Raw genomic sequence first — 57671 nt, 5'->3', positions numbered from 1 at the left:
ACTTCGGCATCTTCCCGCTGCCCGTCCCCAAGAACGCCGCCGGCGACCCCGCGGTGCTGGAGGGCTCGCCCGAGGGCTACCTGATCAACGCCAAGTCGCCACGGGTCGCGCTCGCCGTGGACTTCATGAAGTTCGCCACGGGCCTGGAGAACGCCAAGGTCCTGTCCGCGCCGCCGTACGGGCAGCCGAGCACGGTCATCGGCGCGGTCACGCCCGAGACCTCCAGCAAGGCCGTGTACGAAGGCGTGCAACTGGTCAACAAGGCACCGAAGCTGGCAATCTGGCTCGACACCGTCACCGTGCCCGAGGTGGCCGACGCCTGGCTGGCCGGCGGCGAGGCGCTCATCAGCGGCGGCACGACCGCCGAGAAGGTGCTCGACAGCGTGCGCCAGGCCTCGGACGCGGCCAAGTAGCCGTGCGCGCCACCCTGCGAAGGACGCTCGGGCTCGCGTGGGTCGTTCCCGCCCTCGTGCTGGTCGGAGTGTTCGTCTACCTGCCGCTCGTGCAGAACCTCCAGTTCAGCACGCTCAAGTGGGACATCTACAGCGGAAGCCAGGAGTACGTCGGGCTGGACAACTACGCCAGGCTCGTCGACGACCCGGTCTTCTGGTCCGCGCTCGGCAACAACGTCCTGTACGCGGTGGTCTCCGTCGGGTTCCAGGTGCTCGGCGCGCTCCTGCTGGCCGCGCTCCTCGACAGCGTGCGCTCCGAGCGGTGGCAACGGGTGCTGCGGGCGGTCTACTTCATCCCGTCGGCGATCTCGCTGACCGTGGCGGGCCTGCTGTTCTACTTCATCTACGAGCCGAACCTCGGCCCGCTCAACCACGCGTTGCGGGCGGCCGGGCTCGACGGCCTCGCCCAGGCCTGGCTGGGCCAGGAGAGCACGGCCATGCCGGCGATCATCGCGATGAGCCAATGGCAGGGTTTCGGGTACTCCACCCTGCTGTTCGCCGTCGCCATCCAGCGCATCCCGAGGGAGATCTACGGTGCCGCGGCCATCGACGGCGTCGGCCCCGTCGGGCGTTTCTTCCACGTGACGGTCCCCCTGGTGCGGGAGATGACCGGGCTCATGGCGATCGTCACGATCTCGGGCGCGTTCCAGGTGTTCAACGAGGTCATGGTGATGACGGCGGGCGGTCCCAACAACTCGACGCAGGTGCTGGGCACGTGGCTCTACCGCAGCGGCTTCGTCCGCAACAACTTCGGGTACGCCGCCGCGATCGCGACCGTCCTGTTCGTGATCACGCTCGGCATCGCGGTGGCGCAGCTGTGGGCGGCCCGCCGGAGAAGGGTGGAATGGTGACGCGCCTGAGCTTCCTCGGGGTGATCGCCCGCGTCTTCATGTGGGCGTTCCTGCTGGCCCTGGCCGTGGTCGTGCTCTATCCGCTGCTGTGGATGACGCTCAACGGGTTCAAGACGAACGCCGAGTTGTTCGGCGACCCGTTCGCGCTCCCTCTGGACTGGAGCTTCGGCAACTACGCCAAGGCGTGGAACCGCGGCGTGAGCGACTACCTCACCACCAGCGTGCTGGTCACGCTGACCTCGACGGTCGCCACCGTGTTCGTCAGCGCGTGGGCCGCGTACGGGCTGACCCGGGTGGACGTGCCCTTCGGCAAGACGCTCACGGCGGCCGTCCTGGGCGGGCTCATGCTGGCCCCGACCGTGGCGCTGGTGCCGCTGGTGAAGATGTTCCAGGCGATGGGGCTGTACAACACGTTCTGGGCGCTGCTGATCCTGTACACCGCCTTCCGCATCCCGTTCACGACGTTCCTCATCCGGGCGTACATGATCGACCTGCCGCGCGAGGTGGACGAGGCCGCGGCGATGGACGGCGCGGGCCGCTGGACCTGTTTCTGGCGGGTCATCCTGCCGATGTGCAAGCCGATCATCACCTCGACGGTGCTGCTGCACATCCTCTTCACCTGGAACGAGTACCTGTTCGCGATGGTCTTCACCAGCGGCGCCGGCGTGCAGACCCTGCCGGTCGGGCTGACGAGCCTGATGAGCAAGCACGGCACCGACTACCCCGTCGTCTTCGCCGGGATGGTGATCGCGGCGCTCCCGGTGGTGCTGCTGTTCTTCCTCGGCCAGCGCTACATCGTCAAGGGCCTCGCCGACGGGGTCGGCAAGTAAGGAGCCTTCCATGGAACTCGAGCAGATCACCGGCTCGAACTTCGCCTACCAGCACCTGCCGTTCCACCGTTTCCTCGACGACGCCGCCGACCTCGGCCGCGAGCAGCTGGAGCTGTGGGGCGTCGCGCCGCAGCTGCACGTCCCGCGGCTGAGCGGCGCCGAGGCGCGCGAGATCCGCCGCGCCGCCGCCTCACGAGGGCTCGTCGTGCGCTGCTTGACGCCCGAGCAGGTGATGTACCCGGTCAACGTGGCCTCCCCGGTCTCCTGGCTGCGCGAGGGGAGCATCGCCATGTTCCGCCGTGCCGCCGAGCTGTGCGCGGAGCTCGGCGCGGAGCTGCTGCTGCTCACGCCGGGGCGGGGCTTCGAGGACGAGCCGGTGGCGGCCGCGTGGCGGCGCTCCGCCGACGCGATCGGCGAGATCGCCGCGTACGCGCGGACGCTCGGCATCACCTGCGTGCTGGAAGCCCTCCAGCGCGTGGAGTCCAACCTCGTCAACGACTCCCGCGCGCTCGCCAGGATGATCGACGAGATCGGCGCGCCGAACCTGGGGGCCGTGCTGGACACGGTGGCCATGGCGGCGGCCGGGGAGACGGTGGACGACTACTTCGACGCGCTCGGCGACCGCGTCCGCCACGTGCACCTGATCGACGGCCGGCCCACCGGGCATCTGGCCTGGGGCGACGGGGAGCTGCCGCTGCGGGAGTACCTGGGCGCGCTGGAGCGGCGCCGTTATCGCGGACACATGACCTTCGAGCTGTTCGGCGACGGCGGCTACGCGTTCGCGCCGCGCGCGGCCGTGGAGCGCTGTCTGGCCGCTGTGCGGGCCGCGCTCTGACCCCGGGTCTCAGCGGCATGTCAGCCGCGGACAGCTCCAACCCTGCTCCGAACCATCGGCCCGCCACCCGCGTCCAACCGTCATGAGGAAGAACGTGGTGGCGGCCGCGCTGCTGGGGCTCGCGCCGGCGTACGGCGCCGCGCTCGCCGGGACCAACCTCGCCACCCTGGCGGTGGACGAGTCGAACGACACGTGGCCGCTGGAGCTCACCATCGCGTTCTACGTCATCACGTCGCCGTTGATCGGCGTGGCCGCGCTGCTGGTGCGGCGGGGCAGGCCGCTGGGGTCGTTGGCAGCGGGCCTGGTCGGCTCGCTCTACCTGCTCGGCCTCTGGTCACTGGCTCTCGCGCAGACCTCGGTGGTGCCGTCCTGGCCTCGGATCGCCGGTCTGGCGGTGCTCGGGCTCGCCGGGCTGACCTACGTGCTGGGACTGGTGGCGATCCCCGGGCACGGCACCGCCGCGAGCCGGCTGACCGTATGGCCCATGCTGGTGGCCACCCTCGCGGTCGCCGCGGCGCTGCGCCTGGCCTCGGCGGACCGCTCCGCCGTGGTGTTCCTGGCCGCGGTCGCCGCGTACCTGCTCGTGCTGGCGCTGGCGGCCAGGAGGGGCAGCCGGGCAAAGCCGGTGCTGATCGCGGGAGCGGCCGTCGTGGTGCCGTACGCGCTTGTCATGCTCGGCGCCGCGCTCGCGTACGGGGCGCCGGCCTGGCTCTCGGTCGTGATCGCGGCGGTGGCCGTGTGTGCTGCGGCCCCGCTGATCGCGGGTCTGGTCCGCCTGGCTGCCGCACCGACCGCGGCGCCCGCCGACGACAGGCCCGCCGCACCCGCCACAGCACTTGCCGGCGGCGGGGCTCCTGCCGCGCTGATCGCCGCGTCAATGGCGGCCGGTCCGATCATCACTTTGCTCGCGCCGCCGGCCATCGCCGAGGCCCGCCACGTCGCCTACGAGCAGGCCCGGATCAAGGGCCCGGACCTGGCGGGGTATCCGGACATCGGCGACATGTTCCTGGAGGCGGCCGCGGCCGCCGTGCGCGGCTACGGCCTGCTGTTCGCCCTCGTCACGGTCGCCCTGGCGGTGCTCGCGTGGCAGGTCAGGAAGATCGGCGCCACCACCGGCACGCAGGCCGCCGCAATGCTGCTGTCCCTGCTCTACCTCCCGCTCCTCATGGCCGCCTCCACCCTGACGCCGTTCTTCCTGGGCGACACCGACGAAAACGTCAACCAGGCGATCACCGAGGGCCCCGTCTGGTACGTCCCGGCCATCCGCACGATCTGCGCCTGCTCGGCCGCCACCCTCATGGCCGGAATCGTGCTCCTGATCCGAAAGGCCCCGGCACCTCACTGAGGCTCGGTCAGGAGCGATCATGGAGTGGGGAGGGCCCGAGAGGGGCCCTCCCCGCGCGTCGCTACACCTCCTTCAACCGGGCGATCAGCGCCTGGGCGTCCCGGACGAGGGCGGCGCGTACGGTCGCGTCCCGCACGTTGTCATGCTTCTCGGCGACCTTGATGAACTGCCGCAGCGCGTCGATCGCCGGTGCCGGCCTGCCCCGCTTCTCGTGCCACTCGGCCAGGTCGAGCTGCTTCAGCAGCTCGGCGGCGGCCTTGTGCGTCACGGAGCCGCTCTTGGCGAAGCGGGCCACGAGCGTCCTCAGGTCGGCGTACGACGTCGTGGTGGAGAACGTCACCGTCTGCGTCGTGCTCCGCCCCGCCTTGTCCGTGGCGGTCCCGGTGAGCTGGTGCTCGCCGAGCGGCAGCGTCCACAGCTCGATCGCCGTGCCGGACGGGACCTGAGTGCCGTCGATCTTGGCCGTGACGCCGTCCACGCCCGAGACCGCGTCCGTGGCCGTGAGGACCGGGGTGATCGAGGACGAGTCGCCGTACGGCTTGGCCTCCACCCCGCTCGTCGTCAGCGCCGGATTCGACTTGTCGATCTTGACGGTGACGCTGCCGACCTGGGACACGTTGCCGCCGTTGTCGGTGGCCCGGTAGCGGACCTCCTTCGCGCCCTCGGCGCTGAGCGTCACGGGGTTGTTGGCGTTGGCCCAGGTGGTGCCGCCGTCGAGGGAGTACTGCCGGCTCGCGACGGTGCCGTCGTCGGTGGCGGTGACGGTGAGCGTGACGTTGCCGGTGTACCAGCCGTTCTGGCCGTTCGGCTGGGCCGGGTTGAGCGCGGCCGTGACTGTGGGCGGGCTGGTGTCGGCGACACCGTCGCCGAGGAACGTGAAGACGTCCACGACCACGCCCCCGGTCGAGGTGACGTACAGCCGCCCGCTTCCGGTCGGGGCCGCACCGAACGAGGTCGTCACCGTCTGCCAGCCGTCACCGGCCGGCACCTCGACGGTGGCGAACGGCTCGGCGGTGGCCGAGCCCCAGCGGAGCGAGAGCGTCCCGGCGCCGGTGGCCCTGGTCCGCACCCCGCTGATGCCGGTGAAGTTGACCGGGTCGTAGGCGATCCAGTCGCCGGCGTCGAACGAGGTGACCTTTGCCCGGCCGGACGCGCCGTCGTCGGGCGTGGTCGTCACGCCGCTGCTCTCGTCGGCGTGCTCGGCCTGCACCTGCTTCGGGTTGAGCACGAGGGCGGCCTCGCCGAGCGCGCCGGGGATGCCGCCGTTGCCGTTGTCCCGATAGGTGACGACCACGACGCCGTAGATGTTCTCCGTCTCGCCGTGTTCCGGCGCGTTCGCCGGGGTGGGCCAGGCGCCGGCGCAGCCCGTGCCGGTGGTCTCCGGGTGCGCGTGCGTGTCGTGGCCGAGCCCGAACGTCCACTGCACCCGGCCGCACACGGGCGTGTTCCCGTCCTCGGCGTCCGTCACCCCGATCTTGTACGGCACCACGTCGCCCCAGTCGAAGAACGCCCCGTCCGGCGGCGTCTGAATGGTCACCTCGGGTGCGGTGTTGCCCACGGTGATCTCGGTCGAGGCGAGCCCCGCCCGGCCGCCGGCGTCGGTGACCCGCAGCCGCGCCACGTACTGTCCCAGCTCGGTGTAGGTGTGCGTGGCCGTGGCCCCGGTGCCGTCGAACGTGCCGTCACCGTCGAAGTCCCACTCGTACGTCAACGTCCCCGGCTCGGTGTCGGTCGAGCCGCGCGCGTCGAACGTGACCGTGAGCGGTGCCCGGCTGCTCGACGTCGGCTCGGCGGCGATCCGTGCCTGGGGCGTCTTGTTGTCGGGTGTGTAGTCGATGCGGTAGAGCCCGGCGTCCGGGTTGGCGCGGAAGAAGCCGTCGCCGTAGTCCAGCACGTACAGGGAGCCGTCGGGGCCGAACTCGATGTCCATCGGGCTGTCGGTGATCGGCTGCGCGGCCGTCCGCAGCGCGCTGTTGGGCAGGAAGTGCTCCAGCGCCGTGACCGGGCCGTCGGGGTACGTGACGGTGAAGGCCGCGAGGTAGTCCTGCGAGAACTCGGCGAAGAACGCCTTGCCGTCCCAGTACTGCGGGAACTTGCCGGGCGCGGGGTTCGCCGCGTCGTAGTGGTAGATCGGGCCGCCCATCGGCCCCTGCCCGCCCTGCGGCTCGAAGTCGGTCAGCCCGGCCCATGCGGCGGGCTGGTGGGTGTTGTTGTCGCCGTAGTAGAGGTCGGCCGGCACGGCGGCCGGGATCTGGGTGAGGCCGGTGTTCCAGCGCGAGGTGTTCTGCGGCCCGGCCGCGCAGTCGAACCACGGCCCCGGCTGCACGGTCGCGAAGTCCCAGTCGTTGTAGTTGAAGTGGTTGCCCGTGCAGTACGGCCAGCCGCTGTTCATGGGCTTGGTGAGCGGTGTGACGTTCCACTCGACGTAGCCCAGGGGTCCCCGGTTGGGGTCGCCGGCGCCGGCGTCGGGCCCGTAGTCGGCCCACGACAGGGTGCCGGTCGCCGGGTCGACGTCGATGCGGAACGGGTTCCGGACCCCCATGACGAAGATCTCCGGCCGGGTCTTGTCCGTCCCCGGCGGGAACAGGTTGCCTTCGGGGATCGTGTACGTGCCGTCGTCGGCCACCTTGAACCGCAGGATCTTGCCACGCAGGTCGTTGGTGTTGCCCGCGCCGCGCCGCGCGTCGAAGCCGGGGTTCATGCCGGGCGCGTCGTTGTTGGGCGCGTACCCGTTGGCGCCGGGCGTGCCGGCCGGCGTGTTGTCGCCGGTGGCGAGGTAGAGGTTGCCGTCGGCGTCCCAGTCGAGGTCGCCGGCGACGTGGCAGCACTGCCCGCGCTGCGTCTCGACCTTGATGATGACCTGCTCGGTGGACAGGTCCAGCGCGTTGCCCGTCCACTTGAAGCGGGACAGCTGGTTGTAGCCCTTCCACTGGTTCCAGTACGTGTCGTCGGCGCCGGCGGGCAGCGAGTTGGGGGCCGAGCCGGTCGGGGTCGTCTCCGGGTACGGCGCGGTCATGGTCTTGGGCGCGTAGTAGACGTACACCCACTTGTTGGCGGCGAAGTCCGGGTCGATCGCGATCGTCTGGAGCCCGTCCTCGGAGTTGCCGTAGACCGGGATGGTATTGATGATCTTCGTAACGCCCGTGGCGGGGTCGGTCAGGCGGATGTCGCCGTTGCGGGCGGTGTGCAGGACCCGCCGGTCCGGCAGGACCGCGAGGTCGATGGGCTCGCCCACGTTCTTGGTCAGGGTGATCTTCTCGTAGCTCGACCACACGGTGGCCGGGTCCTGCGCCCGCGCGGGCGCGGCGGGTAACGCGAGGGTCGCGGCGGCCACCAGGACGGCCGCCATCGCTCGGGTAGGGTGCATGACGATGCTGCTCCTTGGAGGGAGGGGTGTCGAGACCCGGGCCGCTATGGTGATCGGCGTTCAGCGGAACACCGCAGGCAGCGGTGTGTGCGCCTACACCCGCCGGGGCAACGGCGGAGGATCCCGCAGCGGTCCGGCTGTGTTCAGGCGCGCAGTTCGGCCATGTTGGCGTAGCTCAGCTCCGCGTACCGCAGGGACTGGGCCGGGTCGGCCCCGGGTGCGTTGTCCTGCTCGTACATCGGGTTGTGGAAGCCCATGTGCCGCAGTCGGGCGAAGAAGCGGCGGTAGTCGATGTCGCCGGTGCCGAACGGCACCATGTCGTACCCGTTGGGCACGGCCGGGTTGGACGTGCCGTCCTTGGCGTGGAACAGCGGAAACCGCAGCTCCCGTGCGCGCACGGTGGCGAGCGGGTCGAAGATGTTCGTCTGCGTCGATCCGTCGGGCGCGGTGAAGGTGCGGTGTTTGTACTGGGCGACGTGCGCCCAGAAGATGTCCATCTCGAAGTGCACGAACCTGGGGTCACTGATCCCGAAGAAGTACTCCAGTTTGCGCACGCCGGAGGACCGGGTGGGCCGCCCCTGCGCGTCGAGCGGGCCGCTGTCCAGCAAGAACGCGTACGCCGCGTCGTGGTTGTGGGTGTAGAGCTTGACTCCGGCCTCGCCCGCGATCCGGCCGAGCTCGTTCCACTTCTCCGCCGCGACGTCCCAGTCGCTCTTGTACGGGCTGTTGGTGGGGTCGGCCCCGGTGCCCACGTGCCCCAGACCGAGGATGTTGGCGATCTCCAGGACCTGCTTGAACCGGTCGAGGTCGGCGGTGCTCAGCGGCCACGAACCGGGGATGAACCCGTGGTTGCCCTCGGCCTCGAGCCCGTTGTCGTCGAGCCAGGTGCGCAGCAGCCTGGCGCCCGCGACGCTCTCCAGGTTCGCACCGCCTTCGGAGCCTGCGTGCTGGCGGTAGCCGGCGAACTCGACCCGCTTGTAGCCGATGTCGGCGAGCGTCTCCAGCACCCGGCGGAAGCCGGACGGCAGGGTCGTGGACGCGGGGTCGCGGGAGATCGCGTCGCGGACGGTGTAGAGGATGATGCCGCGTCTGCCCGGCGGGATCAGCGGCTGCCGGGTGGCGGCCCGCGCCGGCTGGGCCAGCGATACGGCGGCCGCGGCGGCGACGCCGGTGGTGGCCGCGAACAACTGGCGGCGGTTGAGTCCCAAGCGGCGGCCGAGCGCCTCTTCGTGCTCACGGAGGTGGCTCACGCGGGGTTTCCCTTCCTTGAGGGACGCGTGCGCCGAACACGTCACGGTGGATCCGTGCCCGGCCCTCGCCGGCATGCCACCGCCGCGTGAGCCAGGAACGATCTCATTGGTACTACGCCCGCGTGACGCGGTCAATGGTGGTCATTTAGTGACGATCCGGTCGATCGTCTCGGGCGAGAGCACATGCTCGACCACCATGACCGCGGCGCCGATCACGCCCGCGCGGTCGCCCAGCTCGCTCACCCTGATGCTGAGATGCTGCGTGGCCAGGGGCAGCGACCGGCTGTAGATCGTCTCCCGCACGCCCGCGAGCACCTGCTCCCCGGCCTCGGCGAGGTCGCCGCCGATCACGATGACCGACGGGTTGAAGAAGTTCACGATCGCCGCCATGACGGCGCCGACCTCCCGGCCCGCCTGCCTGACCAGCCGGGTGGCCCTGAGGTCGCCGGCCCGCATGAGCGCCACCACGTCCCTGCCGCCCCGAGCCTCGACCCCGGCGGCGCGCAGCGCCGCCGCCATGGACGCGCCGCCGGCCACCGCCTCCAGGCAGCCGGTGTTGCCGCACCGGCACGGCGCGTCCGAGGCCGGCACCCGTACGTGGCCGACGTCTCCCGCCGCACCCTGCGCGCCCCGGTGCAGCCGGCGGCCGGTGATGATGCCGCAGCCGATGCCGGTGCCCATCTTGATGAAGATCAAGTGATCGACTTCCGGTCGCGCGGCCCAGTGCTCGCCGAGAGCCATGATGTTCACGTCGTTGTCGACGAGGACAGGGGCGCCCAGCCGCGCGCCCAGCCACTCCGGCACGGCGAAGCCGTCCCAGCCTGGCATGATCGGCGGGTTCGCCGGCCGTCCCGAGGCGTGCTCGACCGGCCCCGGCAGGCCGACGCCCACCCCGCACACCTGCACCGGGTCGCGGCCCGTCGCGGCGAGCAGCTCGTGGAAGGTGTCCACGACGCAGCCGAGCGTGCGCTCGGGACCCTGGTCGACGGGCATTTCCACAGCCCGCTCCGCGAGCACGGTCAGGCCGAGGTCGAGCACGGCCAGGCGGGCATGCGTGGCGCCGAGGTCGGCCGACAGCACGACCCGCGCTCCCCCGTTGAAGGCGAACACCGTGGCGGGCCGGCCCCCTGAGGAGATCGCGCCCTCGCCGGCCACGACCCAGCGGTGGTCCATCAGCCCGTCCAGCCGCTGCGACACCGTGGACCTGGACAGTCCCGTGAGCTCGGCGAGCTCCCCGCGGGTACGGGCCTGCCCGTCCCTGAGGATGGCCAGCAGCGCGCCCGCCCCCGGAACCTGACCATGTGCTCCAGTTGGCATGCGCTCTACCTTACTTCGGATATCGGCAGAACTTCCGTTGACAAGAATTAAAAGTCGGATCTATCGTCGCGAAACATGCGGGACATATGCGGTCCTCGCCCATAAAGCTCAGCGATCGGTCAACGATTGCGGAGCTGCATGTGCCGTACGGCGCGAAACCGGAGGTGGTGCCCTTCCCGCAGGTGAACCCTGAGCCCTCTGGAGGATTCGGGCCCGGTCCCCGCCCGCCGTCGCGCCGAGACGCGGGAGCCCGGGAATGCCACCCGGCCTGAGCCCTCCAGCGGCCTCACGGTGTCAGCCGGTGCTGCTGCTCGGCGCGCCACTCCACCAGGAGCACGGTCGCGTCGTCCTGGAGCCAGCCGTGCTGGTGGTCGAGGATGGTGTTGATCAACCGGCGCAGCGTCTCGGGGGCCGGCACGCCATCGGTTTCGCGCCTGATGACGAAGTCGATGAAACGTTCCAGGCCGAACAGCTGCCCTTGGGGGTCCTGAGCCTCGATCACGCCGTCGGTGTAGAGCAGCAGCCGGTCCCCCGGCTCCAGCTGGTAACGGCCGAGCTCGGTGGGCAGCCCGAGGCTGAGTCCCATCGGCGTGCCGAACACGCCGTCCAGCGTGGCGACCGGCTGGCCGCGGCGCAGCACCACCGGCGGAGGATGGCCTCGGTTGGCCCAGATCAACCGCCCGGTGCGGGTGTCCAGGTCGGCCAGGATGCCGGTGGCGAACCGGGTGGCGATGAAGTGGTCCGCGATCGCCTCGTCGATGGCCTCGCCGGCGGCCAGGACGTCGGCGCCCTCGCGGCGGTGTTTGCGGAAGCAGCCCATGGCGATGGTGGCGGTAAGGCCGGCCGAGGTGTCGTGTCCCATCGCGTCGAAGATCGCCAGCCGCAGCACGTCGCCGTTGAGCGCGAAGTCGTAGGCGTCCCCGCCCACCTCGTAGGCCGGCTCCAGCGCGGCGCTGACCACGACCCGGTCGTTGGCGAACGTCGCGCCGGGCATCAGGTTCCACAACACCTCGGCGGACAGGGCCATCGGCCGGGTCCGCAGGAGCTGGGCGTACACGTCGCTGAAGGGGCGCTTGCTCTCGATCAGCAGGGCGACGAGGGCGGCCAGCCGGCTCACCCGAGCCAGGACGGCCTGGTCGGCGACGGGGACGATCACGCCTAGTACGCCGATCCGGTCCGTGCCGTCCAGCAGCGGCACCCACAACCGCCGGGGCCCGTCCCCGCTGAAGGGCTCGCTGGTCTCGGCCGCGGCGGTGGCGGTGCGGGCCTGGACCGGCTCCACGCCGCGGAAGGCCTTGCCTGCGACGGTGGTGTCGATGGGGATGCGCTCCAGCGGCTTGCCTACCTCGTCGCACTGGCCCGGCAGCGGCACGAGGAACTGCTGCTGCAGGTCCGCGACGTACAGCATGGCGTGCGCGAGCCCGGCGCGGCCGGCGTACTCGGCGACCAGGCCGGGCAGGTCTTCCAGCGAGGCCAGGTGGTTGGCGCGTAGCAGCCCGCCGAGCATCTCGTCGACCACGCCCGGCGTGCAGCCGTCCGCCGACCCCCCGGCACGGTCTTCTGGCGGACCGCCCGGCGGTCCCGCGTCCCGGTCTCGCAGCGGGCCGGCCTGCGGCTCCCCGTCCTCGCCCCGCATGACGTCCCACCCCCGATCAAGGACGTCTTACCCGGCCGGAGGCCTCTCAGGCATGCTCCGAGCAGGTCACGTCCGCCGTGGAGCCGCGGACGACGAGCTCGGTGGCCAGCTCGACGTGATGGGAGTCGACCTTCTCGCCGGCCGCCAGCCGCAGCGCGGTGCGCAGGGCGACGCCGCCCATCTCCCGCAGCGGCTGGCGTACGGTGGTCAGCGGCGGCGAGGCCATCCGGGCGATCTGGGTGTCGTCGAAGCCCACGATGCTGAGGTCCTCGGGGATGCGCAGGCCCCGCGCCCTGGCGGCCTCCATGACGCCGAGCGCCATCTCGTCGCAGCCGGCGAAGATCGCCGTCGGCGGCTCAGGCAGGCCGAGCACGGCCGCGCCGTGCTCCAGGCCGACCTGGTAGCGGAACTGCCCGAACCGCGTGTAGCCGGGCAGCACGGGCGCCCCTTCGGCCTCCATGGCGGCGCGATAGCCGTGCAGCCGCGCCTGGTTGCAGGCGGCGGTGGTGGGCCCGCCGATATAGGCGATGCGCCGGTGACCGAGGGAGAGCAGGTGCTGAGTCGCGGCCAGCCCGCCGGCGAAGTTGGTCGAGCCGACGCTGGTCGCGCTGGCATCCGGCAGGTTGAGCGGGTCGATCATGACCAGCGGCAGCTGAACGCGCGACAAAGCGGTCAGCTGCCGCGTGGTGAGCTCGTGGCACGTGACGGAGATCAGCGCCCGGCGCCCGGCGGCGGCCAGATGGCGGGCCCACACGGCCGGTTGGTCGATCTTCTTCCTGACGCTGACGACGACCCCGACGCCGAGCTCGGCCCCGGCCGTGACCACGCCCTGGATGATCTCCGTGGAGTAGGCGTTGAAGTCGTCGTCGAACTGCACCTCGACGGTGTCCGTCACGGCGGACTCGCCCCGGCGCGGCGACAGCCCGACATAGTCGTGCTCCCGCAGCAGCGACTCCACCAGGGTCCGGGTCGCCGGCGCCACGTCGCTGCGGCCGTTGAGCACCTTGGACACGGTCGCCACCGAGACGCCGGCCGAGGCCGCGACGGTGGCCAGCGTGGCGCGTCTGGGACTGGCCGGCATCAATGCCCTCCTACTCCTCGACCGATACGGGGGTGAAGAGGCGCCGTTCGTGGCCGACGACCCGCGTCGTCCCCGTCAGGCGCACGGCCCCCTGGCACGGCAGGTCGGCGGCCGACCTGCCGACGAGCACCTCGACGTCCCCCGGCTCCACGATGCGCCTCAGGTCGCGTCCGGTGAAGGCCGTCCGGTCGGCGTGTACGCGGAAGCTCACGCGGGCATCGGCCCCCGGCTCCAGCGGGACCCGCGCGAACCCCGTCAGCTGCCGGACCGGCCGGGTCACCTGGGCGACGACGTCGTGCAGGTAGAGCTGGACGACTTCCTCCCCTGCCCGCCCGCCGGTGTTGCGCACCCGCACGCTCACCGTGAACTCACCGTCCGTCGGCACCTCGGTGTCGCTGATGCGCAGGTCGTCGACCTCGAACGTGGTGTAGGAGGCGCCGTACCCGAACGGGAACAGCGGCGTCGGGTCGAGGTTGCTGATGCCCTGGCTGTTGGCGCCCAGCGGCGGCTGCAGATAGGTGCCCGGCTGGCCGCCGTGCCCGCGCGGGATCTGCACGGGCAGCTTGCCGGAGGGCTGGATCCGGCCGGACAACACGCCGGCGACGGCGGCGCCGCCCTCTTCGCCCGGCATGAACGCCTGCACCAGCCCGGCGGCGAGGTCGTGCGCCACGCCCAGCGCGTACGGGCGGCCGGACACGACGACCACGACGACCGGCGTGCCGGTGGCGGCCAGCTCGGTGAGCAGGTCCTCCTGCACCCCGGGCAGCCGCAGGTCGTCGGCGTCGCAGCCCTCGCCCGAGGTCCCGTGCCCGAACAACCCGGCGAGGTCGCCGACGGCCACCACGCACAGGTCCGCCTCGCGGGCCGCGGCGGCCGCGGCGGCGAAGCCGGAGCGGTCGCCGCCCTGCACGTCGCAGCCCCGCTCGTGGACGATCTCGGCGTCCGGCAGCTCGGCGCGCAGCGCGTCGAGCAGGCTGGGGGCCTCGATGCCGAGCCCGAGCCCGGGGTAGCGGGGCAACACGTGGTTGGGGAAGGCGTAGCAGCCCATGAAGGTACGGGGGTCGTCGGCGCACGGGCCGACAAGCGCGATCTTCCGGAGCCCCGGACGGAGCGGCAGCACGTCACCGGCGTCGAGCAGCACGATCGACCGCTCGGCCAGCTCGCGCGCCAGCTCCCTGTTGCCCGGCGAGTCGAGGTCCACGGCGGCGGCCCCGGCCACGGACTTCTCCGGCGTCCAGCCGGGGTCGAGCAGGCCGAGCTGGACCTTCTGGGTGAGCAGGCGGCGTGCCGCCCGGTCGATCAGCGACTCGGGGATCTCACCCTTGCGTACCCGCTCGACCAGGTGCTGCCCGAAGCCGAGCGTGTCGGGCAGCTCGACGTCGATGCCCGCGTTCAGCGCCTGCACGCCGGCTTCTTCAGGGTCAGCGGCGATCTTGTGCATGGTCGCCAGGAACGGGACCGCCCAGTAGTCCGACACGACGGTCCCGGTGAAGCCCCACTGCTCGCGCAGCACCTCCGTCAGCAGCCAGGGGTCCGCCCCGGCCGGCACGCCGTCCACGTCGGAGTAGGAGTTCATCACCGACCGCGCCCCGCCGAGCGCGATGGCCGTCTCGAAGGGCGGCAGGATCATGTCCATCAGCTCGCGCCGCCCCATGGGGACGGGGCCGTGGTTGCGTGCAGCCCGTGAGGCCGAGTATCCGGCGAAGTGCTTCAGCGTGGCGATGACCCCGGCGCTCTCCAGCCCGCGCACGTAGGCGGCGGCGAGCATCGAGACGAGGTACGGGTCCTCGCCCATCGTCTCCTCGACCCGCCCCCACCGGTAGTCGCGCACCACGTCCAGGACCGGCGACAGTCCCTGGTGCACGCCCACGGCCGCCATGTCCCGCCCGATCGCGGCGGCCATCCGCTCCACCAGGCCGGGGTCGAACGTCGCCGCCCACGCGATGGCCGCGGGATAGACCGTGGCCCCGTACGTCGTGAACCCGGTCAGGCACTCCTCGTGCACGATGGCCGGGATGCCGAACCTGGACCGCTCGATGACCTCATGCTGCAGCCTGACCACCTCGGCCGCGCCCTCCTGGGCCGTCACCGGAGCGCTGCCGTGCACCCGGGTGATGTGACCGAGCCCGTGGCGGATCGCCTCGTGGAAGGGAACCGTCCCCGAGGCCGCGAACACGTCCTGCATCGGCGCGACGTTCATCGTCTCGGCGTCATCCACCGGCGCGTGCTGCATGTCGTTGCCGATCCACCGGCTGCCGAGCTGGCCGACCTTCTCCTCCAGGGTCATCTCCTGAAGGAGGGCGTCGACCCGCTCCGGGACGGCGAGTGCCGGGTCCTGCCACGGGCGAAGCACACCGTCCACCGCGGGCGTCCGATCTACAGCCGTCATCTGCTGGTCTCCTTCAAGGCGCTGTCCACCGTGAGATTTTCGAAATGTTTCGACGTCGTGAGGGACTTGTGAGCGAGACCTCCCCGGTGCCAGATGACCAGTTGAACGCCGCGCCAGAGTACTTTACACAGGGCCTTTGTGGATAGGGAGAGTCCCAGCTCCAAGGGGTCTTGACAGGCACATAGTCGAAACTTAGATTGGCGGACCACGCGGCATGTCGCAAATGTTTCGACAAGCTAACTCTGAAGGAGAAGCGCAGGCGACGGCTCCCCCGGCCGGCCCGCCCACCCCCATCCGATCCATGAGCCGCGCGGCCACCCCCCCGGCGTTCAGTTACGGAGATCAGCGTGGAGCCCAGGACAACCTCTCGCCGTACCTTCCTCAGCCTCTCCATGGGCCTTCCCCTTGGGGCCGCCCTGGCGGCCTGCGGCAGCTCTGGACCCACCCAAACGGGCGCCGGTGGCGGAACCGGCACCACCGGCACGGGTGGCGGCGCCGGCAAGGCGACCTACTGGTATCTCACCGGGCAGCCCAATGAAGGCGTGCGTACCCGCGCGGTCGAGCGTTTCAACAAGGCCAACCCGAACGCCGGGCTCGCGACGACGACGTTCCAGAACGACGCCTTCAAGACGAAGATCAAGACCGCGATCGGCGCGGGCGAGGCTCCCACCATCATCTGGGGCTGGGGCGGCGGCGGCCTGCGCAGCTACGTGCAGGCCGGCCAGGTCGACGACCTCACCTCGTGGTTCGACCAGAACGCGGCCTACAAGGACCGGCTGTTCCCGTCCTCCTTCGGCGCGGCCACGGTCGACAGCAAGATCTACGCGGTGCCGGTCGAGGCGGTGACGCCGATCGTTCTGTACTACGACAAGAGGGCCTTCGAGAAGGTCGGCGCGCAGCCCCCGCAGGAGTGGGGCGACATCATGGACCTCGTCAAGAAGTTCAACGCGGCCGGCATCGCGCCGTTCTCGCTCGGCGGGCAGTCGCGCTGGACGAACATGATGTGGCTGGAGTTCCTCTTCGACCGCATCGGCGGTCCCGAGATCTTCCAGGCGGTGTACGACGGCGAGAAGGACGCCTGGAACAACCCGGCCGCCATCGACGCCCTGACCAAGATGCAGGACCTCATCAAGACCAACGGCTTCGTCAAGGGCTTCTCCTCGATCACCGCCGACTCCAACGCCGACCAGGCGCTGCTCTACACCGGCAAGGCCGCGATGATGCTGCACGGCGGCTGGACGTACGGGTCGATGAAGGAGGAGGGCGGCGACTTCGTCACCGGCGGCAACCTCGGCTACATGAACTTCCCGCCGGTGTCGGGCGGCAAGGGCGACCCCAGCAACACCGTGGGCAACCCGGCCCAGTACATGTCGATCTCCTCCAAGGCGACGGCCGAGCAGAAGGAGATCGCCAAGAAGTTCTTCCTCACCGAGATGAACTCCGACGCGCAGTCCAAGGACTGGGTCGGCATCACCCAGGTGCCGATCGTCAAGGGCGTCGACGCGCAGTTCGGCTCCGGCGCGGACGCGCCGTGGCAGAAGTTCGTCTACGACACCGCCAGCAACGCCAAGTCCTTCCAGCAGTCCTGGGATCAGGCGCTCAGCCCGACCGCGGCCGAGGTCCTCCTGGACAACATCGCCAAGCTGTTCCAGATGTCGATCTCGCCGCAACAGTTCGCCACGAACCTCAACGAGGTCATCGGCAAGTGACTGTTCCCCCGATCCCCGCCAGGGGGAAAGCGTCCCTGACCGCCGTGCCGGGCGGTCAGGGACGCGGCCTGGCCTGGCTGGCCCTGCCAGCGCTGCTGATCTTCGTCGCCTTCGGCGTGATCCCGCTCTTCGGGGTCTTCGCGCTCAGCTTCACCACCTGGGACGGGCTCGGCGAGATCCGCCCGTCCGGCTTCGACAGCTGGCGCGCCGTGCTCACCGATCCCGGGCTGCCGCACGCGCTGTGGGTGACGTTCCTGGTCATCGCCCTGTCGTGGGCGGTGCAGACGCCGGCGAGCATCCTGCTCGGCACGTTCCTGGCCGGCTTCCAGCGCTATCGCGCGGTGCTCTCGGTGGTGTACTTCATCCCGCTGCTGCTCAGCTCCGCCGCCATCGCGATCACGTACAAGGCGCTGCTCGACCCGAACTTCGGGCTCGGCGCCGGGCTGGGGATCCCGATCCTCGTGCAGGACTGGCTCGGCGAGCCCGTCCTCGCCTTCAGCGTCGTGATCTTCGTGGTGTCGTGGCAGTTCATCCCGTTCCACTCGCTGATCTACCAGGGCGGCGTGCGCCAGATCCCGCGCTCGATGTACGAGGCCGCCGAGATCGACGGCGCCGGCCGGGTCCGCATGTTCTTCAGCATCACCCTGCCCCAGCTCAAGTACACGATCATCACGTCCTCGACCCTCATGGTCGTGGGCTCGCTGGTCTTCTTCGACCTGATCTTCGTGCTCACCGCGGGCGGTCCCGGGGACGCCACCCGGGTGCTCGCGCTGGAGATGTACAAGAGGGGGTTCCAGGCCAACCTGATGGGCCCGGCGAGCGCGATCGCCGTGATCCTCGTCCTGGTGGGCCTGGCGCTGGCGCTGCTGCTGCGCCGGCTCGGCGGCCGGGACGCGACCCACAGCCAGCTGGAAGGGGCCTGACATGACGACGACCCTCGCGAAGGACCCCGCCCAGGCCGCGGCGAGGCACGCCGCTCCCGGCCAGAAACGCGTGACCCGCCGCCCCAACTGGGTGGCCGGCACGGCGTCCTGGATCTGGCTGGCGATCGTGATCGTGCCGATCTACTGGATCGTCATCACCAGCTTCAAGGCCCAGAGCGACTACTACGCCGAGAACCCGCTCGCACCGCCGTCCAACCCCACGCTGGCCAACTACCAGCTGGTCATCGAGTCGGACTTCGTCCGCTATTTCATGAACAGCGTCATCGTCACGGTCGGCGCGGTCGTGCCTGCCGTCGCGGTGTCGTTCATGGCGGCGTACGCGATCGTCCGCAGCGGCAGAGGGCGGTTCCTGCGCTACACGAACTCGATGTTCCTCATGGGACTGGCCATCCCGCACCAGGCCACGATCATCCCGATCTACCTGATCATCATCAAGCTCGGCCTCTACGACACGCCCATGGCGCTGATCCTGCCGTCGATCGCGTTCTCGATCCCGCTGTCGGTGCTGGTGTTGTCGAACTTCATCAGGGACGTACCCAAGGAGCTGTTCGAGTCGATGCGACTGGACGGCGCCAGCGAGCTCGGCACGCTCTGGAACCTGGCCCTGCCCCTGACCAGACCGGCCGTGGTGACGGTGACCATCTACAACGCGCTGACGATCTGGAACGGCTTCCTGCTGCCGCTGATCCTCACGCAGAGCCCCGAGCAGCGCACGCTGCCGCTGGCACTGTGGACCTTCCAGGGCCAGTACAGCGTCAACGTGCCGGCCGTGCTCGCCTCCGTCGTGCTCACCACGCTCCCCATCCTGGTCATCTACGTGGTGGGCCGCCGCCAGCTCCTGGCCGGCCTGACCGCGGGGTTCGGCAAGTGACGGCTACTCGGGAGGTTCCGGACGCGGCCAGGTGACCGCCGCGAACACCATTGAGCACACCAGGAATCCGGCGCACACCGACGCGAAGCCCGTCCAGAACGAGCCGAGCGACGAGCCGATGTCGATGCCCAGCAGCAGAGAGGTGACCAGGCCCGCCGCCGGCCCCCAGGCAAGCCCCGCGACATAGCGGGGCGGCTGGTGCGCCACGGCGCCGGTCAGCGGCAACAGCAGCGGGAACAGCGCGATGGCCCATCCCACCGTGGGCTCGCCGAACAGGGCCACCCTGACCGCGGAGACGACGGCCGACACGGCGATCGCCACGAGCGTCCAGACGACGAGCTTGACGGGGTGATAGCGGTGGAAGTGCTCGGAACCGTGAGCGTCCGGGCCGAACGCCCAGAAAGAGAGAAGCTCGCCGATCATGCCGCCGACATCCGGCTTGTCATCATCGGGACTCTTCTCTGGCTGCATACGGCTTCCTCCCCTTCCTGGCCGGGCTCGACCGTAGCAGCAAACCGTAGCTGGGCTTCACCGCGCGACCGACAAAGGACTACAGAGCCGATACTTTCCTCCAATGGGCCGCGAACTCGCCGAGCGCCCGGACGTACTGGGCGGGCTTGAAGAAGTGGATCACGTGGTTGGGGTGGACGCGCTGGTAGCGGGCGTGCGGGACCAGCTCCATGATCCGGGCGGCGGCCTGGTCGTCCACCAGCCCGCGCCGGGGATAGAGGGCATGTAAGTTTCACGGATGGTTGACTGGCCGATTTGAACGTTGCAATACTCCGAGTCGAATTGGCCAGGCATGCCCGTCTCCGGCACCCCATATGACCTCATTTCCGCACGTCATAGACGATGCGGGCGAATGAATCGATTCATCGACATGGCCGTCTCCCGGCCGGATGCGGGCCCCCATCACAGGAGCGATGTATGGGAACCAGCAAGGCAAGGCCCATCGCCAGGCTCGGCACCGGCCTCGCGGCGTTAGCGCTCACGGCCACCGCGCTGTCCGCCCCGGCCGAGGCACGATCCGCCTCCACCGGTGAGCTGTCCGCCTCCGCCGCACGGCATTCCGCGCTCGCCTGCGGAGACGGTGCGTACAACGCGGAGGCCGTGCTGAGCGGCAGCACGTGGACCGCCCGCAACGGCAGCAGGACCGTCTACACCGGCACCAGCATGTTGTCGGCCATGCAGGCCGCGGTGAGCAGCCTCACGGCCGGACGCACCTCGAAACAGCGCGTCGTCGTCCGGGGCTCGGGCACGATGAGCGCCGGCTCGCGGCTGTCCCTGCCGAGCTACACGGTGCTGGACGTCTGCGGCACCGTCAACGTGACCGGTTCCGGCTCGGGCGACCAGGCGGTCGTGTACGCCCGAGGGGTGCGGGACGTCGAGGTCCAGCACCTGACGGTCACCGGTGGCCCGCTGTACGGCATCTTCGTGCGCAACGGCGTCAACATCACACTCGGCCAGATCGACATGCGGCTGTCCAGCGGCCTGGGCATCCGCATCGACAACCACGGCGACCGCACCGTACGGACGAGGAACGTCAGGATCGACAACGTCTACGTCTCCGGCACCAGCACCCACGGAGTGGAGACCTACGGCGTGGACGGCCTCACGGTCGGCACCGTCGTGGCCCGCAACACCGGCCACTCCGGGCTGCTGCTGAACGACACCATCAACGCGACCGTGAACACGGTGGACGCGCAGGGCGCGGGCACCGGCACCGGCTACGCGGCCTTCCGCATGGCCAACAGGAACGGCCGGATCGGCAGCAGCTACCCCACCAACATCCGGGTCGGCCAGGTGATCGCGCGGGGCGGCGGGCGCGGCGTCTTCTGCGTGTCGGAGAGCGGCGGCGCCGTCATCGACCGGGTCGACATCGCGCAGACCGGCAGCAACGCCATCCTGATCGAGAACTGCTACAACGTGAACATCGCCGCCCAGAGCGGCAGCGTCACGGGCCCCGGTGACATCCGGATCGCCGCCCGTTCGGAGTTCCCCAACACCTCCGACATCATCATCCAGAACCTGCGCGTGACCAACTCCGCCATCAGGGAAAGCCCGTGCGGGGTCAACACCACGTTCAGGAACAACACGCTGGTCAACAGCACTCAGAGCATCTGCTGAGCTGGGCAGGGCCATATCACCGCGATAGGGGCAATCTGGGACGTCCCCGGCCGTGGGAGTCGCGCCTAGCGTGACTCCCACCCCCCACCGTCGGAGGACGCCCGTGTCCAGACCCCTACGTCTCGTGCTGTCCCTCGTCCTCGGCCTCGCCCTGCTCCTGGTCACCGCCCCGGCCCAGGCCGCCCAGCTGGTCACCGTGCTCAGGTACGACGCGAGCAGGGCGGCCGAGTTCACGTCCGTCGTGAACCAGGCGGCCCAGATCTGGAACTCCAGTGTCGCCAACGTGCGGCTCGTCCAGGGCACGCCCGCCCACTTCGTCGTGTACGCCGACAACGGCTGGCCCCGTGCCCTGCCCACCAGCCTGGGCCGCGGGACGATCTGGATCGGCCGGCAGGCCACGTCCCAGGGCTACAACGCGCTGCGCATCTCCACCCACGAGATCGGCCACATCCTGGGTCTGCCCGACCGGCGCACCGGCCGCTGCTCCGACCTGATGTCGGGCTCGAGCGCGGGCGTGACCTGCACGAACCCGTACCCGAACGCGGCCGAGCGGGCCGAGGTGGACCGCAACTTCGCCGGCGGCGCGCCCACGGTGGAGTTCGGCCGGCTCCACGTGGACCGCTGACGCCGCCCAACACCGCAGGCGCCTGCGGTCACCGGACTGGGCGACGCGTGGGTGCCGTGGCCGGGCCGGACGGCGGAGGCCGGCCGACGTCAGGAGCAGGTGTAGCCGGACGGGAGGCGGGAGTCGCCGCTGGGACGGCTGCCCTGGAAGCCGAAGGAAGTGCTGGCCCCGGGCGCCAGCGTCCCGTTGTGCGCGACGCTGCGGGCAGTGGCGGCCTGGCCGCTCACCGCCATGGAGACGTTCCAGCCACCGGTGATCTGATGGCCGGGCGGCACCGTGAACGTGACCGTCCAGCCGTTCAACGTGGTCGTGCCGGTGTTGGTCACGGTCACCTGGATCACGTACCCGGTGCTCCACTGGCTCTGCGTGGTCGGCGTGGCCGTGCACCTCCCGGTCCCGCCGCCCGCCAGTGTGGTCACGGTGACGGTGCCCGAACGTGGCGAGCGGTTGCCCGCGGCGTCCTTGGCGTAGACGGCGAACGTGTACGAGGTGTTCGCGGCCAGGCCGGTGACCGTGGCCGAGGTGGTCGTGGACGCGGTGACCGCCGTCTCCCCCGACGACTGCACGCGGACGACGTCGTAGCCGGTCACGCCCACGTCGTCGGACGAGGCCGTCCACCACAGCCGCGCCGACGACGTGGTGACGTCCGACGCGGTGGGGGTGCCGGGCGCGGTGGGCGGGCTGGTGTCGTCGTCCGGCGTCTCGTACGTCAGGCCGAAGCCCTGCGCGAACAGTGGCGTCTTGCCGTCGCCCGCGTTGATCGGCTGCTGGGAGGCGCTGCTCATCCACGTCATGGGCAGCTTGCCGGTGGGCTGCACGGCGCCGAACAGCACGTCGGCCACGCCCTGGCCCTCGGTGCCCGGCAGCCAGGCGGCCACCAGCGCGTTCCAGTTCGGCAGCTGGGCGGCGATGTCGAGGGGACGTCCCGACACCAGCACCACCACGACGGGCACCCCGGCGGCGCGCAGGGTGGCGATGGTGTTGAGGTCCGTGGTGTCGAGGCCGAGCCCGCCGGGCCGGTCGCCCTCGCCCTCGGCGTACGGGGTCTCGCCGACCACCGCGATCGCCACCCGGTACGAGCCGTCGATGCCGCTGCCGTCCCGGCTGTAAGTCACGGTCGTGCCCGAGCCGGCGGCGTTCCTGATGCCCTGCAGGATCGTGGTGCCGGGCGTGATGTTGCCGGACGAGCCCTGCCAGGAGACCGTCCAGCCGCCGCTCTGGTTGCCGATGTCGTCGGCGCTCTTGCCGGCCACGAAGATCTTGCCGCCCGGGGCCAGCGGCAGCACGTTCCCGCTGTTCTTCAGCACGACCTGGGACTTGGCCACCGCCTCGCGAGCCAGCGCCCGGTGCGCCGAGCTGCCCACGGTCGCGGTGTAGGACCGGTCGGTCAGGGGCTTCTCGAACAGCCCCAGCTCGAACTTCTTCGTCAGGATGCGCCGGACCGCGTCGTCCACCCGGGCGGTCGCCACCCGGCCGGCCTGCACCTCGGCCCGCAGCAGGTCGATGAACTGCCGCCAGCCCGTCGGCGCCATCACCATGTCGATGCCGGCATTGATGGCCGTGCGCACGTCGAGCGCGGAGGTCCCGGCGGCGCCGTCGATCTGGTCGATGCCGTTCCAGTCGGAGACCACGAAGCCGGAGAAGCCGAGCTCGCCCTTGAGCACAGTGGTGATCACGTATTGGTGGCCGTGCAGTTTGGTGCCGTTCCAGCTGCTGTAGGAGATCATCACGGAGCCGACACCGCGCTCGATCGCGGCGCGGAACGGCGGCAGGTGGATCGCCCGCAGGTCGGCTTCGGACAGCTGGGTGTCGCCCTGGTCGACGCCGCCCGTGGTGCCGCCGTCGCCGAGATAGTGCTTGGCGGTGGCGAGCACGGAGGCCGGGCCGTCCAGCGCGGTCCCCTGGAGGCCGTTGATGATCGTGGCCATGGAGGAGGGCAGCTCGGGCGTCTCGCCGAAGGACTCGTACGTACGGCCCCACCGATCGTTGCGGGCCACGCACAGGCAGGGCGCGAAGTTCCAGTCCACGCCGGTGCCGGAGACCTCCTCGGCCACGGCCCGGCCGATCCGCTGCACGAGCGCCGGGTCCCTGGTCGCGCCGAGTCCGATGTTGTGCGGGAAGATCGTGGCGCCGACGACGTTGTTGTGGCCGTGCACGGCGTCGACGCCGTACAGGATGGGGATGCCGAGCGGGGTGGCCAGGGCCGCGTTCTGGAATCTGTCGTACATGTCCGCCCAGGACGCGGGGGTGTTCGGGGACGGCGCGGAGCCGCCGCCGGACAACACCGAGCCCAGCCGGTACGTGGTGACGTCCGCGGCGCTCACCGAGCCGCGCTCCGCCTGGGTCATCTGGCCGAGCTTCTCGTCCAGCGACATCCGGCCCATCAGATCGGCCACCCGGTCGGGGACGGGCAGGCTCGGATCCTGGTACGGGAGCGCCGCGGCCGCGGCCGCGGGGGTGACGGCCGGTCCGACGGCGGCCAGCATCGCCACGGCCACCAGCCGGATCGCCCATTGTTTGATCGTCGTGTTCACCATGGCACGCTGCTCCAGCTCGGCTCGGGGGGTTGGGAGCGCTCCCATCACTCGGACTCTAAATCCCGGCCTCCGCATTTCCCCTGTCCGCCCACCGCACCGGCAGCCGCCACTCACGGCACCAGCGCAAACAGCACAAGATCCGGTGAAAGTTTCAGTGCTGCTTTTACCCCCTATGAGGCAGCGCCGACAATGCGGGAGGGAAAGCGCTTTCCGTGGCGCTCCCGAGACCAACGGGACCGTCGTCGAGCCCGGCACCTACTACGGCTACACGGTCGATCCACCGCAGAACGTCCCATCGGTGGTACGCGCGGGCGCCGGCGTCGGCAAGGTCGCTCCCCTGTAGGCCCCGGCCGCCCGCCGCGCTCCGAGGAGTGATCAGGAACGGAGGGCCTCGAGGAGGCAGTCGGCCTCGGCGGCCAGGCGCGGCAGGTCGGCGGCCGGATCCGGGGAGCGGGCCAGCAACATCCCGCCCTCGCACAACGCGCCGAAGACGAGTTGCGCGCGGGCGGGCACGGCGGCCTCGTCGCCCTCGGCCACCAGGCTGAAGCCGGCGATCAGGATGCTCAACAGGTGGCCGTGCTCGGCCGCCCGCACCGCCTCCCACCCCAGCACCGACGGCGCGTCCAGCATCACGATCTGCCGGAACCCGGGATCGAGACAGTGCTCCAGGAACGTGCGGGCACCGCGGCGCAGCGCCGCCCACGGGTCGCTCTCCTCGGCCGCGACCCGCTCCAGCTTGGCGGAGATCTCCGCCAGCTCCCCCTCGAACGCCGCTCGGAACAGCGGCGCTTTCCCCCCGAAATGGTGATACGCGGCCCCCTTGGTCACCCCCGCCGCCGCGGCGACCGCGTCGATCGAGGTCCCCGCATATCCATGGACGCCGAACAACTCCCGCGCGGCCCGCACCAACGCCGTCGTGGTCTCGTCCGAACGCTCTGCCTGGGTACGGCGGATCATCGTGCTCCCCATTGACTTGCATACTCGCGGTACGTAACTTCGAAGAACAGTTACGTACCCACAGTATGAATCATGGAGGTGAGTTGTGTCCTCACCGCACATCGCCGTCTACGGCGCCACGGGCCATACCGGGCGCCTGGTGTCGGCCGAACTCCGGGCCCGCGGCCGGGAGATCATCCTGTCCGGACGGGACGCCGGCGCACTCAAGGCCCTGTCCGACGAACTCGGCGGCGCTCGCGTACACCACGCCACGATCGACGACCCGGCCGCGTTACGGGAGCTGGCCGGGCAGGCGGACGTGCTGATCCACTGCGCGGGCCCGTTCACGCACACCGGCCGGCCCGTCGCCACGGCCGCCGCCGAAGGCGGTTGCCATTACGTCGATCACGCACTGGAGCAGCACCACACCAAGTGGATGTTCGACACCTTGCAGGAGCCCGCCAGACAGGCCGGCATCACCATGGTCACGGCGATGAGCTTCTACGGTGGTACGGGCGATCTGCTCGCCGGGGCCGTGGCCGAGGGCCTGACCGGGATCGACCGGGTGATCACCGCCTACTCGGTGTCGGACTGGCGGCTGACGACGGGGGCCAAGCAGACCGCCGAGCTGCTGTTCGCCGACACCCGGCGGATCACGTACACGGACGGCGAGCAGCACGTCGGCTACGTCGAGCCGCGTAACGCCGTCTTCCCGTTCCCGCCGCCGCTCGGGCCGCGCACGATGATCGCCCCTGTCCCGTTCTCCGAGGTCGTCACCGTGCCCAGGCACGTGCGGACCCGCCACGTGGAGGCGCAGCTCACGGCGCACACGTTCGAGGACGAGCAGGCCTTCACCAGCGAGCACGTGGACGCCGCCACCAGGGCGGGCTCCCGCTTCACCGTCGCCGCGCAGGTGATCACCGCGGACGGCGGCCGCGCGGGGCAGGTCAGCGGGCAGGACCTGTGGCGCCTGAGCGCCCTGGCCTCGGTGGAGGCCGCGGTCCGCATCGCCGACGGCCACGGCCCCGAGCGCCCGGGCGTCTACGGCCCGGCCGAGGCGATCGCGCCGGGCCCGTTCCTGCGTGACCTGGAACGGCTCGGCCTCTTCACCCTGACCCTCCCAGGAAAGGCGGAAGCATGATCCTCGTGACGGGCGCGGCCGGCGGGCCGCAGGGAGGGACCGGGCGGCAGGTCGTCGACCTGCTGCTGGAACGTGGCGAGCAGGTGCGGGCCTTCGTGCGCACCGATGACCACCGGGCGGAGGAGCTCCGCAAGATCGGCGCCGAGGTGGTCGTCGGCGACCTCCGTGAGATCACCACGGTACGCCCCGCCCTGCGCGGGGTCCGCCGGGCGTACTTCACCTACCCGGTGACGGCGGGGCTGCTCGACGCCACCGCGGCGTTCGCGGCGGCGGCCAAGGAGGAGGGGGTGGAGCGGGTCGTCGAGGTGTCCCAGCTGGACGCCTCCCCCGAGGCGGGCACCCCGCGCATGCGCCGCCACTGGCTGTCCGAGCAGGTCTTCGACTGGGCCGGGGTGGGCGCGGTGCACCTGCGTGCCGGGGTCTTCTTCGAGAACCTGGCCGTGGTCGCCGCCGCCTCCGGCAACCGAGAGCTGGCCCTGCCGCTCGGCGGCAGGGACACGCTCATCCCGCTCGTCGCCGCCGCCGACGTGGCCAGGGTCGGGGCCGGGCTCCTGCTCGACGCCCGCCCGGTGGACGACCCGGTGTGTCTGGTGAACGGGCAGATGGCGACCATCGGCGAGGTGGCCGACGCCTTCGGGATCCCGTACGTGGACGTGCCGCCCGAGGAGTGGGAGGCCCGAGCGATGGAGATCTACCAGGACGAGGTCGCGGTGGAGCACCTCACCCGCCTGTGGGCGCTCTTCCGCTTCATCGGGTCCGGTCACCACCCGCTCTACGGGGTCTACGAGAGCATCGAGCGCATCGGCGGCCGGCCCCCGATGACCCTGCGCGAGTTCGCTCAGGGCTCCCGGTAGTCGGCGGCCACCCCGATCAGCGAGATCAGGCCGGAGGCGAACTCCATCGCCTCCGCGTGGCCCTCGCTGAACGGCGGCTGGAAGCCCACGCCTTCCCACGCCCGCGTCTGCGGATTCCACAGGTCGGCGCCGACCTCGAAGTCCCAGCCGAACACGCCGTAGTCGTACCAGAGCTCGTCCGCGGAGTTGCCCGCCGCCGAGTAGAGCACGTCCGTCACCGGCCCGGTCTGCTGCGGCCAGATGACCGTGCCCCGCTCGGCGGCGATGGCCTCCTCGATGGTGCGGGCCGAGCGCAGGAAGTACGTCTCCTGCGGCGGGGCCGGCCGGGGCAGGGTGACGCGGCCGTCGAGCTTGTACGCGCCGGGCGGCCACATGAAGTACCCGCCGAAGCTGTGCACGTTCATCGCGAACCTGATGTTGCGGTGCTTCTGCGCCAGCCAGATGACGTTGCGGCTCTCGGGCTCGGAGTGCTCGCCGGGCCCGGCGTACGTGCCGCTCTGGCAGTTGGCCGAGGCGCCGAAGTAGCCGTCGAACAGCGACCCCACGGCGTAGTTGCGGTTGACGTCCACGCCCCACGTGTTACGCAGCGCCGGGTCGGACTGGTGGGGCGGGCAGTGGTTGGTCATGTTCTTCCGCTGGGCGGCGAAGTCGTAGAAGCTGTAGTTCGCGCCGTCGGGGTTGACGGTGGGCACGATGAAGACGTCGGTGCGTTCGAGCAGCCGGCGGGTGGCCGCGTCGCGGGCGTGGTTGCGCAGCAACCGCTCGGCCGCCTCGATCACGACCAGCGGCGTCACCCATTCCCTGGCGTGTTCCTGGGCGTAGGCGAGCACGCCGGTGCGCGAGCCGTCACGGTGCGCGCCGATGCGCAGGGCCAGCACCCTCGCGGGCCCCCGCGAGACGTCGGCCGGGGCCTTGAGGAAGTCGCTCAGCTGGGTGAGCGGCACAGGCGCCATGACCCCCGCGCCGGGGTCCGTGCGGTAGGTGGCGGCGCGGACGGGGATGCCGGGCGTCGCGTTGATCGCGGCGGCCACCTGGGCGGCGGTGCTGGTCACAGCACCCGAGCCGGCCGTGGCCAGGCTGACGGTGATCAGCTTGCCGTTCACCGTCACCTGCAGGGCGCGGCCGGGCGCGCCGGGATCGACCAGCTCCACGGCCAGGTCGTTGCCGCCTTCGGAGCCGTACGCGGTGGAGGTGATCACGACGGCGGCCGCGGGCGGGGTGCCGAGCAGTGCCTGGGCGTGCCGCCGGTAGCCGTTCGTCGGGTACGGCAGCGTGATGAGCTCCGTCAGCTTGGGGTAGCGCCGGTGCAGGGCCTTGATGCGCTCGTTGAGCTGGGCCGGCGGCATGTACTGGGTGACGAAGTCCTTCTGGTAACCAGGTCCGGTGCGGTCGGGCCGTTCACCGTCCGGCCATTCCTTGACCCGGGCCTCGGCCTTGCCCCCGCCTGCGGAGGTGACGGTGATCCAGTGCGGCCGGCCGGTGATCGGGACCGGCGTGCTGAGCTGGTGACCGAGGTAGGCGCCCGCGTCCACGTACGCCACCATCTCGGCCGAGCCGCCCTGCCAGGCCACGGTGAGCGCGGCGGCCTGGCCGAGGCTGCTGGACGCCTCGACGGACAGGAAGTACCCGTCGCGGGACTTGTACCAGACGGCCCGCTCGACCACGATCTGGTCCGCCGCCGTCGTGGCCGTCGAGCGGGCCTGGGGCGGAGTCTCTGGCGCGAGGGCCGCGCCTAGGGCGCGGAGTCCGGTCAGCTGGCTGGGGGTGACGACCGCGTCGACCTGGACGCTGCCGTCGGGCTGCGGGCGTACCCGGTGGGTGAGGTCGGCGCCGGAGGCGACGAGACGTTCCATCGCGGCCCGGTCGGGGACGGAGAGCGTGACGAGCGAGGCCGGCTCGGGGTCGGCCGGCCCGGCGACCGCCGGGGAGGACGGCTCCGCGACGGTCAGGGTGGCGAGGACGAGGGTCAGTACGGCTGCGGACGCACGTAGGCCACGCATCGGCTCCTCCAAAGATCGCCCTTACGAGGCCCACTCATTGAAAGCCGACGGGAGGCCGACGACAAGAACCCCGGCCGGAGAACCGGCCGGGGTTCTTGGTGACCCGCGGAGATCAGCCGGTGAAGCCGACCGCCGTGAAGTCGTAGAACTGGTAGCCGCGAGAACCGAAGTTGGCGAGCGTCTTCTTGACCGCGTAGATGTCAGGACGCTGGTAGAGCGGGATGGTGTGCACCATGTCCCAGACCAGCTTGTCCGCGGCGTTGGCCTTCTCGATGGCCTTGGCCGGGTCCATCTCGCTCACCGCAGCGTCGATGGCCGCGTCGACGGCCGGGTCGCTACCCTTCGGGAAGTTGCTCTCCGAGCCGGTCTTGTAGATCTGCGCCAGACTCTGGATCGGCAGCGGCGTGCCGATCCACGAGAACGGCACCAGGTCGAAGTCGCCCTTGATGATGTAGTCGTTGAAGAACTTGTCCAAGGGGACGGGGCGGATCGTCACCTTGATCCCGGCCTCCTTGAGCATGGCCTGGGTGAGCTCGCCCTCCGTCTGCGACACCGGCGTGCCGGTGGGGATGACGAAGTTCAGCGCGAACTCCTTGCCGTCCTTCTTGCGGTACTCGCCCTCCTGCTTCCAGCCGGCCGCGTCGAGCAGCTGCTTGGCCTTCTCCAGGTTGTACTTGCCGAGGTCGCCGGAGTTGTCGACGTAGCCCTTGTGGTTGTTCATGAAGACGTGGTTGCCGAGCGTCTGGATCGGCCAGTCCATGTCCTTGAGGTCGGACTGCGTGATCACGTCACGGTTGATCGCGTACGCGATCGCGTGCCGGACGTTCTTGTCCTTCAGGAACTCGCTCTGGTTGTTGACGGTGAAGTGCCGCCAGTTCGGGCTGAGCGCCTTGCGGATCTCCGCGCCGGGGACCTCCTTGGCGCGCTTCAGCTCGGCCGGGGCGCCCGACGGGATCTCCACGGCGTCGATCTCCCCGTTGGCGAAGGCGTTCACCTGCGCGGCCGGCGACTCGATCGCCCGGAAGATGATCTTGTCGAGCTTGGGCTTCCTGCCCCACCACTTGTCGTCACGCACGAGCGTGAGCGTCTTGGTGCCCTCGTCGAGCTTCTCCACCTTGAAGGGGCCCGCGGTGGCGGGGATCTTCTGCAGGTAGCCCTTGTCGAACCCCTCGGGCGTGTCCACGTACTTGGCCGGGAAGAGGTGCGAGGTGGTCCGGTTGAACATGCCCTGCCACTCCAGGTAGGGCTTGGCGAAGGTGATGACGGCGACCTTGTCCGAGTCGCCCTTCTCGACCGACTCGATCTTGTCCCAGCCGTCCGTGGAGGCCGCCTTGAACGCCTTGTTCTTGCCGCTGTTGGTCTTCCACTGGGCCTCGAGGTCCTTCCACGTGATCGGCGTGCCGTCCGACCACGTGGCCTTCTCGTTGATCGTGTAGGTGACGACCTGCTTGCCCGACGACATGTCGTTCTTGACGTCGGTCACGTAGTCCTTGTTCGGCGTGAAGTTGGCCTCCGAGTCGGCCATCATCAGCTGCGGCATGAACACGTCGAGCATCTCGGCCGTGTCCGCCTGGTTGCCGTCGACGTGGTAGCCGTTCCACTGGCTCGGCCACTGGCCGACCACGAGGGTCAACGTGCCGCCGTCCTTCACCTGCTCGTAGGCGACCGGGTTGATGCTGATGGCCGGAACCTCCGCCATCTGCTGCTGCGCCTGCTGCGACTTCTGCGCAGTGGGCTGCTTGCTCTCGCCGGCCCCCCGCCGCAGGCCGCGACAGCCATGGCCAGGACCGCGATTCCCGCGGCTGCCCGGTATCGAACCTTCACTTTTCCTCCTGATCGTCCGAGGCCGTAATGACCTCGATCTCCTCCGCGTAGTGGCAGGCTGCGCCGTGGTCCACGGCGTTCGCGAGCCGAGCAACCGAGGGCTCTTCGTCCACACAGAGCTGCCGGTCCGCCTCGCTGAGCTGGGCGAACTTGGGGCAGCGGATGCGGAACCGGCAACCCGATGGCGGGTCGGCCGGGCTGGGCAGGTCGCCTTCGAGCAGGATCCGCTTCCGGGTGCGTTCCATCTCCGGGTCCGGCAGCGGGATCGCCGACAACAGCGCCTGCGTGTAGGGGTGCGCCGGGTGGTCGTAGACGTTCTCGACCGTGCCGATCTCGGCGATCCTGCCGAGGTACATCACGGCCACCCGGTCGGCCAGGTGCCTGACCACGGCCAGGTCGTGGGCCACGAACAGGTACGAGAGCCCCAGCGTGTTCTTCAGCTCCTCCAGCAGGTTGATGACACCCGCCTGGATGGAGACGTCGAGTGCCGACACCGGCTCGTCCAGGACGAGCAGCTTCGGCTCCAGCGCGAGCGCGCGGGCGATGCCGATGCGCTGGCGCTGCCCGCCGGAGAACTGCTGCGGGTAACGCTCGGCATGCTCGGGCGACAACCCGACCAGCTCCAGCAGCTCGGCGACGCGGGCCCGCACGTCTTTCCTGCCGTGCGCGCGCAGCGGCTCGGCGATGATGTCGCCGACCGGCATGCGCGGGTCGAGCGCGGCCATGGGGTCCTGGAAGACGATCTGCAGGTCGCGGCGGAGCGCCTTGCGCGCGCCCTTGTCGAGCTTGGCGCTGTCCTTGCCGAGCACGACGATCCGGCCGCCCTGCGGCGGCGCCAACTGCATGATCTGCTGCAGCGTGGTGGTCTTGCCGCAGCCGGACTCGCCCACCAGGGCCAATGTCTCGCCTTCGGCGATGTCGAAGCTGATGCCGTCGACCGCGTAGACGGTGCCGACGCGGCGCTTGAAGACCGCGCCCTTCATCAGCGGGTAGTGCCGGATCATGCCATCGAGCTGCAGCACCGTGGGGCGCTCGGCGCGCGGCACGCGAACCACGTCGCTCGGCGGGATGACCGGCACGGGGAACACGTCGGCCCCGGTCAGGCCCTTGTGCTCGATCTCGTGCGAGCGGATGCAGGCGACGTGCCGCCCGCCGGCGAACGGCGTGAGCGGCGGCTCCTCGTCGTCGCACATGTCCACCTTCATCGGGCAGCGCGGCGCGAACGGGCAGCCGGGCGGCAGCGCCGACGGCGACGGCGGGTTGCCCTCGATGGGCACCAGCGGCCCCTCCTCGCCGTCGACCCTGGGGATCGAGGCGAGCAGGCCCATCGTGTACGGCATCCGCGGCCGGTAGTAGATGTCGTCCACGGATCCCTGCTCGACCGGCCGGCCCGCGTACATGACGAGCACCCGGTCGGCCATGCCGGCGATGACGCCCAGGTCATGGGTGATCATCACGATGCCGGCGCCGGTCTCCTGCTGCGCGGTCTTGAGCACCTCCAGCACCTGCGCCTGGATGGTCACGTCGAGCGCCGTGGTGGGCTCGTCGCAGATCAGCAGGTCGGGGTCGTTGGCGATCGCCATGGCGATCATCGCGCGCTGCCGCATGCCGCCGGAGAACTCGTGCGGGAACGCCTTGGCCCGCAGGTGCGGGTTCGGGATGCCGACCAGGTCGAGCAGCTCCACGGCCCGCTTGGCGGCCTTGTCCTTGGCCATCTTCTGGTGCACGCGCACGGCCTCGGCGACCTGGTCGCCGATGGTGTAGACGGGCGTGAACGCCGACAGCGGATCCTGGAAGATCATGCTGATCGCCTTGCCGCGTACCTTGATCAGCTCGTCTTCGTCCATGCCGATCAGCTCGCGGCCGTGCAGCTTGACCGAGCCGCTGACCACGGCGTTCTTCGGCAGCAGGCCCATGATGGCGAGCGAGGTGACGGACTTGCCGGAGCCGGACTCGCCGACGATGCCGAGCACTTCACCGCGCTCGACTCCGTACGACACCCCGCGCACCGCCTGGATGCCGCCGGAGAAAGTGACGGTGAGGTCGCTGACCTCCAAGATGCTCACGAGTTGCTCCCCGGGTCGAGTGCGTCACGCAGGCCGTCGCCGATCAGGTTGATGCTCAGCACCAGGAGCACCAGCAGACCGGCGGGGAAGACGAACAGCCATGGGTAGCCGGTGGCGTTGCGCGAGCCCTCCGCGATGAGCGTGCCGAGCGAGACGTCGGGCGGCTGGATGCCGAACCCGAAGAAGGACAGCGCCGCCTCGCCGATGATCGCACCGCTGACGTTGAGCGTCGCGTCGATGATCAGCAAGGAGGACAGGTTGGGAACGATGTGCCGGAAGATGATCTTCCAGCGCGGGATGCCCATGTAGACGGCGGCCTGGACGTATTCACGCTCGCGGAGCGAGAGCGTCATGCTGCGGACCACCCTGGAGGTGATCATCCAGGTGAACGCGGCGAGCAGCACCACGAACCAGAGCCAGGAGCCGCCTTTCAACCTCGGCGAGATGATCGCGATGATCAGGAAGCTGGGGAGGACGAGCAGCAGGTCCACACCCCACATGAGGACCTTGTCCACCCAGCCGCCGAAGTATCCGGCGAACGCGCCCACCACCGCGGCGAGGCCGGTGGCGATCAGCGCCACCAGCAGGCCGATGACGATGGACTTCTGCATGCCGCGGAGCGTGACCGCGTACATGTCCTGCCCGATGGCGCCGGTGCCCCACCAGTGGTCGCCGTCAGGGGGCGACATGAAGGCCAGGAAGTCCTTGTCGGTCCAGTCGTACGAGCCGATGTACGGGCCGACGTACGCCAGGAGGATCAGCAGGACCAGGGCGGCGATGCCGTAACGGGCCTGCTTGTTGCGGAACAGGCGCCGGAGGACGACTTTGGAGCGCATGTCAGCTCACCCTCACCCGAGGATCGAGCGCCGCCACCAGCAGATCCGACAGGAAGGCAGCGAACAGGACACAGACGGCGGTGAAGAAGGTCACCGCGGCGACGGAGTTGACGTCATTGGCGTTGATCGCGTCGACCAGCCAGGCGCCCATGCCGTGCCAGGCGAAGATCTTCTCGGTGAAGATGGCTCCGGTGAACATCGTTCCGAACGCGAAAGCGAAGTAGGTGGCGGACGGGATCAGCGCCGTACGGAGCGCGTGCTTGATCAGCGCGGTCCTGCGTCGCAGGCCCTTGGCCATGGCCGTGCGGACGAAGTCCTGGCCGAGCACGTCCAGCATCATGTTGCGCTGGATGCGGCTGTAGAAGGCGATCGAGCCGAGGCTGAGGGAGATGGTCGGCAGGATCAGGTGGTTGAGCCGGTTGACGAACTGATCCCAGCCCGCCAGCTTCGGGTTGTACTCGCCGGTGTACTCGATCAGCGTGAACCCGAGCCCGTCGTTCAGGGTGTACGTCGCCATCGCCAGCAGCGTGGCCAGCAGGAAGACGGGAAGAGCCATGATCACGAAGGAGCTGACGCCGATTAACCGGTCGCTGAGCTTGTACTGCCGCACCGCCGAGATGGCCCCGAGCGCCACCCCGATGGCGAAGCCCACCACCGTGCCGATCAGCAGCAACCGCAGGCTGACGAAGATCCGCCGGCCCATCTCCGCGTTGACCGAGCCGCCGTTCCAGGTCCTGCCGAAGTCTCCCGCGATGACGCCCTTGGCCCACGTCCCGTAGCGCACGAGCACGGGGGTCTTGTCGTTCAGGTTGTAGGCGTCGAGCGTGGCGTCGATGACCGACTCGGCGATGGGAGGCTGACGTGCCTGGTACGCGGCCCGCGGGTTCATGGTGCTGGCGGCGAGCGTGTACGCGAGACTGGCCGCGATCACAACCAAGATCACATTTATTGCCAACCTGCGAAGCAGGTACTTGCCCATTACTCTCCGTTCGCGCTGTCCCGGGTACGGCGCCTCCGGCCAGAGGGCGCCCCCGCAACGTAAAGCCATCCCGAGACGGGAAATCACGGTGACCCGGAGATGGCGATCAAGCGGAGAATATCTGTAAAAATATAACGGTCAGAAACGACTGAATATAACAGTCAGGTCACTCACAAAAGATCGTGACATGTCACGACGCGCCCCTAATTTTGGGCCTTGACCTGCGGCTATGCTGACCATTTAGGGTGTTCTAACGCCGCCTCCACGGGTACTGTGTCACAAAACCCGGACAATAATTGACGAATGCGCGGAGTGATCTACATCATTGTGTAGACCCATAGAATCCACGCCGTTCTTGTCTCTCGGCCGATTCACGGGGGTCCTCGATCCGCAGCGGATCCATGCCCCGAGTCAGACCCTGAGTGCGGCCACTCCCGAACCGTGCAGGGCGTCCGGCAGCGGTGCGCCCGGCGAGGAGGAGCAGGAGCGAAAGGCCGGGGCCGGCCACTTCCGGGCCGGCGCCGACCGTCCAATCGGTGTCGGTCGCCCGCTGGGTGAGGCCGTCGAGGTTTCGCCTGGCGTTGAACGGCCACCCCATCGCCCACACCCGCCGCAGGCCTTCGCGGCTGTACTCGACGGGCACACCGTGAGATCGAAGCCGCATGGGAGGCCCACTTGGGCCGGACCCGGACCCGGCAGCTCCGGCAGGCACTGGCCGCCCTGCGCGAGATCACCGATCCGTACGCTCAGCCACACCCGCGTCAGCCCCGTGCGTGAGATCACCACCACAACAGACCAGCTTCATCTGATGAAATTTCATCTTCATCTGATGAAGGGCTAGGAAAAATCCGACTTGCGAGCTAACGTGCGGGGCGTGGCAACTGATCCTCAACGGGACGCCGCCCGGCACGTCCAGGTGGTGCACGCCCTCGGCGCCCGCATCGTCGGCGGCTCGCTGGCCCCCGGCACATCCATCCCCGTCGAAGAGCACCTCGTCGGTGAGCTGGGGGTGGGCCGGTCGGCGGTGCGGGAAGGCGTCAAGGTCCTGGCCGGCAAGGGCCTGCTGGAGACCAGGAGGAGCGCGGGCACCCGGGTACGCCCCCGCGAGTCCTGGAACCTGCTCGACGCCGACGTGCTCAGCTGGCGGTTCGAGCCGGAGCCGCGCCCCGAGGACATCCGGGTCCTGGCCGACCTGCGCGTGGCGCTGGAGCCGGGCGCGGCCAGGGTGGCGGCCGAGCGCGCCGACGCGAGCGCGGTGCGGCGCGTCGACGAGGCCCTGGCCGCCCTCTACGCCACCGCCGACGACCCCGAGCCGTTCATCGAAGCCGACCTGGCCTTTCACAAGGCCGTGTTCGCCGCGGCGGACAACGACCTGCTGCTCTACATCTACGACATGATCAGCATCGCCCTGCGGTCCGTGCGCCAGGTGCACACCCGCTCGGTGGCGCACAACAAGGAGACGCTGCCCGGCCACGAGCGCGTGGCGGTGGCGATCAGGCGCCGTCACCACCGCAAGGCCGAGGAGGCCATGCGCGAGGTGGTCGAGGTCGCCCGCGCCGACGCCGAGCAGCACATCCGCCTCTGTTGCTAGGAGCCATCACGTGGACGTCCTCCTCGACGTCGACGGCCCCGTGGCCGTCGTCACCCTCAACAGACCCGCCAAACTCAACGCCATCACCCCCGACATGGCCGCCGCGCTCAGGACCTGCCTGGCGCGGATCGACGCCGACCCGGCTGTCCGGGTGGCCGTGCTCACGGGCGCGGGCGAGCGCTCGTTCTGCGTGGGCAGCGACATCCGGGAGCTGGACGCGTACGACACGCCGTGGGAGTTCCGCAACCGCGGCGACTACGGCGACGCGGTCCGGGCCCTGCGCAAGCCGATCATCGCGGCCGTCAACGGCCACGCCTACGGCGGCGGCCTGGAGCTGGCCCTGGCCTGCGACATCCGGCTGGCCGCCGGCACGGCGACGTTCGCCGCCCCCGAGATCAAGCTCGGCTGGATCGGCGGCAGCGGCCAGTCCGCGCTGCTGGCCCACTCGATCGGTCCGGGCAACGCGGCCAGCATGTTGCTGACCGGCGACCCCGTCGACGCCGCCCGAGCCATGGCGTGGGGACTCGTCACCGAGGTGTTCCCGCAGGAGGAACTGCTGCCGGCCGCCATCGAGCTCGCCGGGAGAATCGCGACAAGATCCCCGATCGCGGCGCAGACCGCCAAGGCCAACCTGAAGGCCGCCTACTCGATGCCGCTCGACCAGGCGATCCAGTACGAGCGCGACCTGCAGACCGTCTGCTTCGCCACCGCCGACGCCGCCGAGGGCCGGGCCGCGTTCGCCGCCCGCCGCGAGCCCGTCTTCGAGGGGCGATGATGGGCGCGCTCGACGGCTACCGCGTCATCGACCTGTCCATCGCGATGGCGGGGCCACTGGCCGCCATGCGGCTGGGCGACCTGGGCGCGGACGTGGTCAAGGTGGAGCCGGTGACCGGCGAGTGGCAGCGGCACGCCCCCGCCGGCGGTGCCACGGGCCATCAGGTCAACGCCTCGTTCCTGTCGCTCAACCGCAACAAGCGCAGCCTCGCCGTCGACCTGAAGTCCGCTGAGGGCCGCGAGATCGTGCACCGGCTGGCCGCGACGGGCGACGTGTTCTTGCAGAACTACCGGCCCGGAGTGGCCGAGCGGCTCGGCATGGACTACGACACGATCAGCGCGCTCAACCCGCGCATCGTCTACGTCTCCATGTCGGGGTACGGAGAGAGCGGGCCGTACGTGTCGCGCCCGGGCCAGGACCTGCTGCTGCAGGCCATGAGCGGGGCGATGTTCAGTACGGGGCGCGAGGGCGACCCGCCGGCGCCCGCCGGGACGTACACGATCGACGCCGTCACCGCCTACAGCGCGTTCGAGGGCGCGCTGGCCGCGCTGCTGCACCGCGAGCGCACCGGTGAGGGCCAGCGGGTGAGCGTGAACATGCTGGACGCGGCCATCGCCGTGCAGATGCAGGAGCTGTCGGTCTTCACGGTCGGCAAGGTGCCGCAGCGGCGCGGGCGCGAGCCGCACGGCCACACCTACATCCGCGCGCCGTACGGGGTGTTCGCCACCAAGGACGGCTACCTCGCGCTCGGCATGCCGAGGCTCGACGTGCTGGCGGTCGCGCTCGACCTGCCGGAGGTGGCCGGCATGGACGGGCACGCCGACCGCGACGAGATCACCACGGCCGTGGCGAGCCGCCTCCCCGGCCGCACGACGGCCGAGTGGCTGGAGATCTGCGCCCGCCACGACCTGTGGGCGGGACCCGTCTACGACTACGCGGACCTGGTGGCCGATCCGCAGGTGAAGCACAACGGCTCGTTCGTCACGTACGAGCACCGCACCGAGGGCACGGTCACGACGCCCGGCTTCCCGTACCGCATGAGCGCCGGCCCGCCGTCGGTGCGGCGGGGCGCGCCGCTGGTCGGCGAGCACACGCGCGAGCTGCTCGACGAGCTCGGCTACCCGTCCGAGCGCACCACCGAGCTGGTGGCGAGGGGCGTGCTGGCATGCGCGGACTGACCTGGGACCACCCGCGCGGGTACGGCCCGCTGGACGAGCTGACCCGGCTGGATCTGGCCGGTGAGAACCCCTACGGCGACGTGCCCGAGCCCATCGAGTGGGATCGGCAGCCGCTCCAGGGGTTCGAGTCGGAGCCGATCGCGAAGCTCTGCGAGACCTACGACGTGCTCGTGGTCGACCATCCGGGGCTGGGCGCGGCCGTGGACGCGTTGGTGCCGATGGACGAGCTGTTCGGGCCCGACGAGCTGGCCAGGCTCAGGGCGGGCGCGGTCGGACGCACCTGGGAGAGCTACCACGTGCAGGGCCGCCAATGGGCGCTGCCGGTCGACGCGGCTACCCAGGTCGCGGTCGCGCGCCCCGGCGTGAAGGCGCCGGCGACCTGGCCTGAGGTGGCGGAGTTCGCCCGGGGCACGCGGCTGGCCTTGTGCCTGGGCGGGCCGCACGCGTTCCTCATGTACTGCGCGCTGTGTTCCGGCGACTTCCTCGACGAGAACGCCGGGACCAGGGCGCTGGAGCTCATGGCCGAGTTGCTCGCGCTCGCCGACCGGGAGGTGTCGCTCCGCAACCCGATCGGCGTGCTCGACGCCATGGCCTCGGGCGGGCCGGACTACTGCCCGCTGGTGTACGGCTACGTCACCTACCCGCTGGCGTTCTCCGACGCGCCCGCCTGGCCGGGGCACGCGCCGGGGAGCGTGCTCGGCGGCACCGGACTGGCGGTCTCGCGGCGGCGCGTCGGCACGATCGGCGCGTCCGTCCGCGCGCACCTGCGCCGGCTGATGTCCGAGCCGGTGCAGGCCACGCTCTTTCCCGCCACCGGCGGGCAACCGGCCGCCCGGTCCGTCTGGCAGGCACCGGGCGCCGCGGCGTTCTACCGCGGCACCGGCGCCACGATGGAGGCGGCCTGGATCAGGCCGCGTTTCCCCGGCTACGTCGCTCTGCAGGACAGGTCGTCCGCGCTGCTCCGCGACGGGCTGCTCGCCCGCGTCCCGGCCCGCGACCTGTTCACGAACCTGCGCGAGGAATGGAGGCACGCATGACCACGGCGCTCGTCACGGGCGCGGCGGGGGCGCTCGGCAAGGCGATCGTCCGCCGCCTGACCGCCGACGGCCACCAGGTGGCCGCACTCGACCTCGACGCCGGCTCCCTCGAAGGCGCGCTCAACCTCAAGGTGGACCTCCGCGACCCGGCCGCCATCGAGCAGGCGTTCACCGAGACGGCCGCGCGGCTCGGCCCGGTGGGCATCCTCGTCAACAACGCGGCCGTCTACTCCAGTCGGCCGTTCCTGGAGGTGCCGCTGGCCGAGTACGACGAGGTGCACGCGGTCAACCAGCGCGCCTACTGGCTGGCCGCCCAGCACGCCGCCAAGCAAATGACCGGAGGCGGCGCGATCGTCAACATCGCCTCGATCACCATGCACGGCGGCTGGTCCGACCTGGCCGCCTACGTCGCCACCAAAGGCGCGGCGGCCGCGCTGACCAGGGCACTCGCCCGAGAGCTCGGCCCGCGGGAGATCCGGGTCAACTGCGTGTCGCCGGGCGCGTTCCCCACGGCGGCCGAGGAGATCCATCCGGATCCGGAGGCCTACCACCGGTTCGTCCTGGAACGGCAGTCGCTGCAGCGGCGCGGCACCCCGGAGGAGCTGGCCGCCGTGGTGTCGTTCCTGGCCGGCCCGGACGCCTCGTTCGTGACCGGCCAGACCATCGAAGTCAACGGAGGGTGGGTGATGGCATGACGCCGGACCGCAGGCGGCTGGCCGAGCTGACCGGTGACCTGAGCGCGGCCGGCGGCGTCCGGCTGGTGACACTCGGGGACGGGCTCGAGCGCGGCATCAGGACCCTGGAGTTCCGCACCGGGTCGGGGCTGGCGTTCGACGTGCTGGTCGACCGGTGCATGGACATCGGGCACGCCGAGCACGCCGGGCGCGCGTTCGGCTGGCGCTCCCCCACCGGCTTCCGCCACCCCGGCCTGCACGAGAACGCCGACGAGGACGGCCTGTCATGGCTGCGCTCGTTCTCCGGGCTCGTCGTCACGGCCGGGCTCGACCACACACTCTTCGGCGGCGAGGTGCCCGCCGACGGCTACCGCTATCCACCCCGCCAGATCGTCCGGCACGGCCTGCACGGCCGCGTCGGCAACATCCCCGCCCGGCTGACCGGCTACGGGGAGCGGTGGGAGGCCGACCGCTGCGTGCTCTGGGCCGAGGGCGAGGTGCGCCAGGCCGCCGTGTTCGCCGAGAACCTGCGCCTGATCCGGCGCATCGAGGCCGACCTGGGCGGCGACGAGATCAGGCTGATCGACACGGTCACCAACGCCGGGTTCGAGCCGGCGCCGCACATGTTCCTCTACCACATCAACCTCGGCTGGCCGCTGCTCGACGAGGGCGCCAGGTTCGAGGCCGACATCCGCGAGACCCTCTGGCAGACCGACAGCGTGGCCGAGCAGAAGGCCGATCACCTCACCTTCCCGGGGCCCGCCCCCGGGTTCGTGGAGCAGGTGTACGAGCACGCGCTCGTCCCCGGCGAGGACGGCATGCACCGGGTGGCGGTGGTCAACGACCGGCTCGGCATGAAGGTGAGCGTGGAGTGGCCGGCGGCGGAGTTCCCGTACTTCTTCGAGTGGCTGAACCTGCGCTCCGGCAACTACGCGGTGGGTCTGGAGCCGTCCACCCACCACGTGTCCGGCGACGCGGCGGCCAGGGAGGACGGCAGCATGATCTGGCTGGGGCCGCTGGAGTCGCGGGTCTACCACACGACCTTCCGCGTCTCCTGATGCAGGCCGTACGCGCGTCTGGCCGTGCCGGCGAACACCTCGTCGCGCTCGCCCTTCGACAGTCCCGCGCACAACTCGTCCGCGACCTGCGCCACCTGCGCGTATTCGGCCGCGAGCAGGCACACCGGCCAGTCGGAGCCGAACATCACCCGATCCGGCCCGAACGCCTCCAGCACGACCTCCACGTACGGCCGCAGGTCGGACACCCGCCAGGCCGCCCAGTCGGCCTCGGTGACCATGCCGGACAGCTTGCAGAAGACGTTCGGGTGCGCGGCCAGCTCCTTGATCCGGGTGCGCCACGGCTCCAGCTCGCCGGCCGCGATCGGCGGCTTGGACAGGTGGTCGAGCACGAACGTCAGCCCCGGCATGGCCCGCACCGTGTCGATGGCGGCCGGCAACTGGTGCGGAAGCGTCAGCAGGTCGTAGGCCAGCCCGGCGGCCTCCACCGCGGCGAGCCCCCGCCGCACGTCGGGCCGGTTGAGCCAGGCGGGGTCGGGCTCGGACTGCACGCCGTGGCGCACGCCCACCAGCCCGGCGGGCAGGGCGGCCAGCGTGTCGGCGGCGTCGGCCGCGGTGAGGTCGATCCAGCCGACCACGCCCGCGACGAGGTCGGAGCGGGCGGCGAGATCCAGGAACTCGCGCGTCTCGTCCAGGTCGGACAGCACCTGGACGAGCACGGTGCGGGTCACCCCGGCCGCGGCGGCGGGCGCGGCCAGGTCGTCGAGCGTGAACGTGCGCCGGACCGGCGCCATCGGCTCCGGGTCCAGCCAGGTGTGGGGGCGGACGGAGAGGTCCCAGACGTGGTGGTGTGCGTCGATGCGGTCCATGGGCTAATCGAGCTCCAGCTCGGTCCAGAGGTCGTCGGGGTCGTGGATGAGCGCGAGGAACCGGCCCAGCCTGCGCTCGCGGCTCTCCTCTCGGGCGGGAGATCGTTTGCAGACCGAAACCTAGCAGACCTCCAACGCTTCCGAGTCTCCCTCCATGCTCTGGAACAGGAGTAACGATGATCAATGATGGCTACACACGACGTGGCGTGCTGGCGACCGGGTTAGGCGCCGCCGCCGGAACCCTGCTGACGAGCGGCGTCCCCGCACGTGCCGCCGCCACCGACGGCAACCCCCTGACCCTCTGGTACACACGCCCCGCCGCGGCCTGGCTGGAGGCGCTGCCGGTCGGCTGCGGGCGGCTCGGCGCCATGGTGTTCGGCGGCGTGGCCACCGAGCGGTTCCAGCTCAACGAGGACAGCATCTGGGCCGGCGGGCCGCACACCTACGACAGTCCCGAGGCGCTGGCCGCGCTCCCCGAGATCAGGCGGCTGGTCTGGGAGGACAAGTGGCAGGCGGCGCAGAACCTGGCCGACCGGACGTTCCTCGGCAGGCCCAGCGAGCAGGCGCCGTACCAGGTGCTCGGCGACCTCACCCTGACGTTCCCCGGCTCGGCCGAGTTCACGGAGTACCGCCGCCAGCTGGACCTGACGCGGGCGGTCACCAGCGTGACGTACGTCCGCGACGGCGTGCGCCACACGCGTGAGGTCTTCGCCAGCAACCCCGACCAGGTCATCGTCGTCCGGCTGGCGGCCGACAAGCCCGGCTCCGTGACCTTCCAGGCGGCCTTCTCCAGCCCGCAGTCCTCCGGCGTCGCGGCCGCCGGGCAGGACACGATCGCCCTCGACGGGGTCAGCGGGGACACTCAGGGGCTCAAGGGCGAGGTGCGTTTCCGCGCCCTGGCGAAGGCGCAGGCGAAGGGCGGCACGGTCCGGGCCGACGGCGGCACGCTGGCCGTCGAGGGCGCCGACGAGGTCACGCTGCTGATCTCCATGGGGTCCAGTTACCGCAGTTACAAGGACGTCGGCGGTGACCCCGCCGAGGTGGCGGAGCGGCATCTCGTGCGGGCGAGCGGGCAGCCGTACGAGGTGCTGCGGCGTAAGCACGTACACGACTATCAGCGGCTCTTCGGCCGCGTCGAGATCGACCTCGGCACCTCGGAGGCGGTGGCGCTGCCGACCGACGAGCGCATCGCGCGCCGGCGACTCGACGCCGACCCGCAGCTGGCGGCCCTGTACTTCCAGTACGGCCGGTATCTGCTGATCTCCTGCTCCCGCTCCCCCGGCTACGCCGCCAACCTGCAGGGCATCTGGAACGACTCCCTCACCCCCGCCTGGGAGTCGAAGTACACCATCAACATCAACTGCGAGATGAACTACTGGCCGGCCGGCCCGGCCAACATCATCGAGTGCATGGACCCGCTGTTCGACCTGATCAAGGATCTGTCGGAGACGGGGGCCAAGACGGCGCGGACGCAGTACGGCGCGGGCGGATGGGTGGCGCACCACAACACCGACGGCTGGCGTGGCACGGCCCCCGTGGACTTCGCCTTCTACGGCGTGTGGCCCACCGGCGGCGCCTGGTTGTGCCTGACCTTGTGGGAGCACTACCTCTACACCGGGGACGAGCGACGGCTGCGCGAGCACTTCCCGCTGATCAAGGGCTCGGTGCGGTTCTTCCTCGAGACACTGCAGACCGACCCCAGGACCGGCTACCTCGTCACCAACCCGTCGCACTCGCCCGAGGTGGGGCACCATGAGGACGGCGGCGAGAACGTCAGCATCTGCGCGGGGCCGACCATGGACATGCAGATCCTGCGTGACCTGTTCGAGGCCTTCGCCTCCGCGTCGGAGGCGCTGGGGCAAGACCCGGAGATGCGGGAGCAGGTGCTGGAAGCACGCTCCCGGCTCGTGCCGAACCAGATCGGGCACCTCGGGCAGATCCAGGAGTGGCAGGAGGACTACCGGGGAGACGCGGCGCTGTCGCGCAGCCGGCACATCTCCCACCTGTGGGGGCTGTTTCCCGGGCACCAGATCGACCCGCGTCTGTCGCCGGAGCTGGCCGCGGCCGCGCGCCGGACCTTGCAGCTGCGCGGGGAGGCGGGGGCCGGGTGGTCACTCGCCTGGAAGATCAACTTCTGGGCTCGGTTGCTGGACGCGGCGGAGGCCTACAAACGGCTGAGCAACCTGCTGGTGCCTGCCCGGACCGCGCCGAACATGTTCGACCTGCATCCCCCTTTCCAGATCGACGGCAACTTCGGCGGCACGTCGGGGATCACGGAGATGTTGCTGCAGAGCCACGCCGACCAGGTGCATGTGCTGCCCGCCCTGCCCGCCGCCTGGCCTTCCGGGTCGTTCCGGGGGTTGCGGGCGCGGGGCGGCTTCGAGGTGTCCCTGGAGTGGGCCGGCAGGGTGCTGACGCGCGGCCGGATCCGCTCGGACCTGGGCCGCCGGCTGACCCTGCGCACCTCGAAGCCGGTCACGGTGATGCTGGACGGCCGCCCGGTCAAGGCCGAGCGACCGGAGCCCACCGTGCTCGTCCTCGACACCCGCCGCCACGCCGTCTACGACATCACGCCGTCGCCCTGACCCACCTGTCCGCGCACCCACGCTGGATCGGGGTTCACACGCGGCCCGCCTGCCCGGAAGTAGACGATCGGCCGGCCGTCGGCGGCGCCGCGGCGTTGTGCCTGCACCACCGGAAGGAGCCAAGCCCGCGCCATGGAGACCGATGCTAGTGGTGGCGCCGGCTCGTCGCGTCGGCGCGGGCGCGGGGCCGGGTGCGGGAGGCCTCGCCGCGGGCGTGGGCGGCGAACAGGCGGGCGGCCTCGTCGGGGTCGCCCGACGCCAGAGCCGCCACCAGGTCGTCGTGGTGCCCCGCCATCGCCGTCCAGTCCCCGGCGTACAGCGGGTTGCCCACCACGTGCAGGCTCCACAGGTTCGACTCGATCGTCCGCCACAACCTCAGCAGGAAGGAGTTGCCGCACGCGGCGCACACCCGCCGATGAAACGCCAGGTCCGCGTCCCTGAACGCCCCGATGTCACCGTCCTTGGCCGCCTTCCGCATGGCCAGCACGTCGGCCGAGAGCTGCCGCAACGTGTCGGCCTGGATGCGGGCGGCCGCGCCCCGGGCGGCGTACTCCTCCAGCAGCACCCGGATCTCGCGCACCTCCCTGGCCTGCTCGTCGGAGATCTCCGCGACGTAGCTCCCCCGGTTGGGATAGGAGATGACCAGGCCTTCGTGTGCCAGCCGCTTGATGGCCTCCCGGGCAGGGGCCTGGCTGGTGCCGACCCGCCGCGCGATCTCGGCCTCCACGAGCCGCTGTCCCGGCACGAGCTCCCCCGACACGATCCAGCCGCGCAGCAGCGCATAGACCCGGTCGGACAGCAGCTCCCTGGGCAGCAGCCGGTCGGCGGGCGGCGCGACCTGCTGCTCCTGCCAGATGCGCGCGACCGTGGACTGCGACAGCCCGAGCTGCCTGGCCATGGTCCGGGTGGACGGCACGGCGGCGCCGCCGGCCGCCGCGGCGATCACGCGCTCGGCCTCCTCCCGCTCGGGGCTGCGCGGCCGCCCGGGCCGCGGCGCGTCCGACAGCCCGTCCAGACCCCGCTCCACGAACCTGGCCCGCCACTTGGCGACGGTCGCCGGGCTCACCGCCAGCCGCGTCGCGATCTCCTTGCGCGGCAGCCCGTCGGCGCAGGCCAGCACGATGCGGCTGCGCAGCGCCAGCCCGCCGCCCGGCTCCTTCGCCTGCGCCCGCAGCGCGGACAGCTCCTCCGCGCTCAGCACCAGCCGCTTGTCGTCCTCGCGTCCGAGTCCTGCCACAGTCCACACCCTAACGTATTTATGACTCACTCATCGGCCAGAAACGAATTTGTCGCTGCGTAAAACCCCTTGACCGACCCAAGTTACCAACGTATTAAATAATCGCTAATCGAGTAACGACCCATTAAAAGGCGTCGCAGATCTCGCCCCCTTGGAGGTGCGATGCGTTCCCCCCGTCCATCCCTCGCCCTGCCCGCCGTCGCCTGTCTCTTCTTGCTCACCGCATGCGGCGGAGGCGGCTTCGCGGACAACTCGACAGCGCAGCAGAGCGGGGGCGGCCAGGTCACGGTCAGGATGCTGGTCAACATCAGCCCCAACCTCACCCAGGCCTACTGGGACGGGCTGGTCAAGCCGTTCGAGCAGGCCAACCCGGGCATCGACGTCAAGATCGAGGCCCCAACCGGCAAGGGCGTGGCGGACACGCTGCCGCAGCAGCTCGCCGCGGGCAACGCCCCGGACGTGGTCGAGACGCTGATGGCCGACGAGACGCTGGCCAAGCAGATGCTCGATCTGACCGACCAGCCGTGGGCCAAGGACACGCCGCTCGCCCAGCAGGCCAAGCTGGGCGGCAAGATCTACACGGTCGGCGTCGGCGTGCAGGCGCAGTCGCTGGTCTTCTACAACAAGAGCGCCTTCGACAAGGCCGGGATCGACCGGCCGCCGACGACGTTCGACGAGTTCGACGCGGCCATGGGCAAGCTCAAGGACGCCGGCTACCTGCCGCTGCAGACGGGCGGCGACTTCCTCACCGGGCTGCAGCTGCTCCAGCTGTCCAACCCGAGCCGGGCCCAGCTCCACCCCGCCTGGCAGCAGGACGTCAAGGCGGGCAAGGTCAAGGCCGGCGAGTCGTTGCTGCCCTACCTGGAGCGCTACCGCATCTGGATCGACAAGGGGTACGTCGACAAGAACGCCCTCGGCATGAAGTACGCCGACGCGGAGACCGCGTTCCTGTCCGGCAAGTCGGCCATGTACGTCATGGGGAGCTGGTTCACCGCCGCCGAGGCCAAGGCCCAGAAGGACTTCGAGGTCGGCGTCTTCCCCGCCCCGGTCGACAAGGGGCAGGCCTACCCCGGCCCGCAGGGCGCCACGCTCGCGGCCCCGTACATGATCCTGAAGTCCACCCCGAACAAGGACGCGGCGCTCAAGCTGGTCCAGTGGCTCGTCACCGACCCGGCCGCGGTCAAGAGCCAGCTGAAGCAGGACGGCAACTTCCGCACCGGCGTCGAGCGTGAGTTCACGTCGCTGGAGAAGCAGGTGCAGGAGATCCTCGACAACGCGCCGTCCGGGGTTCCGCAGGGCGAGGGGTACGGCGACGCGACCCTCCCCAAGGGCTTCAACGCCGCCTGGAACAGCGAGGTCCAGGGCCTGTATGTGGGCAAGTCGCCCAAGGAGGCGGCCGAGGGCGTGGACCGCTGGCTGGCCGGCCGCTCATGACCCTCACCCGAGAAGCACCCCCCGTCGTGCCCCGAGCCGTCGCCGAGAAGCCGAAGAGGAAGCGCCATGACGGCCTGGTCACCGCGGTCATGGTCGGTCCCGCCGCCGTCCTCTACACGGTGATGCTCATCATCCCGGTCGGTCTGGCCTTCTACCTCAGCCTGACCGACTGGGACGGCTTCAGCGCCACCCCGGCCTTCGTCGGCGCCGCCAACTACGCCGACCTGCTCGACGACCCCGAGCTACGCCGCGCCGCCCTGGTCACCCTGCTGATCGCCGCGGCGGGCACGGCCGCGCTGAACCTCCTCGGACTCGGCTTCGCGCTGCTGGTGAACGGCGCCTCGCGGGCCAACACCTTCTTCCGGATCGTGCTGTTCTATCCGCACGTGCTGAGCGCCCTGGTGGTGGGCTTCCTGTGGTCGGCCATCCTCGGGACCACCGGCGCGGTCAACAACCTCGTCACCACCTGGGGCGGGGAGGTGATCCCGTTCCTGTCCGACCCGGTGTGGGCCACGGTCACCATGATCGCGGTGCTGGTGTGGGCCGGGTTCGGCGTCAACGTCGTGCTCTACCTGGCGGGACTGCAGGCGGTGCCGCTTTCGCTGATCGAGGCGGCGCGGATCGACGGGGCGACGCGGTGGCAGGTGTTCCGGCACGTGACGCTGCCGGCGCTCGGGCCCTCCGTGACGATCAACATCGTGTTGTCGCTGGTGACGCTGCTGAAGACGTACGACCTGGTGGTGTCGCTGACGGCGGGCGGCCCGGCCGGGCAGACGCAGACCGTCGCCTACCTCATCCTGTGGAACTCCTTCCACGACGCCCGCCTCGGATTCGGCTCGGCGCAGTCGGTGATCCTGATGCTGGTGACGGCGGCGCTGGCGTTCGTGGTGACGAAGCTGCGCAGGCGCGGCGAGCTGGCGGTGCACCAATGAGAAAGTCCTTCCTCTGGGTCACCGTCGCGTTCATGCTGGTGCCGCTCTACGTGCTGACGGTCAACGCGTTCAAGGGCCAGCAGGACATCCTCGCCGAACCGTTCGGGCTCGGTGGCCTCACCCTCGAACCGCTGGGCAGGGCGCTGACGAACCCGCAGTTCAACGTGGTCAAGGGGTACGCGGTCACGTTGTTGTTCGTGGTGGCGGTCAACGTGTTGTCGGTGCTGCTGGCCGCCCCCGCCGCGTACGTGATCGCGCGCAGCCCCAAGCGCAGGTTCCGCATCCTGATGTTGTTCTTCCTGGCCGGGACGTTCATCCCGGGGCAGGTGCTGGTCATCCCGGTCGTGTACGTGCTCAAGACCCTCGGCCTGATGGGCACCATCCGTGGGTTCGTCCTGTTCGAGACCGTGTTAACGCTACCCTTCTCGATCTTCCTGTACGCCGGCTACATCGCCACCATCCCGGCCGTGCTCGACCAGGCGGCGGCCGTGGACGGGGCCGGGCGGCTGCGCACCTTCTGGCGGATCGTCTTCCCGCTGATGCGGCCCGCGGTGGCCACGATGGTCATCCTCAACACCTTCTCGGTGTGGAACGACTTCGTGAACCCGCAGATCATCCTGGGCCCCGGCAGCGGCCTCTACACGGTGACGACCGGCGTGTACGCGGCGGTCAGCCAGTACTCCACCGACTACACGGTGGTCTTCCCGACGCTGCTGCTCGCCATCGTTCCCCTGCTCGTCTTCTTCGTCTTCATGCAACGGCACATCATCAGCGGCCTCACCACAGGTGCGACGAAAGGTTGAAGATGCGGACCGTACGCCCGGGACCCGCAAGCGGTCCGACCGTCCACGCGACCGTCCCGCTCGGCGAGCCGCCGGCCTGGGCGGTGCTCGAGCGCAGGCTGTTCGACACGCTCGACGAGGCCTGGCGGGCCTTCGCGGCCCGCTACTGCGGGCCCGACGGGCGGCTCATCTACCACGGCACCGCCGCCGACCGGGACGGCGCCGACGACTTCTACGAGGCGTTCTTCAACTGGCCGGCGCTCTACCAGCTGGGCGGCGCCGACGACCTGCTCGACCAGTCCAAGCACCACTGGGAGGGCGTCACCGCGCAGCTCACCGAGCTGGGCTACCTGGTGGACGAGTTCGAGCGCGGCTACGACTGGTTCCACCAGGGCGAGTCGCTGCTGCTGTTCTACGGCATCTGCGCGGCCGACCCGCGCGACGAACGGTTCCGGGAGCGGGCGCACCGCTTCGCCGACCTGTACCTGCCGGGCTCGGCGAACTACGACGCCGAGCACGACATCATCCGGGCCCCGCACAACGGCGCCGGCGGCCCCCGCTACGGCCTGCAGTGGGAGTGGGCGTCCTACCACACGGACCTCGTCAGCATGCGGCCGTACGGTCTGCCGCTGCGCGACCTGCCGGGCATCACGGAGTGGGACGACCTGGCCGACCCGCACAACGCCGCCCGCATGGGCGCGGCGATGAGCGAGCGCATCGGTCGCGGCGACGTCGCCGTCAACCTGGCCGCGACCAGCCTGGCCGTCAACGCCTGGCTGTACGACGGCGACGACCGCTACCGCGACTGGGCGCTCCGCTACATCGACGCCTGGCAGCGGCGCGCCGAGGCCAACAACGGGATCCTGCCCGACAACGTGGGCCCGTCGGGCATCGTCGGCGAGCTGCACGGCGGCCGCTGGTACGGCGGCAACTACGGCTGGCAGTGGCCGCACGGCCTCTACAGCGTGGGCGCCGCCGCCGCGATCGCCGCGGTCAACGCCCACCTGCTGACCGGCGACGACGACGCGCTGGCCATCGGCCGCGACCCTCTGGAGACCGTGTACGGCCACGCGATCAAGGCCGCTGTCACGGAGACGGAGATGAGCATCAGCGACCGCTGGCTGGCCGAGCTGGGCGACGAGGCGGGCAAGCCGACCATGCTGGTGCCCAACCGGCACGACGACCGGGGCTGGTTCGACTTCCAGCCTCCGCAGCTGGGCCTGCCGGTCTGGCTCTGGCACGCCTCACTGGGGCGTGGGGACGCCGCCAGGATCGACCGGCTGCGGGCGGCCTCCGGCTATGACTGGGCCACGGTGCGGCCGTTCCGCAACAAGGAGGAGGCCGGGCACGAGGCGCCGTGGCTGGAGTTCCTGCGCGGCGCCAACCCCGGCTTCCCCGAGGCGATGCTGACCACCGCGCTCGGCCAGGTGCGGCGGCGGATGGCGCTCATCGAGGCCGACGACGCCGACCCGGCCGCCATCCACGTGCACCACTGGCAGCGGCTCAACCCCGTGCTCACCGAGGCGCTGCTGCAGCTGGTCACCGGCACCCCGCAGGTGCTCTACAACGGCGGGCTGCTGGCGGCCAGGCTGGCGTACTTCGACGCCGACCGCCACCGCCCGGGCCTGCCGCCGGACGTGGCCGCGCTGGTCGACTCGGTACGCCCCGGCGGCGTCCGCGTCGAGCTGGCCAACCTGGGCCTGACCCGCACCCGCAGGGTCGTGGTGCAGGCCGGCGCGTTCGGCGAGCACCGCATCGACAGCGTGGTCGCCTCCCAGGCCGGCGACGACGCCTACCCGGGCGACCCGCGTTCCTACACCTCTCCCCCGATCACCGAGACCGAGCAGGAGGTGACGGTGGGCGGGCCGCGGCTGCTCGTGGAGCTGCCGCCCGGCCGCCGCATCCGGCTCGACCTGCACACGACCGCGCGCGTCCGCACGCCGTCGCACCAGCACTACTGAATCGCACCGCACCACCGAGTCGAGTCGTACCAGCACTGATGAGGAGATACATGGACGACGCCATCTGGGATCTGCCTGTTCGCGGGCCGCTGCCCGCCGAACCCGATCCCGTCCTCGTGGAGGGGCTGTCGCGGATCAGCTCGGCCACCGCCTGCGCCAAACTGCACGCCCAAGGCATCCGGCGGACCTTCATCGAGGGACCTCGTCCCCTCGCCCAAGGGCAGAAGATCGCCGGCCGGGTGCGCACGCTGCAGTTCATGCCGCAGCGCGAGGACGTCGCCTCCGGGCTCGGCCAGGAGTACGTGGAGCGGCACACCGCGCTGTGGGCCGTGCTGGAGCGAATCGAGCCCGGCGACGTGCTGCTCGTGCAGGCGTACGGCAGCGCGTACACCGGCTGCTTCGGCGACATGCTGGTGCGCTACTTCAAGCGCAAGGGCGGCGCGGGCATCGTCGTGGACGGCCGGATCAGGGACCTGCCGAGGGTGCGCGGGCTGAACGTGCCGATCTGGTCCACGGGGGCCACGCCGCACTACGCCTCGCAGGCGGAGCTGTTCCCGTGGGCGTACGACGTGCCCGTGGCGGTCGGCGGGGCGCTCGCGCTGCCCGGCGACCTGGTCGTGGCCGACGACGACGGAGCCGTGGTGGTGCCGCGCCGGCGCGCGCAGTCGGTGCTGGAGGCGGCGGCCGATCACGAGCAGTGGGAGCGCTACAGCCGGGCCCGCATCGAGGAGGGCGGCGCCCTGTCGGACTACTACCCCCTCACCCCCGAGACCCGCGCCGAGTACGAGCGGTGGCGGGCGGTAAAGGAGAGCCAGTGATCCTCAGGTCCTTGGGCGCGATCGTCTTACTCCTGGGCGGGGTTGCGACCCCGGCGCCGGCGGACAGGCCTTCGTGCGACTACTACGTCTCCCCGGCGGGAAGCGACCGGGGCGACGGCAGCGCCCAGCGCCCGTGGAAGTCCATCGAGCAGGCCCGCGACCAACTGCGCACGAAGAAGCGGCAGCAGAAGTGCGACATCGTCGTCAACGTCAAGAGCGGCGACTACGTCGTGGACAAGACCATCACCTTCACCGAGGCCGACTCCGGCGAGAACGGTCACAAGATCATCTACCGGAGCGCCGACGGCCCCGGAAAGGCCCGCCTGCTCGGCGCCAGGCCGTTGACCGGCTGGCAGAAGCACACCGACACCATTTACAAGACCAAGATCGACCGGACCTTCTACACGCTCTTCGAGGACGGCAAGCGCGCCACCACCGCCCGCTACCCGAACCGCACCAGCGACGACCTGTGGTCGCCCTACCTGTTCTCCGTGCTGGGCGAGCCGGAGAAGGAGGCGGTGCGCCAATGGCTGTACTTCAAGCCGGAGGACGTGCCGAAGGAGTGGGACGCCGACTTCGACCGGAACTCCCAGATCGTGGTCTGGTCGGGCGGCTCGTGGAGCTGGTTCACCGACACCGTGCCGCTGGGCGGCGCCGACTTCCGCAAGAACTTCTTCACGCTCAACCACTGGGCCCGCTACTCGTTCGTCAACAGCCGCAGCGGCTCGCGCTACTTCCTGCAGAACACGCTGCGGTTCCTGGACCAGCCGGGCGAGTACTACTTCGACTTCGCCAACAGTGAGGTCTACTACTGGCCGCGTACGTCGATCGACAAGGTCATGGCCCCGACCGTGAAGACGATCATCTCGCTGGCCGGTTCCTCCCCCGACCGGCGCGTGCAGAACGTCGCCTTCGACGGGCTGGCGTTGCAGTACTCCGACTTCGTGGACTGGTATCGCGCCGGGTGGATCAGCGAGGGCGACTCCGGCTACGAGCACAAGTATCCGGTCTACGACCGGCAGATCGAGATGCCGCGCAACCGGTTCGGCATGATCACGCTGACCAACACCAGGGACGTCGACCTGACCAGGTTACGGCTGTCCGACAGCGGCTTCATGGGCGTCTACATGTTGTTCGCGAACGAGCGGGTCAAGGTGTCCGACAGCCTGCTGGAGAACATCGGCGCCGACGGCATCAAGGTGGAGGGCGGATACCCAGGAGAGGGAGACATTTCCGGACATCACACGATCTCGAATAACTACATCTACCACGTCGGCGAGCTGGTCCCCGGCGACGCGGCCGGCATCGAGCTGCTGAGCACCGGCAACAACGTGGTCAGCAACATCGTCGTCAAGCACAGCGCCCGCTACGGCATCAGCCTCGAGGTCCGTCCGGAGGTCAAGGACGAGGACAACTACGCGCGCAACAACCGGTTCTCCTACATCCGCATCGAGGAGGCCGGGCTGGACAGCGGCGACATGGGGGCCTTCTACACCTACGGCGTCTCCAACTCCGATCCGCACGAGATCGACAACCACGTCGCGCAGATGGTGATCGGCGACGTCATCAACGACCCCGCCGGCGCGATGCCGGACAGCGGCACGCGCGGGGTGCACATGGACGCCGGCGGCTGCGGGTTCTCCTTCGAGAACATCGAGGTCGGCAAGGTCAGCGACGACAAGTACCAGAGCTACCAGTGCAACGAGGTCAAGAACGCCAACTGGGCCGCCGGCTTCGACGCCTCCAAGATGGAGTACGACAAGATCGGCGTGACCAGCGCGTTCCCCTACCCGATCCCCGGCTGACCGTCCGTTGACAGGGCGCCGGTCCCCATGGGGCCGGCGCCCCGCGAACCGCGCCGACGTGGCGAGTTCTACGCGAACGAGTGCACGATGACCGTCGATGTGGCACGGCGGCTGCTGGAGTACGCGGAGGCTGGACTGCCGATCGTGCTGCTCGGTGACTGGCGTGCCGCCTCCGTGCCGGTCGTCGCCCGCGACGGTGAGAACGAGCGGCTCCGGACCCTGATCGGTGAGTTGCTGACGGCCCCGTCCGTACGCATGGTCGCCGCCAGGCCGACGTCCCCGCGGCGCCGGCCGCGCTCGGCGTGCGCCCCGACGTCCGGTACGCCACCGCGTCCACGCTGCTCACGGCCCGCCGCGTGGCCGGTGACGTGGACTACTACTACCTGTGCAACGGCAAACACGTCGAGAACCCCAAGCCGCCGGTGGCTCGGATCGACCACGAGGTCACGCTGGCCCGAACGGCCCCGGGACGGGGTGCCGTACCTGCTGGACCCGTGGACGGGGCGGGTCCAGCAGGTGGTCCATCATGGGGCGGACGGCGACGGGATCCGGCTGCGGGTGGCGCTGCTGCCGGGCGAGTCGATGGTCGTGGCCATCGGCCGTCCCGGCCTGTTCGGGACCCCGGCGCGGACAGCGCCGCACGTGGTCGCGACGGACGCGGGCCTGGTCAGATACGACGGGGGCGCTCTGGTGGTCCGCGCCTCCCGCTCGGGGACGTACACGACCACGCTGTCCGACGGCCGGACCGTCACCTCCGTCATCGGGCCGGTGCCCGAGCCGGTGGTGCTGTCGTCGTGGCGGCTGGAAGTGGAGGACTGGCGGCCGGAGGGCACGGTCGCGCACCGGCTGGATCTCGACCGGCTCACCCCGTGGTCGGACATTCCAGAGCTGGCCGACGTCTCGGGCATCGGCCGTTACACCACCGACGTCCGCGTGGAGGGCGGGGCGTACCTGGACTTCGGCGAGGTGACCGACACCTGCCGGGTGCGCGTCGACGGCCGCCGCCTGGACCCGGTCAACCAGCTCAACCCCGTCGTGGACCTCGGGCGCGGCGTCAGGACCCTGCAGGTGGAGGTGGCGACACCGCTCGGCAACCGGCTCCGCGTCGCCGACCCGGCCGTCTACGGTGGCCTGACCCGCCAGCCGTACGGCCTTGCGGGTCCGGTCAGGCTGGTGCCGTACGGCGAGGCCCGTGTGGACGCCCGCTGACGGGCGTCAGTCGCGCGAGCGCCGCACGCGCCTGGCCGCCACGATCAGCACGGTCAACCCGGCCAGCGCGAGGAGCGTGGTGAACATCCACTCTCCTGAGCCGTCCGGTCCGTAGACGCGGGACTCGCGCCCCGTGTCCACGGCCTCGGCGGTCTGCCCGGCTGCGAGCACGTTGCGATCGCTGCCGTACAGCTCGACATCGCGCCGCAGGACCCGCCCGTCCCCGGAGGCGAAGTCCCCGGCCCAGACGCAGGACTCGTGCCCAGGATGCTGGACGCACCGCAGTTGCTTGGCAGTGAACACTCCGCTCACCCCGTCGGCGCGCGCGGCCCGGATGGCCGGGCCGAGCGCGGGGACGGACACGAACAGCAACAACAGTCCTACAACGGCCAGCGCCACCGTGAACCCACTCAAACGCCGTTTCGTGACCGTCATGACACGGGCCTAGTGTGCGAGCGCGCAGGTGCAGGAGGCCCCGGCATGCTCCGCGGGGCGGCGGTGGAGCAGCATCGCCACCACCATCGGCGCGAAGACGAGGGCGTTGTAGAAGAGGTGCAGCTCCATCCTGGGCAGGATCAGCTGCAGAACGCTCGTCGGCACCGGACGGCCCATCAGGTAGATGCCGCTGAGCTTCTGCACGAGCAGCAGCAGATGCTCCATGTGGTGCCACACCTGGATGCCCAGGGAGATGTTCCACCATGTACGCGAACTGCCGGTGAAGCCCTTGCGCAGCATGATGAGGCCCACGAGCATGAGTAACGCGTACCCGTAGTGCATCCACTCCGAGGTCACCAGCCACGGGAAGGGCATGCCGAGCACGCCCCGGGCCTCGGCCAGCGGCCAGCCCCAGGCGTAGACCTGTACGGCCTGTGCCACGTGCTCGGCCCAGTGGGCGACCACGATGACCATGAAGATCGTGAGCGCGGTCTTGTGATGGCGTCCGTTGAGGGTGGATGCGCTGATCGCCATCGTCACCATTTCTCACCTCGTGTCTCTTGCGATGACGCTGCCTGAAAGAGCCGGGGCTGCCGGCCCGCCTTTCCGCCGTCGTGCCGTCTCCCACCAATGGGCGGCCCAGGGAAGACGATCTCCGATGGCACTAGCAATCTGGTTGCAACGTCTTGCAGGTGACTGGTGGCCCACCCACCGTTGCCGAGGGACAGCACGTCAACGGGTTCCCGCTCCTCTGCGTCCCGCGGAAACGTGCACCCCTACGCCGCGAAACATCGTCTGTCCCGAGCATTGCCTGTGGAGCTCAGGGTGCGTCACGGCTCTTCCAGCGCGTAGGCGACCGCCCGGGACAACCTGAGCCTCGCGCCTTCCCGGAAGGCCGCCGTGTACGCCCGGGTCCCCAGCGCGCGACGTGCCCGCTCAACGCACTCCTGGTGTGACTTCACCTGGAATCGCGGCCGCGACGGAGAGGCGGTGACCGCCCGCCACAGGTCGTGCGCGGCGCCCAGCAGCCGGGCGGCCCGCTCGTGCCGCCCGCGAGCCCCAGCCGTCCAGGCCAGCACCTCCAGGCACTGGAGGAGACCCCATCGGTCATCGATGGCGCTCCAGAACGCGGTCACTTCCCGCATCTTGGCCTCGGCCCGGCGCCAGTCGCCCTGTTCCCAGCGGGCGATGCCGAGCGCATACCGTCCGTACGCGCGGAAGAGCGCCGCGTCGCGCTCTTCACACATCATCACCAGTTCCTCACCGTACGCGGCGGCCCGGTCCGGACTCAGGTGGGCGGCGAAGAGAGTGGCGAAGTAGAGCGTGACCCCCACGGCGTGGACGTCGTCTCTCGCGCGGTGACGGGTGAGAGCGTCCTCCAGAAGCGCGAGCCCGCCCTCGGGGTCGCCCTCGGCCAGCGCCGCGACGCCGGACATCTGGGTGGCGAACGCGAGCACCGCCTCGTCCCTCGACTGCCGCGCGAGTGTCAAACACTCCCGCAGGTCGGCTCCGGCCGCCGGATCGCCCTGGTAGAGGGCGAACAGCCCGCTGGCCCACAGGCCCATCGCCCTGGTGGTGTTCGGTCGTGACACGAGTGCGAGACCGCGTTTCAGCCAGTGCCGGCCTTCGCTGAACGCCCCGGCGACGAGCCAGTGGGCCCACAGCGCGGAGGCGATCTCCAACCCGGCGGGCGCGTCACGGGGCCTGCCGAAGCAGAAGTCCAGGGCGACGCGCACGTTGGGAAGCTCCGCGTTCAGCATCCGGTGGTGGTCGATCTGGCCGGGCTCCATCCGGTCCACGCGCACTCGCCCCGTCAGCCGGCGGTAGTGGTCGATGTAGCGCGCACGCAACGCCTCCGCGTCCGTGGCGGGCAGCCGTTGACGACCGTACTCGCGGACGGGCTCCAGCATGCGGTATCGGACTCCGCCGCCGTGCTGCTCCGCTCTGCACAGGATGGACTTGTCCACCAGGCCGGCCATCAGATCCAGCACGTCCTCGCGTGCCAGACCCTGACCGGCGCATACGGCTTCGGCGGTCTCCAGGTCCACGCCTCCTGGGAACATCGACAGCCGCTCCCACAGTCGTTGCTCACCGGGCGAGCACAACCCGAAGCTCCAGTCCATGGTCGCCCGCAGGGTCTGGTGGCGTGCCAGCGTGCCGGAGCCGATCTCGGCCGGTACGTCCAGGCACTCGTCGAGTTCGTTCGCCAGATCTTCCACCGATACCTTGCGTAGCCGTACCGCCGCCAGCTCGATGGCCAGAGGAATCCCGTCGAGGCGCCGGGCCAGCCGGGCGACCGCCCGGGCGTTGGCCGCGTCGATGAGGAAACCCGGCCGGATCGTCGCCGCCCGCTCCGCGAAGAGCCGCACGGCGTCTCGCCGGGCGACGTCGCGCGTGGTGTCGCCGGGCTCGGGGACGGGGAGCGACGGCACATACAGCACCCGCTCGCCGTACACCCCGAGCGACTGCCGGCTCGTGGCCAGGATCCGCAGCCACGGGGTGCCGCGCAGGAGCCGCTGCACCAGGTGGGC

General features: G+C 70.3%; 47 protein-coding genes (2 of these 47 running past the window's edge). 27 read left to right on the top strand and 20 right to left on the bottom strand.

Translation table 11 applies throughout. The features are described 5' to 3' along the window. The 5 genes from EDD27_RS04565 to EDD27_RS04545 all read left to right on the top strand — a co-directional run. A protein-coding gene (locus tag EDD27_RS04565) for an ABC transporter substrate-binding protein (protein WP_127931224.1) crosses the window boundary here: on the top strand, window positions 1-413 show its end. 901 nt of this gene lie to the left of the window's left edge; 413 of the gene's 1314 nt are visible here — the last part of the coding sequence; the start codon falls outside the window, past its left edge; the stop codon is at window positions 411-413. 2 nt (window positions 414-415) lie between these two features. Continuing rightward, on the top strand, window positions 416-1303 hold the full coding sequence (locus tag EDD27_RS04560; RefSeq protein ID WP_127931223.1) for a carbohydrate ABC transporter permease: 888 nt from the start codon (window positions 416-418) through the stop codon (window positions 1301-1303). Continuing rightward, window positions 1297-2133 (top strand): carbohydrate ABC transporter permease, encoded by an 837-nt coding sequence (locus tag EDD27_RS04555; protein ID WP_127931222.1) that lies wholly within the window; start codon window positions 1297-1299, stop codon window positions 2131-2133. The genes EDD27_RS04560 and EDD27_RS04555 overlap by 7 nt, the downstream gene beginning before the upstream one ends. Before the next feature lie 10 nt (window positions 2134-2143). Further along, entirely contained in the window at window positions 2144-2968 is an 825-nt protein-coding gene (locus EDD27_RS04550; RefSeq protein WP_127931221.1) for a sugar phosphate isomerase/epimerase family protein, read from the top strand. 82 nt (window positions 2969-3050) lie between these two features. Next, entirely contained in the window at window positions 3051-4313 is a 1263-nt protein-coding gene (locus EDD27_RS04545) for a hypothetical protein (RefSeq protein ID WP_127931220.1), read from the top strand. Window positions 4314-4374: 61 nt separating this feature from the next. Here EDD27_RS04545 and EDD27_RS04540 read toward each other — a convergent pair whose 3' ends face one another. The 6 genes from EDD27_RS04540 to EDD27_RS04515 form a co-directional block, all read right to left on the bottom strand. After that, complete coding sequence (locus EDD27_RS04540; RefSeq protein ID WP_127931219.1) at window positions 4375-7680, bottom strand: PQQ-dependent sugar dehydrogenase; 3306 nt, start codon at window positions 7678-7680, stop codon at window positions 4375-4377. A gap of 143 nt (window positions 7681-7823) precedes the next feature. Further along, entirely contained in the window at window positions 7824-8930 is a 1107-nt protein-coding gene (locus EDD27_RS04535) for a sugar phosphate isomerase/epimerase family protein (protein WP_206641243.1), read from the bottom strand. 141 nt (window positions 8931-9071) lie between these two features. Next, window positions 9072-10247, bottom strand: a complete 1176-nt coding sequence (locus tag EDD27_RS04530) for an ROK family protein (RefSeq protein WP_127931217.1) — start codon at window positions 10245-10247, stop codon at window positions 9072-9074. Between the two features lie 286 nt (window positions 10248-10533). Beyond that, window positions 10534-11883 carry a PP2C family protein-serine/threonine phosphatase gene (locus EDD27_RS04525; RefSeq protein ID WP_241563865.1) on the bottom strand — a complete coding sequence of 450 codons (1350 nt, stop codon included), beginning with the start codon at window positions 11881-11883 and terminating at the stop codon, window positions 10534-10536. A gap of 46 nt (window positions 11884-11929) precedes the next feature. After that, complete coding sequence (locus EDD27_RS04520; protein WP_127931216.1) at window positions 11930-12964, bottom strand: LacI family DNA-binding transcriptional regulator; 1035 nt, start codon at window positions 12962-12964, stop codon at window positions 11930-11932. Window positions 12965-12974: 10 nt separating this feature from the next. Then, window positions 12975-15353, bottom strand: a complete 2379-nt coding sequence (locus EDD27_RS04515) for a glycoside hydrolase family 3 N-terminal domain-containing protein (protein WP_127931215.1) — start codon at window positions 15351-15353, stop codon at window positions 12975-12977. 347 nt (window positions 15354-15700) lie between these two features. Here EDD27_RS04515 and EDD27_RS04510 point away from each other — a divergent pair, with 347 nt between their 5' ends. From EDD27_RS04510 to EDD27_RS04500, 3 genes are read left to right on the top strand one after another with little or no spacing between them, the layout of a single operon-like run. Further along, a complete protein-coding gene (locus tag EDD27_RS04510) occupies window positions 15701-17062 on the top strand; it encodes an extracellular solute-binding protein (protein WP_241563864.1) in 1362 nt (453 codons plus the stop codon). Further along, window positions 17059-17985 carry a carbohydrate ABC transporter permease gene (locus EDD27_RS04505; RefSeq protein ID WP_421914728.1) on the top strand — a complete coding sequence of 309 codons (927 nt, stop codon included), beginning with the start codon at window positions 17059-17061 and terminating at the stop codon, window positions 17983-17985. Before EDD27_RS04510 ends, EDD27_RS04505 begins: the two co-directional genes overlap by 4 nt. Before the next feature lies 1 nt (window position 17986). Further along, complete coding sequence (locus EDD27_RS04500) at window positions 17987-18877, top strand: carbohydrate ABC transporter permease (RefSeq protein WP_127931214.1); 891 nt, start codon at window positions 17987-17989, stop codon at window positions 18875-18877. A 3-nt stretch (window positions 18878-18880) separates the two neighbouring features. Here the strand turns inward: EDD27_RS04500 and EDD27_RS04495 are convergent, their stop codons facing one another. Continuing rightward, window positions 18881-19348: a hypothetical protein gene (locus tag EDD27_RS04495; RefSeq protein WP_127931213.1), complete on the bottom strand. Its 468-nt coding sequence runs from the start codon at window positions 19346-19348 to the stop codon at window positions 18881-18883. A 79-nt stretch (window positions 19349-19427) separates the two neighbouring features. Then, window positions 19428-19586 (bottom strand): hypothetical protein, encoded by a 159-nt coding sequence (locus EDD27_RS53930; protein WP_164903477.1) that lies wholly within the window; start codon window positions 19584-19586, stop codon window positions 19428-19430. A 218-nt stretch (window positions 19587-19804) separates the two neighbouring features. Here EDD27_RS53930 and EDD27_RS04490 point away from each other — a divergent pair, with 218 nt between their 5' ends. Both EDD27_RS04490 and EDD27_RS04485 read left to right on the top strand, forming a co-directional pair. Continuing rightward, complete coding sequence (locus EDD27_RS04490; RefSeq protein WP_241563863.1) at window positions 19805-21004, top strand: hypothetical protein; 1200 nt, start codon at window positions 19805-19807, stop codon at window positions 21002-21004. 103 nt (window positions 21005-21107) lie between these two features. Then, a complete protein-coding gene (locus EDD27_RS04485) occupies window positions 21108-21629 on the top strand; it encodes a snapalysin family zinc-dependent metalloprotease (RefSeq protein WP_127931212.1) in 522 nt (173 codons plus the stop codon). Between the two features lie 89 nt (window positions 21630-21718). On the opposite strand, the gene EDD27_RS04480 is transcribed toward EDD27_RS04485, so the two are convergent. Beyond that, window positions 21719-24211 (bottom strand): glycoside hydrolase family 3 N-terminal domain-containing protein, encoded by a 2493-nt coding sequence (locus EDD27_RS04480; RefSeq protein WP_241563862.1) that lies wholly within the window; start codon window positions 24209-24211, stop codon window positions 21719-21721. A 127-nt stretch (window positions 24212-24338) separates the two neighbouring features. Between EDD27_RS04480 and EDD27_RS04475 the strand changes: the two genes are divergently transcribed. Then, complete coding sequence (locus EDD27_RS04475) at window positions 24339-24509, top strand: hypothetical protein (protein ID WP_206641242.1); 171 nt, start codon at window positions 24339-24341, stop codon at window positions 24507-24509. Between the two features lie 32 nt (window positions 24510-24541). On the opposite strand, the gene EDD27_RS04470 is transcribed toward EDD27_RS04475, so the two are convergent. Beyond that, complete coding sequence (locus EDD27_RS04470; protein ID WP_164903476.1) at window positions 24542-25123, bottom strand: TetR/AcrR family transcriptional regulator; 582 nt, start codon at window positions 25121-25123, stop codon at window positions 24542-24544. An 85-nt stretch (window positions 25124-25208) separates the two neighbouring features. On the opposite strand from EDD27_RS04470, the gene EDD27_RS04465 reads away from it, so the two are divergent. Then, window positions 25209-26243, top strand: coding sequence for a saccharopine dehydrogenase NADP-binding domain-containing protein (locus tag EDD27_RS04465; protein WP_206641241.1), 1035 nt, complete (start codon window positions 25209-25211; stop codon window positions 26241-26243). Continuing rightward, window positions 26240-27097 carry an NAD(P)H-binding protein gene (locus EDD27_RS04460; RefSeq protein ID WP_127931210.1) on the top strand — a complete coding sequence of 286 codons (858 nt, stop codon included), beginning with the start codon at window positions 26240-26242 and terminating at the stop codon, window positions 27095-27097. Before EDD27_RS04465 ends, EDD27_RS04460 begins: the two co-directional genes overlap by 4 nt. On the opposite strand, the gene EDD27_RS04455 is transcribed toward EDD27_RS04460, so the two are convergent. The 5 genes from EDD27_RS04455 to EDD27_RS04435 all read right to left on the bottom strand — a co-directional run bounded on the left by EDD27_RS04455 (window position 27082) and on the right by EDD27_RS04435 (window position 34802). After that, window positions 27082-29097, bottom strand: coding sequence for a M14 family metallopeptidase (locus EDD27_RS04455; RefSeq protein WP_127931209.1), 2016 nt, complete (start codon window positions 29095-29097; stop codon window positions 27082-27084). The genes EDD27_RS04460 and EDD27_RS04455 overlap by 16 nt on opposite strands. A gap of 112 nt (window positions 29098-29209) precedes the next feature. After that, a complete protein-coding gene (locus EDD27_RS04450) occupies window positions 29210-30796 on the bottom strand; it encodes an ABC transporter family substrate-binding protein (protein ID WP_241563861.1) in 1587 nt (528 codons plus the stop codon). A gap of 121 nt (window positions 30797-30917) precedes the next feature. Further along, entirely contained in the window at window positions 30918-32987 is a 2070-nt protein-coding gene (locus EDD27_RS04445; RefSeq protein WP_127931208.1) for an ABC transporter ATP-binding protein, read from the bottom strand. After that, window positions 32984-33823 (bottom strand): ABC transporter permease, encoded by an 840-nt coding sequence (locus tag EDD27_RS04440; protein WP_127931207.1) that lies wholly within the window; start codon window positions 33821-33823, stop codon window positions 32984-32986. Before EDD27_RS04440 ends, EDD27_RS04445 begins: the two co-directional genes overlap by 4 nt. 1 nt (window position 33824) lies before the next feature. After that, window positions 33825-34802, bottom strand: a complete 978-nt coding sequence (locus tag EDD27_RS04435; protein WP_127931206.1) for an ABC transporter permease — start codon at window positions 34800-34802, stop codon at window positions 33825-33827. Window positions 34803-35676: 874 nt separating this feature from the next. On the opposite strand from EDD27_RS04435, the gene EDD27_RS04425 reads away from it, so the two are divergent. From EDD27_RS04425 to EDD27_RS04400, 6 genes are read left to right on the top strand one after another with little or no spacing between them, the layout of a single operon-like run. Further along, the gene (locus EDD27_RS04425) at window positions 35677-36393 is read left to right on the top strand and encodes a FadR/GntR family transcriptional regulator (RefSeq protein ID WP_164903475.1); all 717 of its coding nucleotides are present in this window, start codon (window positions 35677-35679) and stop codon (window positions 36391-36393) included. 10 nt (window positions 36394-36403) lie between these two features. Beyond that, window positions 36404-37168, top strand: a complete 765-nt coding sequence (locus tag EDD27_RS04420) for an enoyl-CoA hydratase/isomerase family protein (RefSeq protein ID WP_127931203.1) — start codon at window positions 36404-36406, stop codon at window positions 37166-37168. Beyond that, complete coding sequence (locus EDD27_RS04415) at window positions 37165-38346, top strand: CaiB/BaiF CoA transferase family protein (RefSeq protein ID WP_206641240.1); 1182 nt, start codon at window positions 37165-37167, stop codon at window positions 38344-38346. Before EDD27_RS04420 ends, EDD27_RS04415 begins: the two co-directional genes overlap by 4 nt. After that, window positions 38334-39383, top strand: coding sequence for a type 2 periplasmic-binding domain-containing protein (locus EDD27_RS04410; RefSeq protein ID WP_127931202.1), 1050 nt, complete (start codon window positions 38334-38336; stop codon window positions 39381-39383). Before EDD27_RS04415 ends, EDD27_RS04410 begins: the two co-directional genes overlap by 13 nt. Next, the gene (locus EDD27_RS04405) at window positions 39380-40078 is read left to right on the top strand and encodes an SDR family NAD(P)-dependent oxidoreductase (RefSeq protein ID WP_127931201.1); all 699 of its coding nucleotides are present in this window, start codon (window positions 39380-39382) and stop codon (window positions 40076-40078) included. Before EDD27_RS04410 ends, EDD27_RS04405 begins: the two co-directional genes overlap by 4 nt. After that, complete coding sequence (locus EDD27_RS04400) at window positions 40075-41115, top strand: aldose 1-epimerase family protein (RefSeq protein ID WP_127931200.1); 1041 nt, start codon at window positions 40075-40077, stop codon at window positions 41113-41115. The genes EDD27_RS04405 and EDD27_RS04400 overlap by 4 nt, the downstream gene beginning before the upstream one ends. Here the strand turns inward: EDD27_RS04400 and EDD27_RS04395 are convergent. Then, the gene (locus EDD27_RS04395) at window positions 41088-41942 is read right to left on the bottom strand and encodes an amidohydrolase family protein (RefSeq protein ID WP_127931199.1); all 855 of its coding nucleotides are present in this window, start codon (window positions 41940-41942) and stop codon (window positions 41088-41090) included. The two genes, EDD27_RS04400 and EDD27_RS04395, sit on opposite strands and share 28 nt — an antisense overlap. Window positions 41943-42118: 176 nt before the next feature. Between EDD27_RS04395 and EDD27_RS04390 the strand changes: the two genes are divergently transcribed. Next, window positions 42119-44527, top strand: a complete 2409-nt coding sequence (locus EDD27_RS04390) for a glycoside hydrolase family 95 protein (RefSeq protein ID WP_127931198.1) — start codon at window positions 42119-42121, stop codon at window positions 44525-44527. A gap of 145 nt (window positions 44528-44672) precedes the next feature. On the opposite strand, the gene EDD27_RS04385 is transcribed toward EDD27_RS04390, so the two are convergent. Beyond that, entirely contained in the window at window positions 44673-45764 is a 1092-nt protein-coding gene (locus EDD27_RS04385; RefSeq protein ID WP_206641239.1) for an FCD domain-containing protein, read from the bottom strand. 162 nt (window positions 45765-45926) lie between these two features. Here EDD27_RS04385 and EDD27_RS04380 point away from each other — a divergent pair, with 162 nt between their 5' ends. From EDD27_RS04380 to EDD27_RS04350, 7 genes are all read left to right on the top strand, one after another. Then, complete coding sequence (locus tag EDD27_RS04380; protein ID WP_127931196.1) at window positions 45927-47198, top strand: ABC transporter substrate-binding protein; 1272 nt, start codon at window positions 45927-45929, stop codon at window positions 47196-47198. Then, window positions 47195-48130 (top strand): carbohydrate ABC transporter permease, encoded by a 936-nt coding sequence (locus tag EDD27_RS04375; RefSeq protein WP_206641238.1) that lies wholly within the window; start codon window positions 47195-47197, stop codon window positions 48128-48130. The genes EDD27_RS04380 and EDD27_RS04375 overlap by 4 nt, the downstream gene beginning before the upstream one ends. Next, window positions 48127-48933: a carbohydrate ABC transporter permease gene (locus tag EDD27_RS04370; protein ID WP_127931195.1), complete on the top strand. Its 807-nt coding sequence runs from the start codon at window positions 48127-48129 to the stop codon at window positions 48931-48933. The genes EDD27_RS04375 and EDD27_RS04370 overlap by 4 nt, the downstream gene beginning before the upstream one ends. 2 nt (window positions 48934-48935) lie before the next feature. Next, window positions 48936-50873 carry a DUF8034 domain-containing protein gene (locus EDD27_RS04365; RefSeq protein ID WP_127931194.1) on the top strand — a complete coding sequence of 646 codons (1938 nt, stop codon included), beginning with the start codon at window positions 48936-48938 and terminating at the stop codon, window positions 50871-50873. Window positions 50874-50923: 50 nt separating this feature from the next. Continuing rightward, window positions 50924-51691 carry an RraA family protein gene (locus tag EDD27_RS04360; protein ID WP_206641237.1) on the top strand — a complete coding sequence of 256 codons (768 nt, stop codon included), beginning with the start codon at window positions 50924-50926 and terminating at the stop codon, window positions 51689-51691. Continuing rightward, a complete protein-coding gene (locus tag EDD27_RS04355; protein ID WP_206641236.1) occupies window positions 51688-53496 on the top strand; it encodes a right-handed parallel beta-helix repeat-containing protein in 1809 nt (602 codons plus the stop codon). The genes EDD27_RS04360 and EDD27_RS04355 overlap by 4 nt, the downstream gene beginning before the upstream one ends. A gap of 87 nt (window positions 53497-53583) precedes the next feature. Further along, the gene (locus EDD27_RS04350) at window positions 53584-54705 is read left to right on the top strand and encodes a hypothetical protein (RefSeq protein WP_127931191.1); all 1122 of its coding nucleotides are present in this window, start codon (window positions 53584-53586) and stop codon (window positions 54703-54705) included. Between the two features lie 6 nt (window positions 54706-54711). Here the strand turns inward: EDD27_RS04350 and EDD27_RS04345 are convergent, their stop codons facing one another. The 3 genes from EDD27_RS04345 to EDD27_RS04335 all read right to left on the bottom strand — a co-directional run. Further along, window positions 54712-55140 (bottom strand): hypothetical protein, encoded by a 429-nt coding sequence (locus EDD27_RS04345; protein WP_127931190.1) that lies wholly within the window; start codon window positions 55138-55140, stop codon window positions 54712-54714. 9 nt (window positions 55141-55149) lie between these two features. Further along, a complete protein-coding gene (locus EDD27_RS04340; RefSeq protein WP_241563860.1) occupies window positions 55150-55674 on the bottom strand; it encodes a hypothetical protein in 525 nt (174 codons plus the stop codon). A gap of 296 nt (window positions 55675-55970) precedes the next feature. After that, on the bottom strand, window positions 55971-57671 hold the 3' portion of the coding sequence (locus EDD27_RS04335; RefSeq protein WP_127931188.1) for an ATP-binding protein. It continues 405 nt past the right edge of the window; 1701 of the gene's 2106 nt are visible here — the last part of the coding sequence; the start codon falls outside the window, past its right edge; its stop codon occupies window positions 55971-55973.

The organism is Nonomuraea polychroma (genome assembly GCF_004011505.1).
Taxonomy (GTDB): Bacteria; Actinomycetota; Actinomycetes; order Streptosporangiales; family Streptosporangiaceae; genus Nonomuraea; species Nonomuraea polychroma.
Note: the sequence above shows the minus strand (reverse complement) of the source record. Positions and strands in the feature narration are given on the sequence as shown.

Coding starts and splice junctions, on each gene's coding strand:
- EDD27_RS04555 (WP_127931222.1), top strand. CDS start 1,297: ATGGTGACGCGCCTGAGCTTCCTCGGGGTGATCGCCCGCGTCTTCATG.
- EDD27_RS04550 (WP_127931221.1), top strand. CDS start 2,144: ATGGAACTCGAGCAGATCACCGGCTCGAACTTCGCCTACCAGCACCTG.
- EDD27_RS04545 (WP_127931220.1), top strand. CDS start 3,051: ATGAGGAAGAACGTGGTGGCGGCCGCGCTGCTGGGGCTCGCGCCGGCG.
- EDD27_RS04540 (WP_127931219.1), bottom strand. CDS start 7,680: ATGCACCCTACCCGAGCGATGGCGGCCGTCCTGGTGGCCGCCGCGACC.
- EDD27_RS04530 (WP_127931217.1), bottom strand. CDS start 10,247: ATGCCAACTGGAGCACATGGTCAGGTTCCGGGGGCGGGCGCGCTGCTG.
- EDD27_RS04525 (WP_241563865.1), bottom strand. CDS start 11,883: ATGCGGGGCGAGGACGGGGAGCCGCAGGCCGGCCCGCTGCGAGACCGG.
- EDD27_RS04520 (WP_127931216.1), bottom strand. CDS start 12,964: ATGCCGGCCAGTCCCAGACGCGCCACGCTGGCCACCGTCGCGGCCTCG.
- EDD27_RS04515 (WP_127931215.1), bottom strand. CDS start 15,353: ATGACGGCTGTAGATCGGACGCCCGCGGTGGACGGTGTGCTTCGCCCG.
- EDD27_RS04500 (WP_127931214.1), top strand. CDS start 17,987: ATGACGACGACCCTCGCGAAGGACCCCGCCCAGGCCGCGGCGAGGCAC.
- EDD27_RS04495 (WP_127931213.1), bottom strand. CDS start 19,348: ATGCAGCCAGAGAAGAGTCCCGATGATGACAAGCCGGATGTCGGCGGC.
- EDD27_RS04490 (WP_241563863.1), top strand. CDS start 19,805: ATGGGAACCAGCAAGGCAAGGCCCATCGCCAGGCTCGGCACCGGCCTC.
- EDD27_RS04480 (WP_241563862.1), bottom strand. CDS start 24,211: ATGGGAGCGCTCCCAACCCCCCGAGCCGAGCTGGAGCAGCGTGCCATG.
- EDD27_RS04475 (WP_206641242.1), top strand. CDS start 24,339: ATGAGGCAGCGCCGACAATGCGGGAGGGAAAGCGCTTTCCGTGGCGCT.
- EDD27_RS04470 (WP_164903476.1), bottom strand. CDS start 25,123: ATGATCCGCCGTACCCAGGCAGAGCGTTCGGACGAGACCACGACGGCG.
- EDD27_RS04460 (WP_127931210.1), top strand. CDS start 26,240: ATGATCCTCGTGACGGGCGCGGCCGGCGGGCCGCAGGGAGGGACCGGG.
- EDD27_RS04455 (WP_127931209.1), bottom strand. CDS start 29,097: ATGCGTGGCCTACGTGCGTCCGCAGCCGTACTGACCCTCGTCCTCGCC.
- EDD27_RS04450 (WP_241563861.1), bottom strand. CDS start 30,796: ATGGCGGAGGTTCCGGCCATCAGCATCAACCCGGTCGCCTACGAGCAG.
- EDD27_RS04440 (WP_127931207.1), bottom strand. CDS start 33,823: ATGCGCTCCAAAGTCGTCCTCCGGCGCCTGTTCCGCAACAAGCAGGCC.
- EDD27_RS04435 (WP_127931206.1), bottom strand. CDS start 34,802: ATGGGCAAGTACCTGCTTCGCAGGTTGGCAATAAATGTGATCTTGGTT.
- EDD27_RS04415 (WP_206641240.1), top strand. CDS start 37,165: ATGATGGGCGCGCTCGACGGCTACCGCGTCATCGACCTGTCCATCGCG.
- EDD27_RS04410 (WP_127931202.1), top strand. CDS start 38,334: ATGCGCGGACTGACCTGGGACCACCCGCGCGGGTACGGCCCGCTGGAC.
- EDD27_RS04405 (WP_127931201.1), top strand. CDS start 39,380: ATGACCACGGCGCTCGTCACGGGCGCGGCGGGGGCGCTCGGCAAGGCG.
- EDD27_RS04400 (WP_127931200.1), top strand. CDS start 40,075: ATGACGCCGGACCGCAGGCGGCTGGCCGAGCTGACCGGTGACCTGAGC.
- EDD27_RS04395 (WP_127931199.1), bottom strand. CDS start 41,942: ATGGACCGCATCGACGCACACCACCACGTCTGGGACCTCTCCGTCCGC.
- EDD27_RS04390 (WP_127931198.1), top strand. CDS start 42,119: ATGATCAATGATGGCTACACACGACGTGGCGTGCTGGCGACCGGGTTA.
- EDD27_RS04380 (WP_127931196.1), top strand. CDS start 45,927: ATGCGTTCCCCCCGTCCATCCCTCGCCCTGCCCGCCGTCGCCTGTCTC.
- EDD27_RS04375 (WP_206641238.1), top strand. CDS start 47,195: ATGACCCTCACCCGAGAAGCACCCCCCGTCGTGCCCCGAGCCGTCGCC.
- EDD27_RS04370 (WP_127931195.1), top strand. CDS start 48,127: ATGAGAAAGTCCTTCCTCTGGGTCACCGTCGCGTTCATGCTGGTGCCG.
- EDD27_RS04365 (WP_127931194.1), top strand. CDS start 48,936: ATGCGGACCGTACGCCCGGGACCCGCAAGCGGTCCGACCGTCCACGCG.
- EDD27_RS04360 (WP_206641237.1), top strand. CDS start 50,924: ATGGACGACGCCATCTGGGATCTGCCTGTTCGCGGGCCGCTGCCCGCC.
- EDD27_RS04350 (WP_127931191.1), top strand. CDS start 53,584: ATGACCGTCGATGTGGCACGGCGGCTGCTGGAGTACGCGGAGGCTGGA.
- EDD27_RS04345 (WP_127931190.1), bottom strand. CDS start 55,140: ATGACGGTCACGAAACGGCGTTTGAGTGGGTTCACGGTGGCGCTGGCC.
- EDD27_RS04340 (WP_241563860.1), bottom strand. CDS start 55,674: ATGGCGATCAGCGCATCCACCCTCAACGGACGCCATCACAAGACCGCG.